Here is a 57,671-nt window from a genome sequence, read left to right as displayed (position 1 = left end):
ACGCGCCAAGGGTCAGAAATCACCGTTGGAAAACCTGACGGCGCTTGGTTGGTCGGTTGAGCCATTTGCCACCGCACAACCGAAAGAGCGCGCGCGCCATCTGGAGTTGCGCCAAAGCCCGGAAAGCCGCGCTTTGCGCTACGCGTTTTTTGCTGAACGTGCCGTGTCCAAACCTTCGTTGATCAAAGGCGTGGCCGCCCGTGACATAACACGGATCGCCGTTGTCGGAGGTGGGTTGATGGGGGCAGGGATCGCAACTGCGGCCCTGAGCGGCGGGCTGTCCGTGACGTTGATCGAGCGAGACGCTGACGCCGCGGCCGCAGCGCACAATCGGGTCGAGGGTCTGCTGCAAGGCGCGGTCAAGAGAGGCAAGATGTCCGAGGCGCAGCTTCGGGATCGCCTTGCTGCGTTTCGTGCGGTGAACAGTTATGCAGGCGCTGCGGATGCCGAACTGGCGATCGAGGCCGTCTTTGAAGACTTGCCCGTCAAGCAACAGGTATTTGACGAGCTGGCAAGGCATATGAGCAGCGATGCGATTTTGGCCACCAATACGTCCTATCTGGACCCGCGCGAAATTTTCGCGGACGTCGGCAATCAGGCCCGATGCATCGGGCTGCATTTCTTCAGCCCGGCCCATGTCATGAAACTGCTCGAGGTCGTAGTAGCTCCGCAAACCTCTGCTGAAGTGGTCGCAACCGCGGTCGCGCTTGGGAAGAAGCTTCGCAAGGTTTCGGTGCTGTCGGGTATCTGCGATGGGTTCATTGGCAACCGCATGTTGGCCGCCTATCGGCGCGCGGCCGATTATCTGCTGGCAGATGGGGCGCTTCCCTATCAGGTGGACCGTGCAATGCGGGCGTTCGGGATGCCCATGGGGCCTTACGAGCTTCAGGATCTGACCGGTCTTCAAATTGCCTGGGCGAACCGCAAACGCAATGCCGCCAACCGCGACCCGAACGAACGTTATGTCACCATCGCGGACCAGCTTTGTCAGCGTGAGCGTTTCGGCCAGCGTGTCGGCAAAGGGTGGTACCGCTACGAAGAGGGCAGTCGAGATCCGGTTCGTGATTCCGAAGTTGAGGCATTGATCGAAGCTTATTCCGACCAGCAGGGCATCACCCGCAGGGATTTTTCGGACGAGGAAATCTGTTCGCGGTTGCTGGCGGTCTTGGCCAACGAGGGCGCTTTGATCATTGAAGAGGGGATCGCGGAAAACGCCGAAGCTGTCGATATGGTTCAAATCCATGGATATGGCTTTCCCCGCTGGAGAGGAGGACCGATGAACTATTGCAACGAAATCGGCATCAGCCGGTGCGCCGCAAATATGCTAACCGTAGTGAAAGAAAGCCCAGGTTCGTGGCGCCTCGCGGGCCAATTGGAAAACAATTAACATGTTGATGGTTACAAAAGTGACCATTAACGCATTCTCGAGTCATGTTTCACAGGGAGGAGACAAAACCATGAAGTTCACCAAGTTGAGCACTCTTTTGGCCTCGGCCGCGCTGGCTGTTTCGGGCACAGTGGCGCTGGCGGCGGATTATACGCTGACGATTTCCAGCTGGGCACCGCCGACCCACGGCATCAACGCGAAGATGTGGCCGAAATTCGTGGAAATGGTCGAAGAAGCCACCGACGGCAAAGTCACTGCTGAACTGAAGCTGGGAATTGCCCCGCCGCCGGCGCAGATGGATCTGATCATGGATGGCGCGGCGGATGCGTCGATCATCTTCCATGGTTACCAGCCCGGTCGTTTCGTCACCACCAAGATGATTGAGCTGCCCGGATATGAGGGCTCGGCCGAAGCGGCCTCGGTCGCGTATTGGCGTACATACGACAAGTATCTCAAGGCAGCGGACGAACATCGCGGTGTGAAAGTGATCGCCCTGCACACACACGGCCCGGCACAGCTTCATTCCAGCAGCTCCGTGACCAACCTCGACGAGGTATCAGGCCTCAAGGTGCGTATCCCGGGTGGTGTGGGCGGAGATGTCGGCACGGCGCTGGGCGCAACCGGAATCCAGGTTCCCGCGCCGAAAGTATACGAGACACTCGCGTCGAAAGCTGCTGATGGTGTGGTTATGCCATTTGAATCCCGTAAGGGTTTCAAGCTGACTGAAGTGGCGCAGAACGTATATGAAGTTCCGGGTGGCCTGTATCGCGGTTCATTTGCGTTCATCATGAACGAAGACACTTTTGCGGATCTTCCCGCCGATGTGCAGGCCGCTTTGGAAGAAAAGGTCTTCGGCGAACCGCTGAGCCGCGAAATCGGTAAAATCTGGGATGAGATCGACGCGATCGGCCGTGAGGCGACCGAACAGACCGAGGGCAACGCGATCAATGCAGCCTCTGCTGAAGATCTGGAAAAGTTCAACGCGATCGCTGCCGATGTGCGCGCCAAGGTCATCGAAGAGGTCAATGGCACCGGTGTTGATGCGCAAGCCGCTTATGACATGATCGTTAACGAAATGGCTGCCCAGTAACACAGCCCGGCTGGCGGGGTTGACCCGCCAGCCATCTTCACCCGTTGGGGGCCAATCATGCAATCTATCGTGACCTTCGCGCGTCGCGTCAGTATCATTCCGACGGTGCTGGCCTGTGTGGCGCTGTTCATCCTGATGGTGATGACCTTTTTTGACGTCATCCTACGCTCAGTCTTCAATGCTCCGATCGAGGCGGCAACCGAACTGACACGGATTCTGATGGCGATCCTTGTGTTCTCGGTTCTGCCGATGATTTCGGCCGGGAAAGGGCAAATCGCCGTTGACCTGACCGATGGAATTTTTTCCCGCCTGCGGCTGAGCAGGGCACGCGATGCAATTGTCTATCTGGTGTCTGGCATCATGCTGATCTGGCCGATTCAGCGCGTTTGGGTTCTGGCTGAACGTGCACGGGATTACGGGGACGTCACCGAATACCTGTCGATCCCTGTCTTCTATGTCGGCTGGTTCATCGCCGCCTTCACTGCAATAACGGCCGTTGCGATGGTCATCACCGGTCTTTTGCACATTTTTGCCCCCCAAACCTTGTCGGAGCACGCCTGATGACTGCCGCACTGATCGGTTTCGCCCTTGTCCTGGTTCTTGTGTTGGTACGCTTGCCCATTGTGTTTGCGATGGGCCTCGTGGGGACGCTTGGGTTCGCATATGAACGCGGTGGCAGCATCCTGTCCGAGCGCGGGCTGAAGGCCGCCATGTCGATGGTGGGTCGCCAGATTACCGATACGGCACAGGACTATGGCCTTTCGGTCGTGCCACTGTTCATCCTCATGGGTCTGTTCGTGAACAAGGGCGGGCTCGCGCGCGAATTATACGCGGTTTCAAACGCCTTCCTGGGCCACTTCCGAGGTGGTATCGCCATGGCGACGGTTGCCGCGTGCGGCGGCTTTTCGGCCATTTGCGGTTCCTCGCTGGCAACGGCTGCGACCATGTCCAAAGTCGCGATGCCCGAGATGCGCCGGTACCGCTACGCGGATGAGTTGTCGACCGCGTCGATTGCAGCGGGGGGCACGCTGGGTATCCTGATCCCACCGTCGGTCATTTTGGTGATCTACGGCCTGTTGACCGAAACATCGATCGGCAAACTCTTCGTTGCGGGCATAATTCCCGGTGTACTTGGTATCCTCTTCTATCTGTTCGCCGTGCGCTGGACCGTTTGGCGCAGGCCCGAGGCCGGCCCCGCCGGTGAACGCCACGGCTGGGGCGAACGCCTGTCGGCCCTGCGCTCGGTCTGGGCGGTGTTGCTGTTGTTCTTCCTGGTGATCGGCGGCTTGTACGGAGTGTTCGATTTCCATCCTTTGAACCTGACCTTCAGCCCGACCGAAGCCGCTGGTATGGGCGCGATGGGGGCGTTCCTGATCGCATTGTCGCGCGGCGGGCTGACCCTTAGATCGACCTTTGAAGTGCTGAAGGAAACCAGCTTCACCGCCGCAGCGCTGTTCTCGGTTCTGATCGGCGCGCAGATCTTCTCGAATTTCATCAATCTGGCCGGTCTGCCCGAAGCGTTGATCGCCCTGGTCACCGCATATGAGGTGGAGCCCTTCGTCGTGATCCTGATGATCCTCGGGATCTACATCATTCTGGGATGCGTCTTTGAATCGCTGTCGATGCTGTTGCTGACGGTTCCGATCTTTTTCCCTCTGGTCACGTCACTGGGATACGATCCGATCTGGTTCGGCATCGTTGTCGTCGTCGTGACCGAGATCAGTTTGATCACGCCGCCCGTGGGTCTGAACGTGTTCATTCTGAAAGGCGTGGTCGGGGACGTATCGACCGGAACAATCTTCAAGGGGGTCACACCGTTCTGGGTGGCAGACATCTTCCGTCTGGCTCTGATCGTTCTGGTGCCTTGGCTGGTTCTGGTCCTTCCCGAACAAATGGGAGCGATGGGTCACTGATGTTCTCTCTGACTGCGCTTTCGGACGGGTTTCATGCGGATCCCTATCCAACCTACGCCGCGTTGCGCGAAGACACGCCCGTCTGCTGGCAGCCCGATGGTTCGGTGGTCCTGTCGCGGTATGACGATCTGGATCTGGTGTACCGGGATACCGAGCGTTTCATTTCGGATAAAAAGGCGGTTTTCGGCCCCAAATACGGTATCGATAGCCCGCTGTACGAACACCATACCACCAGCCTTGTGTTCAACGATCCGCCCCTGCATACCCGCGTCCGCAAGGTCATGGTCGGCGCTATGAACCCACGGGCGCTGGCGCAGATGGAACCGGGCCTGATTGAACTTGTGGATGGGCTGCTGGACGAGATGCAGGCCAAGGGCTCGGTAGAGTTGATCGAGGATTTCGCCGGTGCCATCCCGATCGAGATCATCGGCAACCTGCTTGGCATTCCCAGATCGGAACGTGGCCCTTTGCGGGATTGGTCTTTGGCTATTCTGGGCGCTTTGGAACCCCAATTGACGCCCGAGCAGGAAGAGTGGGGCAACCGGTCGGTATCTGATTTCAAGGACTATCTTCGGCATGTCATAGAAGATCGCCGGGCCAACCCCGGAGATCCTGCGACGGATGTCCTGACACGGTTGATGCAGGATGACACCGACGGTGGCTTGACCGAGGTCGAGCTGTACCAGAACTGCATCTTCATTCTGAATGCAGGGCACGAGACCACCACCAACCTGATCGGCAACGCATTGGAACTGTTGGAACGGCACCGCGACAAGCGGGCCGATCTTCTGGCCAATCCGGATCTGATCAACACGGCAGTGGACGAGTTTCTGCGGCTGGAAAGCCCAAATCAGTTTGGCAATCGTCTGACCACCGAAGATGTAACGTTCCACGGTCAGACCATTCCGGCAGGTACGGACATTCACCTGTGTATCGGCGCGGCCAATCGCGATCCGCGGCAGTTTGAACAACCTAATGAGGTTGTATTGGATCGGCGCCCCAACAAGCATCACGCGTTTGCCGGAGGTCCCCATACCTGCGTCGGCCTGACCCTGGCCCGTATGGAGGGGCGCGTGGCCGTCAGACGGTTTCTTGCGCGATTCCCGACCTATCGCATCACTGACGGCGCCGAACGGGGCGGGCGCATCCGGTTTCGGGGTTTCGCGCGACTGCCAGCGCAAGTCTGAGATGTGCGGTTTAAGTGACAATTCGCCAATTTATTGACCGACCGTACGGTTTATATTATGATTTCGTGAGACGGGCATATGGCCGCGCGAAGTTCACACAACAAATGAGGAGACGCTCATGACAATCCAACAGATTTCCAGCTTCGCGGCCGGTGAATGGGTTGCGCCCGGTGCGGGTGCCCGCAATATTACAAGCGCAGTCACCGGCGAGGTGATCGCCACGGCCGGCAATAGCGCGTTGGATGTGCAGGGGATGCTGGACTATGCGCGCAATGTCGGCGGGCCGGCGCTGCGGCAGATGACGTTCCACCAGCGGGCCAAGATGCTCAAGGCGTTGTCCGTTCATTTGGGTCAGCACAAACAGGAAATGTATGACCTGTCTTTCAGCACAGGTGCGACCCAGTCCGACCACTTGATCGACATAGACGGTGGTATCGGCACGATGTTCGTCTTCGCTTCGAAAGGTCGACGCGAGATGCCGGACGGATATGTCTATCTGGACGGTGAGGTCGAGCAGTTGTCGCGCAATGGCACTTTTCTGGGGCAGCACATCTGCACCCCGTTGCATGGGGTGGCGGTTCACATCAACGCGTTCAACTTTCCTGTGTGGGGGATGTTGGAAAAGCTGGCTCCAACGCTTCTGGCAGGCGTTCCGGCCATAGTAAAACCGGCGACGAACTCGTGCTACGTCACCGAACTATGCGTCCGGCTGATGCTGGACTCCGGCATTTTGCCTGCAGGCGCGTTGCAGCTGGTTTCGGGTGGTCTGGGCGATATGCTGGACCGTCTGACCATGCAGGACGTGGTCAGTTTCACCGGATCCGCGGAAACGGCGTCGAAACTGCGTTCCAACCCGGTCATCCTGGAGAATTCTGTTCGTTTCGTGGCCGAGCAGGACAGTCTGAACTGCTCGATCCTGGGCCCTGATGCCGAGCCCGGAACGCCGGAATTCGACCTTTTCGTCAAAGAAGTCCAGCGCGAGATGACCACGAAGGCCGGGCAGAAATGTACGGCGATCCGCCGGATCATTGCCCCAGAGCCTCAGGTGCAGGCGGTGATCGAAGCCCTGTCCGCGCGGTTGGCAAAAACGGTCATCGGCGACCCGCGGCTGGAAACCACACGCATGGGCGCGCTGGTCTCGAACGGTCAGAAACGCGATGTTCTGGAAAAGGCGGCAATCATCGGGCAGGAAGCCGAGCGCGTTTTCGGCAACCCTGACGATTTTCAGGTTGATGGGGCGGATGCCGAGAAAGGCGCGTTCCTGCCGCCGATGTTGTACCACTGTGCCAATCCGGATGCGGCCCGACGCGTCCATGACACCGAGGCTTTTGGCCCGGTCAGCACGGTGATGGGGTATCGCGATCTTGACCATGCGATCGATTTGGCGAACCGCGGGCAGGGGTCGCTGGTGGCATCGGTCATAACTCGTGACGCGGATGTGGCGCGGCAAGTTGCCCTTGGGGCCGGGGTCTATCACGGGCGGCTGTATTTCAACAATCGTGACTCGATGAAGGAATCCACCGGCCACGGCTCTCCTCTGCCGCATATGGTTCACGGCGGACCCGGACGCGCTGGTGGCGGCGAGGAGATGGGCGGTGTGCGTGGCGTGAAGCACTACATGCAGAGGACAGCCATTCAGGGGTCACCCGATTTGCTGACCGCGATCGGGAACAAATGGGTTCCCGGCGCGACCGAGGTCGCAGGGCCAGCCCATCCGTTCACGCGCCGGTTCCACGAGCTGGCGATTGGCGAGACCCTCCACACGGCGCCCCGTACAATCACGATGGAAGACATCGAACACTTTGCCAATTTCACCGGCGATACGTTCTACGCGCATATGGATCAGGCAGCGGCGGAACGGAACCCGTTCTTCCCGGGCCGTGTGGCCCATGGGTATCTGCTTCTGTCATTTGCAGCCGGATTGTTTGTTGAACCGAACGAAGGCCCGGTTCTGGCAAACACGGGTCTTGACGGGTTGCGATTCATGAAGCCCGTTCAGGCGGGTGATACCATCAAGGTGCGGTTGACGGTCAAGGCCAAGACCAAACGGAACGAAGAATACGGCGAAGTCCGCTGGCATGTCACCCTGACCCAACAGGATGATGAAATGGTTGCGGAATATGAGCTTTTGACGATGGTCGCCTACTAGGCCCGGAACCCATTGAATTCGGCAGGTCAGCGTGTTCACGGTTCGAAAAACGAGCGGTGAACATGTCTGATCTTCGGGATGCGTGCCAGAATCCGGGGGCGCAAACAGTGCGGGTTGCCTGCAAAGCACGCTAAGCGGCGCAATCGCGTCAAGATATTGTTCGACAGAATCAAGGGCTGGCGGCGCGCCACGACCCTTTGCGATCGAGGCTCAAAGGTCCTCTCGCCCACGCCGCCATGAGTTGGCTGTGAAACCTTATCCCGGCGCGCGTTAAACATGCACATCAACCTGAGTTCGCAGATTGGCCGGGCGCGTTCCATCAGGGTGGAAAAACGGCGGTCTTCTTTACCGTTCCATAAACAAAGCTGGTGTCGATCGAAGCAATCCCACCGATCGGGTGAATTCTGTTTCGTATGAATTCTTCATATGCCTCGAGATCCGATACCAACACCCGCAGCTGGTAGTCCATCGCCCCGGTCAGCACGTGGCATTCAAGAACTTCGTCGATCATCCGAACGCGTTTTTCGAAATTCTGTACGTCCGTTTCATTGTGTCGCTCCAACCGGACCCGCACAAAAACAGTAATGCCTATGCCGTATGCGGCGGCGTCCACATCTGCGCTGTAACCCTTTATGATCCCGCGCGCTTCGAGGTTCTTGACCCGGCGCAGACACGGCGACGGAGACAGGTTCACCTCGTCGGCAAGGTCCTGGTTCGTCATGCGCCCGTCCTTTTGCAGCGCCCGAATGATCTGTCTGTCTTTATCGTCCATTTCAACCTTAAAATTGGCAGAATCTGCCAATATAGATCGCTGTCTTGATACTATTTGCAAGCACAAGCCCAAAGTAAAGGTGCAAACTGGCGTCAGCTTGAAACAGGAGCTTGCAATGAGTCGTTCAACCGGATTTGCCACCCGCGCCATTCACCACGCTTACAACCCTCTGGAAAATGACGGCGCCCTTACCCCACCGCTGCATTTGACGTCCACGTTTACCTTTGAAACCGCAGAGGCTGGTGGAGAGATGTTCGCCGGTGAACGCGCAGGTCATATCTACAGCCGTATTTCGAACCCCACATGTGACCTTCTGGAACAACGCATTGCGGTGCTTGAAGGGGCCGAGGCCGGACTGGCCCTTTCCAGCGGCATGGGGGCGATCACGGCAGTGCTCTGGACCCTGCTGTCGCCGGGGGACGAAGTCATCGTGGACAAAACGCTCTATGGCTGCACCTTCGCCTTCATGCGCCACGGTCTGGCAAAATGGGGGGTCACGATCACCCATGTCGACATGACAGACCCAGAGAACCTGAAAGCTGCCGTTTCTGACAAAACCCGCGTTGTCTATTTCGAAACTCCGGCCAATCCGAACATGCGCTTGGTGGACATCGCCACCAGCGCCGAAATTGCGCATTCGGTCGGTGCAACGGTTGTCGTCGACAACACCTATGCCAGCCCCTATCTGACCCGCCCGATCGAGCACGGGGCGGATATCGTTCTGCATTCTGCCACCAAATATCTCGGTGGGCATGGCGACGTGGTCGCTGGTCTGGTTGTCGGCACCGCCGACCAGATCGCCGAAATCCGCCTGGTCGGAATGAAGGATATGACCGGTGCGGTCATGGCCCCTTTCAACGCGATGCTGATCCTGCGTGGTCTAAAAACACTGAACTTGCGTCTGGATCGTCATTGTGACTCTGCCAAAGTCGTCGCTGATTTCCTCGAGGCGCACCCCGCCGTCGGTGAGGTTTATTTTCCCGGGCTGAAAAGCTTTGCTCAGCATGATGTCGCGCAACGGCAAATGTCCCAACCCGGCGCCATGATCGCGTTCGAGATCAAGTCCGGCCTGTCCGGTGGGATCGAATTCATGAACCGCTTGAACATGATCCAGCGCGCGGTGTCCTTGGGCGATGCCGAAACGCTGATCCAGCACCCTGCATCCATGACGCATTCGACCTATACCCCGGAAGAACGGGCCGCGCATGGGATCAGCGATGGTTTGATCCGTTTGTCCGTCGGGCTTGAGGATGTCGAAGATATCCTCGCAGACCTGGAGCAAGCTTTGCCTTATCCTGCCCGCAGCGCCGCCTGAACCCGGAGACCGCCATGCACATTGATCCCACTCAGTTGAAGATCGTTGAACAACGTCTGCTATGGTTTTCGCATTGGATGATCCACAATGCCAACCAGATCCGGCCAAAGGTGGATGGGATCAAGGTTGGTGGCCATCAGGCGTCGTCTGCTTCGATGGTGTCGATCATGACCGCGCTCTATTTTTCGGCCCTGCGCGCTGAAGACCGGGTGGCGGTCAAACCCCATGCCTCGCCGGTTTTCCATGCGATGCAGTATCTCATGGGCAATCAAACGCGCGAGAAGATGGAAAACTTCCGTGGTTTTGGCGGTGTGCAAAGCTATCCCAGCCGGACCAAGGATATCGACGACGTCGATTTTTCTACCGGGTCTGTGGGTTTGGGTGTCGCGATCACCTCGTTTGCTTCGATCATTCAGGATTACATCAAGGCCAAGCGCTGGGGCTCGGATGCTCCGATGGGGCGGATGGTGGCCCTTGTAGGCGACGCAGAACTGGACGAAGGCAATGTGTACGAGGCTTTGCAGGAAGGCTGGAAGAATGACCTGCGCAATACGTGGTGGATCGTTGACTACAACCGGCAATCCCTGGATGGCATCGTCCGCGAAGGGCTGTTCGAACGGATTGAAAAGATCTTCGATGCGTTCGGTTGGGATGTCGTGCGCGTGAAATATGGGGTTCTGCAACGCGCGGCCTTTGAAGAACCGGGTGGCGATCGCCTGCGCGACTGGATCGATGCGTGCCCCAATCAGGAATATTCGGCTTTGACCTTCGTGGGTGGCGCAGTCTGGCGGCAGCGTCTCATGGACGATCTGGGGGATCAGGGGGATGTGACCGCCCTGATCGAACGGCGGACGGATGCAGAGCTGGCTGCCCTGATGGAAAATCTTGGCGGCAATTGCGTCGAGACCATGGCCCGGACATTTGCCGCCATCGATCATGATCGCCCGACCTGTTTCCTGGCCTACACCGTCAAAGGGTGGGGCACCCCCATCGCAGGTCACAAGGACAATCACGGCGGGCTGATGAACAACAGCCAGTTCGCCGCGTGGCAGTCGCATGTGGGCGTGCCGAAGGGCGAGGAATGGGAGCCGCTTGCGACAGTGCAGGACCCAGCCGCATTCAAGGATTTTCTGGCAAAGGCACCGTTCTTTGCCAAGGGTCCGCGCCGCTATTTCGATGACAAGCTGGACGTGCCACGGATCGAGGTCGACACCAGCCGTGAAATCTCGACCCAGATGGCGTTTGGCAAGATCCTTGACGATCTGTCAAAAGGTGATGGCCCGTTGACCGAACGCATCGTGACAACCTCTCCGGATGTCACCGGCACGACGAACCTGGGGCCTTGGGTTAACAGGCGCAAGCTGTTTGCCCGATCCATGCAAGCCGATGCCTTCATAGAACATCGGATCCCTTCGACGGCGAAATGGGAGTTCACTCCGGAAGGGCAGCATATCGAGCTTGGTATCGCCGAAATGAACCTGATGCTACTTCTGGGAGCGGCGGGTCTGTCGCATTCCCTGTTTGGCAAACGGTTGATCCCGATCGGCACCGTCTATGACCCCTTTGTCAGTCGCGGCCTCGATGCGCTAAACTATGCCTGTTATCAGGATGCACGCTTTATTCTCGTCGGTACGCCATCGGGCGTGACACTGGCACCTGAAGGCGGAGCGCATCAATCCGTTGGTACCCCCCTGATCGGCATGAGCCAGGACGGGCTGGCCGCATTCGAACCCGCCTTTGCTGATGAACTGGCGGTGATCATGGAATGGGCCTTCGACTATCTGCAACGCGACGGTGAAGTGCAACCGGACGAGCGCACATGGCTGCGCGATGAAACCGGCGGTTCCGTCTATCTGCGTCTGACGACCAACCCGATTGAACAGCCTGGAAAGCGTGTCGACGATGAGTTCCGCCAAGGTGCCATCGATGGGGCCTATTGGTTGCGAAAACCGGGGCCCAATTGCGAAGTTGTAATCGCCTATCAAGGTGCCGTCGCGCCCGAGGCAATCAGGGCCGCCGGTATCATCGGCGAGGGCCGTCGCGATATCGGCGTTTTGGCCGTGACGTCCGCGGATCGGCTGAATGCCGGTTGGACGGCTGCACAACGCGTGCGGTCGCGGGGCAACCCCGCCGCACTTTCCCACATCGAGGCCCTGATGTCTGGCCTGCCGGCGCATTGCAATCTGGTCACCGTGATTGATGGGCATCCTGCAACATTGTCGTGGCTGGGCGCTGTGCGCGGTCATCAGACCATTCCGATGGGGGTCGAACATTTTGGCCAGACAGGAACGATCGGTGATCTCTATCGCCACCACTGCATTGATGCCGATGCCATCATCGAAAAAGTGAATGGTTTGACCCGTGGCAGAGTACTTCATCGGGCAACAAGCGCTTGAGATCGGGCCAACAAGATCAGGAACGAACCCGCTCGGTCTCTTGTTTGACCTATGTCGCATCGACGACGGTCATGTCATCGAAATGATCGGCACGATTGTGTGTGTCCGGTGCGTTTCTCCGACGCCCAACGGCAGGCATCTGCCAGCAAGATGTCGAATTTTGTACCCGCGTTGACCCAGGCTTGACGCGGCCCGGCCCTGGCGGTTGCGTCAGGGTCTGACCTGTCAGGGTGTTCCCTTATTGGAAGCTTTTCGGCGAAAATGCCCGTTTTCCCGTCTATACAACCGGGATGGCAGCCGGTAAGGGGCTGTCTTTACCCTTGGATGATCCGCTGATCGCAATTCCGCACAGCGCCTATCACCTGGCCGATACAAAGAACCACCACCGTGAAACAAACCATTGCAGATGCGCTAGCGCGCAAGGGCTATGATACATTGACCCAAGTTCAGCGAGCCGTCACCCAGCCCGAACTGGAAGGGCGCGACATGTTGGTTTCGGCCCAGACCGGATCAGGGAAGACCATTGGGTTTGGTCTGGCGATAGCACACAGGGTGCTGGGCGATGAAGAAACGCTCGGCAAACCCGAAGCGCCGTTGGCGCTGGTTGTCGCACCGACCCGCGAGCTGGCACTTCAGGTGAAACGGGAACTTGGTTGGTTGTATTCCGGAGCGGGAGCGTTTCTGGCCTCGTGCGTTGGGGGCATGGACATTCGGGATGAACGTCGCGCGTTGGCCCGAGGCGCCCATATCGTTGTGGCCACTCCGGGACGACTTCGCGATCATATCAATCGAGGGTCAATCGATCTGACAGCTATCCGAGCGGTTGTTCTGGACGAAGCGGACGAAATGCTGGATCTGGGGTTCCGCGAGGATCTTGAGTTCATCCTTGATGAAACACCCGCAGATCGTCAGACCTTGTTGTTTTCTGCCACTGTGCCACGCGCAATTGCCAATCTGGCCAAGCGGTATCAGCGCGAGGCGGTACGTGTGAGCACGGTCGGCGAACAGACCCAGCACGCGGATATCGAGTATCGGGCCATGACGGTGGCGCCGCGTGATGGTGAAAACGCGATAATCAATGTGCTGCGATATTACGAGGCCCCCAATGCCATCGTTTTCTGCAACACCCGAGCAATGGTTTCGCGCCTGACCGCTCGCCTGTCGAACCGGGGGTTTTCTGTCGTGGCCCTGTCCGGTGAGCTGACCCAGAGCGAACGATCCAACGCGTTGCAGGCTATGCGTGATGGACGGGCCCGGGTCTGTGTCGCAACCGATGTTGCGGCCCGCGGCATCGATCTGCCCAACCTTGATCTGGTGGTCCATGCCGAACTGCCCAACAGCCATGAAACACTGCTGCACCGGTCTGGCCGCACAGGTCGCGCCGGGCGCAAGGGCGTCAGCGCCCTGATCGTCGCGCCATCATCGCGAAAAAAGGCAGAGCGCATTCTGAAATTTGCCAAGCTGACAGCAGAATGGGGATCGGCCCCGTCTGCCGACGACGTGAACGAGCGTGACCAGGTTCGGATGCTGGCATCAGAGGACTGGCAGGTAGAGATTACGGAAAGCGAACGGCCGTCTGTTGAAAAACTGATTGCTCGCTTCACGCCCGAACAAATCGCGGCCGCTTACCTCAGGCAATACAAACTGCGCCATTCCGCCCCGGAAGAGCTGTCGGCGGTCGATCAGACCACCCCAAGACCACGGGCATCCTTTGGGCCCGGCGTCTGGTTTTCATTGTCCGAAGGGCGCAATCAGAATGCGTCCCCCCGTCATATGCTGCCGATGATCTGCAAGGCGGGCGATCTGACAAAAGACGACATCGGTGCCATTCGGATTGCCGAGGACGTAACTTATTTCGAAATCAGTGAAGCCAGTGTCGACCGCTTTTTGACCGCCATTGGTCCAGAGATGAAAATCGAAGAAACCAAAGACCTTGTGCGGTTGGATAAAGCACCGGACCTGTCGTCAACCGGTCGGTCCGGTCTCAAAAGTAAGTTCAAAGGCAGACCTACAGGACACAAAAAGGAAAACTCTCCGGCTGAGCGGAAAGCCCACCGCCGCCAATCCAAGCCCGAGGCTCAGCCTGCCCAGACCGTGCCCGCGACCGAAACCCGCCGAGCGTCGGATGACGACGCAAAAAGCCAGTTCAGGGCTTCGGGCGCAAAACCTAAAAAGCGCAAGCCCGACAGCGTCGAGCAAAAGAGGGGTCGTTCCAAACAAGCCGGAGACGCGCCGAAAGGTCCGCCGCCGCCGAAGGGCAAGCCAAACAGCAAGAAGAATCGTGCACGCGCGGCGGCCGTCAAATCCGCCAAGGGTGGCAACGCAGTTCCAAAACGTCGCAAACCCGGACCCAAGGGCAGTTGATTTCCGCCACGGACAAGGTTTGTCCTCTGGCCATTGGCAAGTGACCAGGTGCTGTTGATTTCGGTCCCGGCATACACATGTGCTTAACAGTTGCGTGATTTTTAGGGGTTGGAGCAAACTAAGCTTTGCTCTTCTTGCCATCTCAACCGAATACTGTGGTACAGGACATTCTTTTCGGGGTTTTCATGCGGTTCAGTGTCGGCATTGCTGTATCTATGCTGGTCGCCGTATCCATCGGCGTGTCGACCTTTGTTGTTCATTCGCTGTGGTGGACGACCGCGCGTGACAACAGCCGCATGCTTGCCGCTGAGATCAACAGCCAGATTGCAAACGCGGTCCGTATCGAAGTCGGGGCAACCCTCAGATCCGCCGAAGCCGCATGGTCGGCGGTGCGCACGATTTTTGTACAGAATGTCATCGCAACACGGCAGGCCGATAAACGAGAGTTCGTGTTTCTGTCTCAGTTGCAGGCGCAGCCGAATATTTCCTGGATTTTCTTCGGTTGGCCGGACGGCAATTTTTTCGCGTCGCATCGGTTGGGCGACAGCGGGCTTGAGATGATCGAGATCGACAAGGCCATCCGCGACCGGAACCTGCGAACCGATCGATACATTTTTGTTCCCGGGGATATTCAGTTCGAAGAAAGGACCTTTGTTCCGACCTCTTATGATCCTCGCGATTATGCCTGGTTCAACAATTTCATGTCCCTGGACACGATGGGATGGATCGAAGCGCGCGATCTTCCGGGCAGTGACAAGACCGTATACGCATTTGCGGGGCCGATCGATGTCAACCGGGCACGGCAGGGTGTCCTTGCGGTCGCAATAGAAACCGACCGTTTGTCACGCTTTCTGGCGACGCTTGAGCCCGGCGAATTTGGAGCTGCCTTTATTCTGGATGCTGATGGCAAAGTAATTGCCGTTCCCGACGCAAAAGCGGACGAAGTTACACCGGCGCGCATGGGCGAGGGTGAACTGTACGAGGTTGCCAAGATCTCGGGGGAAAAACTGTTGGGCGACCCGGATGGCAAAACTTCTGGCAACTCGACGAAACGCGTGGTGATCGATGGCGTTCCTTATGCGGTGGCCCTGACGCCTTTAGGTTTTTACGGGTGGCGCGTCGCTACGGTCATTCCGGAATCGGCCTTCTTGTCGGGTATCAACGCAACCTTGATAGACCTGATCTATATCCTGATCGGGGTCGTGATCGTCTCGACCGCTCTGGCGATCTGGTTGATCCGTAGAATTGTGGCCAACCCATTGGCGCGCATCGCAGAAGACCTGAGCAAAATCGAACGCTTTGATGTCGAACACATTTCACGCAGGCCTTCCAACCTGTCCGAGCTGGCCAATCTGTCAGCAGCCACTGCCAGCATGGCCGCAGGGTTGTCCGCGTTCCGAAAATACGTGCCGACCGATCTTGTGAAGATGCTGGTCGCCGAGGGTATCAAGACACAGCCGGGCGGCGACATAAAACAGGTCTCCGTGTTGTTTTGCGATGTGACCGGATTCACCGGGTTGTCGGAAAAACTGGGCCCCAAGATCATCCAGTTGATGGAGCCTTTTTTCTCTGCGGCCGCAGCAGCCGTCGCGCGCCATGACGGGACGATCGACAAATTCATGGGTGATGCGGTCATGGCGATCTGGGGGGCACCGCGCAAGGATGCGCTCCATGCCGAGAATGCCTGCCGCGCGGCACTGGATCTTGTCGCGACCGTGGAAGATGCGGGCATCGAGGACGAGGCCGGAAATTCCCTGCGTGTCAGGATCGGGTTGAACAGTGGGGAAGCTCTGGTTGGCAACATTGGGTCAGAGCAGCGGTTGAACTATACGGCAATCGGCGACGTCGTGAATGTGGCCAGCCGATTGGAAGGGGCCAACAAGGAGTATGGCACGCGCATTCTGATCGGCCCCGAGACCCGGCGCGAAGCCGCCGACGCAATTGTCGTCCGAGAGCTGGACACGCTTGCGGTCTTTGGCCGGACCGAGGAACTGGTGGTCTATGAGCTGATTGCGATGGTCGGCAGTTTTGACGGATCATTTGATTGGATCGAGACATACGAACAAGGTCTTGCGCATTATCGTTCCGGCCGGTTCGAGCAGGCGATAGCTGCGTTTGAAGCCGCGGACAAAATGCGGGGCGGGGATCCTGTGTCCGTCGCCATGAAGTTGCGCGCAACGAAGCTTTTGACCAACCCTCCCGCACGGGATTGGCGTGCGGTTACGCATACGGACAAGACGTGAGGGTACAGGCCATGAGAGCATGCGATCCGCACCCATGAACAGAAAGGTCTGAGTGCGCGGCAGAGCGTTTCGGGGCGTCGTATCGTTTTCGCGGCGAAGATGAGAATGAGACCCTGAAATCAGGGTGCAAAGGCAGAAACGGTCTTCAGAGACATCCGCAGAAAGACACTGTTGACTTTAGATTTTGTATTTTGGATACATTGGGCAGAGGGATCGCGACGACCTGTGCTGTCACTGAATGCTCTGACGACAAAGAGCCATGCGATTGTCTTTCAAAGTCCTTTTCTGGGAGAAAATCATGAAACTCAAACTTCTGGCCGCAACCACTGCGATCGCCCTGACGGGTGCCGTGGCGCAGGCAAATACACTTGTATATTGTTCCGAAGGGTCGCCGGAAGGGTTCGATCCTGCGCTGTACACCGCGGGGACGACCTTTGATGCGTCTTCACATCCGATCTACAATCGGTTGCTTGAATTTGAAACGGGCACGACCAATGTGGTCCCCGGCCTGGCCGAAAGTGTCGAGGCCAGCGATGATGGTCTGGAATACACTTTCAAGCTGCGCCAGGGCGTCAAGTTCCACTCGAATGACGCGTTCACGCCGACCCGCGATTTCAACGCGGATGACGTGATTTTCTCCTTCATGCGTCAGAAAGACGAAAACCACCCTTATCATCAAGTGTCAGGAGGAACCTGGGAATATTTCCAGGGTATGGGGATGCCTGATCTGGTCGAGTCCATCGAAAAGATCGACGACTACACGGTGAAATTTACCCTGTCCAAGCCCGAAGCACCGTTTGTCGCCAATATGGCGATGGACTTTGCCTCAATCGTGTCGGCGGAATACGCTGCGGCAATGATGGAAGCCGGTACGCCGGAAAAACTGAATACGGCACCCATCGGCACCGGACCTTTCTCGTTCGTGGCATATCAAAAAGACGCGGTGATCCGTTACGCGGCCAATGATGCGTATTGGAACGACCCGGCGCAGGTCGAAAACCTGATCTTTGCCATCACGCCGGATGCGTCTGTGCGCTATCAAAAGCTGAAAGCAGGCGAATGTCATGTGATGCCCTATCCGAACCCTGCCGACATTCAGGCAATGAAGGATGATCCGGACATCAACATGCTGGAACAAGAGGGCCTGAACGTTGGTTATCTGGCCTACAACACCACCATGGCGCCATTCGACAATCCGAAGGTGCGCAAAGCGCTGAACATGGCGATCGACAAGCAGGCGATCATCGACGTGGTCTTCCAGGGCTCGGGCCAGGTGGCCAAGAACCCGATCCCGCCTACCATGTGGGGCTACAACGACGCCATCGTGGACGATCCTTATGATCCCGAAGCGGCCAAGGCGATGCTTGAGGCCGAAGGTGTTTCGGACCTGTCGATGAAAATCTGGGCCATGCCCGTCCAGCGCCCCTACAACCCCAATGCCCGTCGCATGGCCGAATTGATCCAGGCGGATTTCGCCAAGATCGGTGTGGGCGTCGAAATCGTCTCGTACGAATGGGGTGAATACCTGTCCCGCTCGAAAGAACTGAACCGGGACGGTGCCGTTCTGCTGGGCTGGACCGGGGACAATGGCGACCCGGATAACTTCCTGGCGGTTTTGCTGGGCTGTGACGGGGTCGAAGCATCCAACCGGGCGCAATGGTGCCATCAGCCATTCGAAGACCTGATCCTGAAGGCCAAGCAAAGCACGGATCAGGCCGAGCGGACCAAACTGTATGAAGAAGCGCAGGTTGTGTTCAAAGAGCAGGCTCCGTGGGCAACCATCGCGCATTCGGTCGTTTACATGCCCATGAGCAACAAGGTGCAAGGCTATAAGGTGCACCCTCTGGGCGGTCACATCTTCTATGGTGTGAGCGTCGAATAAACCACCACTCACAAACCGGAGCCACCTGATTGGTGGCTCCGGCTTTCTTATTGAGGAGGTCGGGCAGAATGCCGGATTTGTCCGAATACCGCCAATTGGCAATGGATATGTCAGTGGACGCAGTGGCCCTGGTGCCGGGTCCAAATTTCACCCGCGCATTGGGCAAATCCTTCATGAGCCACGAGCGCCCTTTTGTCGTGGTGATTCCGGCCATGGGTGATCCGGCGGCGATCGTGCCCAATCTGGAACTCGCCTCATGGGATCTGGTTGGATTTGAGGGTGCCGTATTCGACTGGCGCGATCAGACCGGCTATGACCGCGCATTTTCCGCGCTGGCAGCGCATAGTCCTATCAGATCGTTGGCCGTCGAAGGTCAGGTGATGCGGTTTTTCGTGTCAGACGCGTTTACCCGCGCAATTCCGGATCTGCGGATTGTGGACGGCGAGCGCGAAATCTCAGGCCTTCGCATCATCAAAACCGAAGAAGATATCGCCGCGCTGCAAGCGGCCATCGATATTTCGGAACGCGCGTTGGAGCGTGTGATTGCAGGTGTTCGTGCAGGTCAGACCGAAAAACAGATCGAGCAGGCGCTGATACAGGCGCTTTTTGCGGAAGGCGCCGAGTCGTTGGCCTTTTCCCCCATCGTGGCTGCGGGGGACAACTCGGCACGACCGCACGGAAAGGCGCGCGCCGACTACCGGATCAAAGCAGGCGATGCCTTGCTGTTCGACTTTGGCGCTCGAAAACATGGTTTTGCGGCCGACATCACGCGAACTTTTTTCGTTCAGGACGTCCCGGACGAAGGCCGGGATGTCTACGACACGGTTTTGCGCGCCAACAAAGCCGGGTTCGAAGCCTGCCGCCCCGGCGTGACAGCGCATGACATCGACGACGCCGTCACAGGCGTGCTTGAGGCCTCGCCCTTTGCCGATCGTATCCGGACCAAGACAGGTCACGGTCTGGGCCGGGATGTGCATGAGGCGCCGTATATCATGCGCGGCAACAGCCAGAAAATCCTGGCGGGCATGGTCTGGACCAACGAACCCGGTCTGTATGCATTGGACAAGTTCGGCGTTCGCATAGAAGATGACGTTCTCGTCACCGGGGATGGCTGTCGGTCACTGACCCGCTTTCCCAAAGAACTTACAATCATAGGTCGCTGATGCTTGGCTATTTCCTTACCCGTCTTGGCCTGTTTGTTCCGACATTTCTGGGCGTGACGTTGATTTCGTTCATGTTCATCCGGGTGCTGCCCGGCGATCCGATCATCGTGATGGCCGGGGAACGCGGCATGACGGAAGAACGTTATCAGGAAATGGTCGAAAAGCTGGGTTTCGACAAGCCGGTGTTGCAGCAGTATTGGGATTACCTCACCGGAGTGCTTCAGGGTGATCTGGGCGAAAGCTTTGTCACAAGGAAACCCGTATGGGATGAGTTCTTTTCGCTGTTCCCCGCAACGCTGGAGTTGTCCCTGTGCGCCATGACCTTTGCCGTTGCGCTGGGTCTGCCCGCAGGTGTGATCGCGGCGGTGAACCGAGGGAAGTTCTTTGACCGGGCGCTGATGTCCTCGGCGCTGGTCGGGTACTCGATGCCCATCTTCTGGTGGGCGCTGCTGTTGATCATCATATTCTCGGGCAATCTGGGCTGGACGCCGGTCTCGGGCCGCATCGACCTGTTGTATTATTTTCCCAGCGTCACGGGCTTTATGCTGATCGACAGCCTGTTGTCGGGTCAGGAAGGAGCATTCGGATCAGCCGTGCGCCATCTGATCCTGCCGACGATTGTGCTGGGAACGATTCCGCTGGCGGTTATCGCACGCCAGACCCGGTCGGCGATGCTGGAAGTTCTGGGCGAAGATTACATCCGCACCGCGCGCGCCAAGGGTTTGTCACCTTCGCGGATCAATGGATTGCACGCGCTGCGAAACGCTTTGATTCCGGTTGTTACGGTGATCGGCCTGTCGGTGGGCACGTTGCTGGCGGGGGCCATCCTGACCGAAACCATCTTCAGTTGGCCGGGCATAGGAAAGTGGATGGTCGACAGCATCTTTCGCCGTGACTACCCGGTTGTTCAGGGCGGATTGCTGATGATCGCGGTGATCGTGATGCTGGTGAACCTGCTGGTCGATGTCCTTTATGGCATCATCAACCCCAAAATTCGGAGGCGGTGATGGCCGAACTATCTTCAACCCCGCCCAGAACGGAAGACCGCCCCAGCGCCCTGCGAGAGTTCTGGTACTACTTCAGCGAAAACCGCGGCGCTGTCATCGGGCTTTGGGTTTTTGCAGCCTTTGTGTTTTGTGCAGCTTTTGCGCCCCTTCTGGCCCCCTATGACCCAACCGAACAGTTCCGCGATCATATCCTGCAACCGCCTGCTTGGCAGGAGGGCGGAAGCTGGGCTTTCCCGTTGGGTACCGATCCGCTGGGTCGGGACATGCTGTCGCGCCTGATCATGGGCTCGCGCTATTCCTTCTTTGTTGGAATCGTCGTCGTCTGTGTGGCGGTGTCGGGCGGCGTGATGATTGGCCTGCTGTCGGGCTTTGCCCCCAAATGGGTCGATACGCTGATCATGCGGGTGATGGATATCGTTCTGGCCTTTCCGTCGCTGCTGTTGGCACTGGTGCTGGTGGCCATCCTTGGCCCGTCGCTGACCAACGCGATGATTGCCATCGCCATTGTTTTCCAACCCCACTATGTGCGCCTGACCCGCGCGTCGGTTCTGGCGGAACGTCAGAAGGATTATGTCACGTCGGCGCGCGTGGCAGGCGCTGGCAGGTCACGGTTGATGTTCATCACCGTGCTGCCCAATTGTCTGGCTCCGATCATCGTCCAGGCGGCGTTGTCCTTTTCGACAGCAATTCTGGATGCAGCTGCATTGGGCTTTCTGGGCATGGGCGCGCAGCCGCCCACCCCGGAATGGGGCACCATGCTGGCCGAAGCGCGCGAATTCATACTGCGCGCCTGGTGGGTGGTTACTTTCCCCGGTCTGGCGATTCTTGTCACCGTTCTTGCCATCAACCTGATGGGTGATGGCCTGCGTGATGCGCTTGACCCGAAACTGAAACGGAGCTGATCGCATGAGCCTTTTGCAGATCCGCAACCTGACTGTTGAATTCGCCACGGCCTCGGGCAAGTTCCGTGCGGTGGACGGTGTCGATCTGTCGGTCGACAGGGGCGAGCTGATGGCCATCGTCGGCGAAAGCGGCTCGGGCAAGTCGGTGTCGATGCTGGCGCTGATGGGGTTGTTGCCCTGGACCGCGACGATCACCGCTGACGAGATGCGTTTTGAGGGGCTGGATCTGGCCGGTCTTTCGGCCCGCGATCGACGCAAGATCATCGGCAAGGACATGGCGATGATCTTTCAGGAGCCGATGTCGTCGCTGAACCCCTGTTTCACGGTGGGATTTCAGATCAAAGAGGCTCTGCGCATCCATCTAGGTTTGAACCGCAAGGACCGCCACCAGCGCGCGATTGAGCTGTTCGACCAGGTCGGCATCCCGGCCCCGGAAAGCCGTCTGACCACCTTTCCACATCAGATGTCAGGGGGCATGAACCAGCGCGTCATGATCGCGATGGCCATCGCCTGCAAGCCCAAGCTGCTGATTGCGGACGAACCGACCACTGCGCTGGATGTCACCATTCAGGCACAGATACTCGACCTGCTGGTTCGGTTGCGGGACGAGCACGATATGGGCCTTGTGCTGATCACTCATGACATGGGGGTGGTGGCCGAAACCGCCGAACGGGTTCAGGTGCAATATGCCGGACAAAAAGTCGAAGAGCAGCCCGTGCGTGATTTGTTCCGCACGCCGCGTCATCCCTATACATCGGCCCTGCTGAGCGCCTTGCCCGAGCGCGCGACCTCCAAGATCCTCCCGACGATTCCCGGCGTTGTGCCGGGTCAATTCGATCGCCCCGCAGGGTGCTTGTTCAGCCCACGATGCCGGTTTGCTGATGCAACTTGCGCTGAAATACCGCCGACCCCCCATGCCGACGCCTTCGGCAAGGCACGTTGTCACCACGTAGAAAAAATTGCGGCCGGAGAATTGGCATGACCGACCCCATCGTTCAGGCGAAAGATCTGACCCGGTTTTACACGGTGAAGGGCGGGTTGCTGTCCAAGTCAGCGACGGTAAAGGCCCTTTCTGGGGTGGATTTCGAACTGAAACCGGGAAAGACTCTGGCCATCGTCGGAGAGTCCGGCTGTGGCAAGTCAACATTGGCGCGATTGGTCACGATGATTGAAGAGCCGACGTCGGGCAGGCTGACGATTGATGGTGTCGACATTACCCCGTCGCGGTGGAGCAAGATGCGGGAAACGGTGCAAATCGTGTTCCAGGATCCGTATGGATCGCTGAATCCACGTCAACGCATCGGCCAGATCTTGCAGGAACCGCTGATCATCAATCGTCCGGACATGTCCGCCGCAGACCGCGAGACACAAGCGCGCGACATGATCGAGATGGTGGGATTACGCCCCGAGCATTATGATCGCTATCCACATATGTTCTCTGGCGGGCAGCGTCAGCGTATCGCCATTGCACGCGCGCTCATGTTGAACCCCAGGGTCCTGGTTCTGGATGAGCCGGTTTCGGCACTCGACGTCTCGATCCAGTCGCAGATCCTGAACCTGCTTGTGGATTTGCAGGAACGGCTTGACCTCGCCTATCTGTTTATTTCGCACGATCTTTCCGTGGTTCGACATTTTGCAGACGACGTGATCGTGATGTATCTGGGGCGCGCTGTTGAAAAGGCGCCCAAAGAACAGCTGTTCGCCGCGCCGCGCCACCCCTATTCCAAGGCGTTGCTGTCCACGACGCCCCGAGCAGACCCTATGGCCCGAAAAGAACGGATCAAGCTTGAGGGCGAACTGCCGTCGCCAATGAATATTCCAAAAGGTTGCGCCTTTGCGCAAAGATGTTGGCTGGCAACCGATCAGTGCAGGGCAACATTGCCTGAACTGGCCGGAGAAACGCATCAGGTCGCGTGTCTGTACCCCTTGTAATGCAAGTAGGTTTTTGCGTTGGTGTGAGACGGTGGCAAACAGGGCGGCCTCAAGAAAAGCGACGTTGACTTCTTGTCGGAGAACCTCCGTGCCCAGGCGCTGGCAGGAACGGCGCGCCGGCGTGGGCGACCATGCCACATGTTTGTGTCGCTATCGTCGAGACCGCCATCTTCGAACCCGTACGTAAGACAGGACCGTCTATTTCCCCAAGTGCGGCCCGAGCGGCCATATCCCTTGGGCGGCTTGGGCCTGATGACTTCGATGCACGGACGCGCGTGACAAGAATACTCCGCCCCTCTTCCGGACGGGTCTTGCCCGGAGAAGCGAGGCATGTGCCAGACCGAATGCAGGGGCTACTCTGCCACTTCCGCCGAGGGTTCGTGTTTTTTGAATTGCTGATCGAACAGGTTGCGGAAGGCTCCGTTCTTTTTCATCAACTCGTCCAGATTGCCCTGTTCCACGATCGAGCCATCCTGAACCACGATAATCTTATCCGCTTCCAGAACAGTCGAAAGTCGGTGCGCAATGACGACGACGGTCACATCCTTTGTCAGGGTGTCCAGAGCCTTTTTGACAAGCGATTCCGATTCAGCGTCCAGCGCGCTTGTGGCCTCGTCCAAAAGCAGGATCTCGGAATTTCTCAGTATTGCGCGTGCAATCGCAATTCGCTGTTTCTGACCACCTGACAGGAAGGTTCCGTTTTCGCCGACTTGCGTTTCGTACCCTTCCGGCAGGTCCATGATGAACTCGTGCGCATGTGCGGCTTTGGCCGCGGCAATGACCTCTTCCTCGGTTGCGTCAGGGGCCGAGCAGCGCAGATTGTCCATGATCGACGTCGAAAACAGAAACGTATCCTGACCGACATAAGAGATTTTTTTTCGCAGGGACGCAAAGCTGACCTCGCGCAGATCTTGGCCATCAATCTCGACGCTGCCCTCATCGGGATCGTAGAACCGCATGATCAGCCCGAATATCGTAGATTTGCCACCGCCGGACTGACCGACGAGCGCGGTGGTCTTGCCGGCCTCGAACGTGACGTTCATGTCTTCGATCACAGGTACGGCACCTTGATAGCCGAAAGTCACATCGCGCAACGTTATCTGGCCGGGGCCTTCGATCAGGTCATGGGCTTCGGGGCTTTCCACCATCGTGTCGTCCTGATCCAGCAGGCCGAACAACATGCTGATACCAACCATGCAGGTTTCGATCTGAACGCGCATTTTCGACAGCCGCTTGGCAGGTTCATAGGCCATCAGCAACGCCGTGATAAAGGACATCAACTGGCCAGCGCTGGGTTGTTCCGTACCTGCGATTCCCATCGTGCTGACCACTAGTACACCCGCCACGGCGAGGCCGGCCAGAAACTCCATAAGAGGGCTGGCAATGGACTGCAACTTGGCGATATCGTTCGACCGCTGTTCAACTTTCCGGATGGCGGTGTCCATGCGGTTGATCATCCGGTCTTCGAGCGAGAAGACCTTGATGACCTTGATCCCTGCCGAGGTCTCTTGCAGCACCCGAATGATTTCCGCCAGTGACTTGAATTCGGCCTGCATGATCGTTCGTACGCTCTTCAGCAGATAGCGAACACCCAACAGGGCAATCGGACCCACGACAAAGAACAAGACGGACAGAACGGGCTGCTGATACACCATCACAGCAACCAGCCCGACCAGAGTCAGAGCGTCGCGGACGAACCCGGTGACCAGCACATCGATCAGGTTTCTGGCTGCCTGCGCGCCATGGGTGGTGCGCATCAGAAGGTCCGACGATTCATTGGTCGAAAAGAACGCGACCCCATGTTTGAGCAGTTTGCGGTAAACCTTGTCCTGCTGTTCCGCCACGATCCGATTGCCTGCGCGGGCAAGGTAAATAGCCTGAATATAGGATGCGACCGCTTTGACCAGAAACAGGAGGACAACCCCCAACGCAATTACATGTGCCCAACCCTGCAAGTCGGGGCTGGTCATGGCATCGACAATGTATTCCATCATATATGCGGAGCCGGCCGTGGTGACCGCCACGGCAATCATTGCCAGAACCGCAATACCATACAGCTTGCCTTGCGCGTAAAAGCTTTCACCTACAAGGCGGCCCATATAGCCTGATCGCCACTTGTTCCAGGCGCGCTTTATCATTGCGTTCTCCAAATCGTGAAACTGTGCGCACGCTCAGTTAACCTATATTTTGTCGGGCCTAAAGGACAGATGCCAAGCTGCGGCAGAGCGGCCCATCCCGACTGTCTGAGCTGTACGCCCGCTAAATAATGGCTGGTTGACGATCGGACAAGAGTTGGAAAGCGCAAGGACAACCGGGATTTGCCTCTTTGTACGGGCGCAGGCAGGGTTGGTGGCGTGACAGGATTCGCAAAAAACGCCGTAAAACACGGGCTTTTTGCCACAAACGAGTCGTATGTCCGGCATGAACCCGCTAACAAAGGGCTGTATTTCCTGACATTGAACACGTGTTGATCCGAAAACCAGACAGGGAAGGGGCACAAGTATCGTATCCGATCCTGTCTGGGGCCGGTTGTTGGAAATCGAAATTCAGCGCTGCGGCCAGGTCTCTCGGGCGTTGCCTTCACCCCTCTTCTTGCAAATATGCAAGAAGGTTAACAATATCTTCGTTCTTTTTCAGGCCGCGAAACTGCATTCGATTGCCCTGAAGATACCGTTTGGGATCCGTCAGGAACGCGCTCAGGGTCTCATGCGTCCAAACGATGTCGGAACTTTCCAGCGCTGTCGAATACTTGTATCCCTCTGCCTGTCCGGCCTTTGTGCCGATAATACCGTGCAGGGACGGGCCAACACCATGGCTGCCTTCTTTCAATTTGTGGCAGGCACTGCATTTGCGAAACACCTTTTTGCCCGCCGTCGCGTCCCCCTGAACATCTGCGGCAGCAACATCCTCTGTGGCTTCCGATGCCGTCGAGGCCTGCTCTTCATCCGTGTTAAAGATCAGCCGGGCCGTAATAGGTACCGTTCGGGTGATGCCGGGCAGGCTTGCCAATTCCATAAGCTTGTCCACGCCGGCGTTCACACCGGCGTCTTCCGTGCTGAGAAACACCATGTCGTTTGTCGAAACAAGCACTGACGTCTCGGACAAGCGTGCGACGAACATTTCCGCGTCAAATTCAACTTCCGTGCCGGCCAGCGAAAGCACGGAAGCAGCTTCCAGAGTGGTGGTTTCACCCACGGCCAGCCCTGAAACCTTCGCCATGTCGAATTCGGCCGTCAGGCGCGCAGTGGGTGCTTGGCGGAATACAAATTCGATCATTCGTTCATTGCGAATATCTATGTTGGTCTCGACCGAGGACAGGTCGATTTCGATTTCGGCTATGCCCTCCTGTGTCACGTGTCCGCTCAGGCCGGTGAAACTGTTGACCTCGCCCACCGCGTTTTTCTTGATCGTTCCATAGGCCAGATGCGAGTGGTCGGACTCCAGTGTCCAATCTGCTGCCCAAATGGGTGTTGCAACAATTGCCGACGCAAACGTGACTGCCTTCAACAGAAGTTTCATTTCTTTCCTCCGCGGTTTATGTCAGTTTTGGCCCTGCGGGCCGGGTCCGTTTCTGACAAACACACACAGGTCGCGTTTTATTCGATGAGTGCCGAGATGACTTCCGAACAGGCCGTTCGTGACGCCGTACAGATGCACTCAAGACGCGTCTGGCGGTTTGCTCTGGCGTTGTCGGGGGCATCAGATGTGGCGGACGATCTGGTGCAGGCCACATGCCTGCGTGCGCTTGAGCGGCATCATCAGGTAACATCGCATGATCGTCTGGACAGTTGGCTGATGACGATCTGCCGGTCAATCTGGTTGAACGAAGTGCGGTCTCGTTCCGTCCGGCGGGCACAGGCGCTGTCCGTGATCCCGGAAGCGGAACTGGTCGCAACTTTGCCGGATTCAGAAACGAATATTTTTGCGGCTGAAGTGTTTACTCAAGTGATGCAGCTGCCAGAACCGCAGCGGGAAACGGTCATGCTTGTGTTCGTCGAAGGGTACAGCTATCGCGAAACCGCTGCATTGCTGGACGTTCCCATCGGCACAATCATGAGCCGGCTATCGAATGCCCGGCGGAAACTGAAAACCGTGATGCAGTTTGAGGCGGCAGACACCGCGCGACGGAGTGGCAAATGACGTTTTCCGACGAGACGCTGTTGGCGTATCTGGAAGGCACGCTGGATGAGGCTCAGAGCCGCGCCATCGAGGCCGCGGTTGAGGATGATGTCGAGCTTGAACGCCGCTTGATGGCGCTGGATCCGTTTGCGCCTGTCGTTGGGCAGGTCTTTGAGAAACTGCCCACCGCGGCGCCGAAGGTCGATTTGCCGGAACCCGTGGCGCAAAACACCAATGCTGGGTTTCTGCGCCTTCTGGTCGTGGCCGCGGGCGTCGGGGTTGCAGCCGTCGCCCTGACATTCTGGGCGACGCGTCCGGCGGAACCGGGCTGGGCGCAGCAAGCGGCGATCTATCAGTCGCTTTATGTGCCCGAGACGATTGTCTCGCTGGACAGTTCCGAGGCATCGCTGGACAAGCAGTTCGCGATGGCCGAGGCAGCACTTGGCAGGTCTCTGAACCGTGAAGCGCTGGACTCCATGCCTGGGCTGGAGTTGAAGCGAGCACAGGTTCTTTCGTTCAAGGGAAAGCCCTTGGTTCAGGTCGTTTTCGCTGATGAGCAGGGTCAACCTTTTGCCTTCTGTGTTATCCGTCAGGGGCCGAACGCCCCGAAGGCAGAGGTCAAACAGGCCATTCTGAGCGGTTTGGCAACAGCGACCTGGGCGCAGGATGGCTATGGTTACATGCTGCTGGGCAGCTCTCCGCAGACCGATTTGAGCAGCGAACTGGATGTTCTGACCCGAACCTTTGCGGGCTGACGGAATACCCCTTGTGAACCAACGGGAATGCCCGAAGAATGCGGGGTATGACGTCGAAGAAACCCTTGCCCCTTCCAGAAGACGAGGCCGAAGATCTTGGCCCCGCCAGCATCTATGACGGCGATCCGTCCGAAGAGGACGACCTGTGGTTCTTGCCGCCGGATGAAGTCGAGGAAGACGAGGGATTCTTTTTGCCCGGGCCGCGACGCGAACAGCGCCTGCTGTTCGATCCGCGTGATTGGCGGGCAGCGCAGTCCGACCTTTCTGCGGAACTTGCAGATCTGGCCCTGACTTTTGGAGCGCTGGATGAACGGTTGCGAGCGGGCCCCGAAGGCTGGACGCATCGCTTGGCATTGATGGAGACGTCCGATCTGGGGTGGTGGACCGGAGACCGGATCAGCGTGGATCGATTGGCCTTGTGGACCGGTTTGCGGATCGGCGCGACTCATGATGACGTGCAGGCCCTGTTCCGGGCCGGATGGGCTGTACGACGCCTGAGTTCGGGCGCGCCGCCTGCTGCCGGCGGTTGGGAACGGGGGCTGACCGCGTTTCTTGACCGACTGGCACAGGGGGCCGACGCGACCCCGGAATCCATCATTGATCTGGCCGAGGTCATGCAAAACGCCGAAGGGCTGCATCCTGTGACGCAGTCGGCAATTGCGTTTCACGCGTGGCGGGCGGTGTCACAAGGCATCGGACAAGACACGGAAGCAGCCGTCATAGCCGCGCGGCATGCGGCCTCCATGGGGCGTGGCGGTGCGCAGTTTATGCCCTTGGCCTTGTCCGGGCCGAGCGCGCTGCGCGGCTCGGGGGATCCGGCGGAAAAACTGAGCGCATGGATCGGCGGCGCAGGTCAGGCTGCCCTTGCAGCGTTATTGCACCTGGACCGGATCAGCGCGTGGGAGGCGAAAGCCAAAGAGGTCACGCAGGATCTGAGCGGCCGCACCCCACCGCGCCTGATCACTGCATTGACGGCCTGGCCCATGGTATCCGCGCCTTTGGCAGAAGACCTGACCAAGGCTTCCCGCGCGGCGGTGCAGCGCAATTTCGACCTGTTCGCGCAGCGGGGTCTGGTTCGCGAGGTCACCGGGCAGGGGCGTTACCGCGTCTGGACGGCGGCGCTGTAATCCATCAGCCAATCGCGAAACGTACGCGCTGCCGGGCGCAGCGCCGTGCGGGAGGGATAGACCAGATGATAAGCTTCCTGCCCCGGGCAGGAGATGTCCGGCAGACAAGGGACCAAGCCCGACAGTTTCATAATGCGATCTGACGCGGGCGCGCGTGCCAAGGCAATGCCGCATCCGCTGGCGCAGAGCTCGGCCGCCATCACCGAATTGTCGGCAAAAAAATACTGTGCCTGGCCTGCTGGCAGCCGCTGGTGTTCGAACCAATGCGGCCAGCTTGCCCGATGGGTCGAAACTTCGATCAAGGTGAAGTCGAACAAGTCCTTTGCCGTCTCGATCCGGGCAGCAATCTCGGGCGGGGCGATGGGATACAGATGTTCGCGCATCAACTCGTCACTTTCCGAGCCGAACAGCGCGGGGTTTCCGAACACGATCTGAAGGTCAGTGAACCGATTGGCAAAATCCGACATGACATTGCCGGTCGAAAGCGAAAGGTTGATCTGAGGATGCGCCGCCTGAAAATCGGGAACACCCCCGGCCAGAATGCCATGTGCAAACAGCAGCACCGACTGCACGTAAAGCCTTTGCTCGCGGGTTTCACCGAACAGACCGGCGGTTGCCGTTTCCAACATGAGCAAGGATTGCTGTACCGACGGCAGATAGGCGCGCCCGGTCTCGGTCAAAGTGACCGCATGCGCGTGACGGTGAAACAAGGGTGTGCCCAGTCTTGTCTCCAGCGCCTTGACCTGCTGGCTGACGGCGGCAGGCGTCATGTTCAACTGGGTCGCGGCGCGGGCAAAGCTTTCGGTTCGGGCCGCAGCCTCGAATACGCGCAGCCAGTTGAGGGAAGGGACGCGGGCGTTCATTCCGACAGGCTAAGCAGAACTTAGCCTCACCGGCAAGACAATTAGGTCTGAGCTTTTGATCCCCCGCCTTAGGCTTGTAATCAGTGAACAGATGAAATGAGCCTTCTATGTCAGACCCCGCCCTGCTGCCACGAGCCAAGCGCAAGATCTGGAATTACACGCCACAGCTGCCGATTCAGACCGCGCCCTATTGGGATTGGCCGACGAAACCTCTGGCCGCGTTGAAATACCTGCTGCAAAGCTGGAACCCGCTTGCATTGCGGGCGCTGCTGCTGGTCTTTGCGGTCATCACCTGGACCTATCTGACGCCTTCACTGACCAGGATCGAAACCTTCGGCTGGGATTGGGTTGCGGAAATCTGGTTCCGCAATTTCTGTATCCTGATGGTGGTCGCAGGCGGCTTGCACCTGGCCCTTTGGAAGTTCTGCACGCAGCAGGACGAATACCGCTATGACATGCGCCCGATGATGAAGGGCGCCAAGGTGTTCACATTCAAAAATCAGGTCTGGGACAACATGTTCTGGACCTTGGGCCCGGCATTGACGTTCTGGACGTTCTGGGAATGTCTGATCCTGTATTCCTATGCCAATGGCTGGATCACGATGATCACGTTAGACGGCAACCCGATCTGGTTCATCGCCATGACCGTCTTCGTGCCGATCTGGGCCGGGTTCCATTTCTACTGGCTGCACAGGCTGCTGCATGTGGGTGAGCTTTATACAAAAGTCCACGCTTGGCATCACCGCAACATCAATACCGGCCCTTGGTCGGGGCTTTCGATGCATCCGGTCGAAAGTTTCTTTCTGATGTTCGATACGATGATCTTCTTCCTGCTGCCGTCTCATCCGATCCACGCCATTTTCCTGCTGTTCCATCACGGCATCGGCGCTCCGACCTCTCATGCCGGGTTCGAGCACGTGAAGTTCGGCAACAAGGCCAAGTTTCAGGTCGGGGATTTCTTTCACCAGCTGCATCATCGGTTTTTTGACTGCAACTACGGCACTTGGGAAACCCCTTGGGATGAATGGTTCAACACGTTCCACGACGGCACCGATGAAGGCAATGACATGGTCAAGGAACGCCGCCGCAAGATCTGGGCCACCGAATAGCCCGTGAAGGCAGATCCCTGCCGGACCCAAGCGGGTCCGGTGGGCGCGTTTGATCCAACAGGCGGTGTGCGTTCAGCGTCCAACGCCGACATAGGTTTCAAAGCCGGATTTCAGCGCCTGTGACTTTGAATAGATATTGCGCAGATCCACCATTCGGGCAGAGTTCATGGAACCGGCCAGCTGGGTCAGGTTCAACGCGCGGAACTCGTTCCACTCTGTCAGCAACACCACAACGTCAGCCCCTTGAACCGCTGCATAGGGATCGTCGCACCATTCGACTCCGGGCAATAATGCATCGCCTTCCGCTTTGCCCTGCGGATCGACGACGCGCACTTTGGCTCCTCCGCCGATCAAAGCGGGAATAATGGACAGTGATGGCGCGTCGCGCATGTCGTCCGTGTTGGGTTTGAAAGTGACACCCAGAACCGCCACCGTCTTGCCGTTAAGGCGGTCGTCGCAGGCGTCGCGGATTTTTTCGATCATCCGCTTTTTGACCTCGTCATTCACCCGAATGACGGTTTCCGTGATCTGCATCGGATATGCATGATCCTGCCCGATCCGCGCCAGCGCGGCGGTATCCTTCGGAAAACAAGACCCACCATAGCCCGGCCCCGCGTGCAGGAATTTGTTGCCAATTCGTCCGTCCAGACCGATGCCGCGGGAAACTTCCTTGACATCCGCACCGACCTTTTCACACAGGCCCGCGATTTCATTAATGAAAGTGATCTTGGTCGCCAGAAACGCGTTGGCGGCGTATTTGATCATCTCGGCGCTTTCCAGATCGGTGGTCAGGATCGGGAAGTCACGCAGATAAAGCGGTCGGTAAATCTCGGCCATCACTTCGGCGGCGCGATCGTTTTCCACACCCACCACGACGCGATCGGGGCGCATGAAGTCATCGATTGCAGCGCCTTCGCGCAGAAACTCAGGGTTCGAGGCCACGTCGAATTCGGCTGCGGGGTTGGCGGCCGCAACGACCTCCTGAACTTTTCTGTTTGTTCCCACCGGCACGGTCGATTTGGTGACAATGACCGTGTAACCGGTAACCGCTTGGGCGATCTCTTCCGCCGCCGCCATCACATAGGTCAAATCCGCGTGGCCGTCCCCTCGTCGGGTCGGAGTTCCGACCGCGATGAAAACCGCATCGGCGCCATCAACTGCTGTTTTCAGATCGGTTGAAAAACTCAGGCGACCGGCAGCAACGTTTTTTGCCATCAGCACATCCAGGCCCGGTTCATAGATCGGCACTTCTCCGGCCTTGAGCATGTCGATCTTTTGCTCAGCCTTGTCGACGCAAATCACGTCATGACCAAAGTCCGAAAAGCATACACCGGACACTAAGCCAACATAACCGGTGCCGATCATTGCAATACGCATCCAAAAATCCTTCTTACCAATTACCACGGACGGCGTGGGCACAATCAAAGAAACTGACGCCGGTTTCAATGGCCGTCAGCAGTTGCGTGGTGCATCCCATAGATTCTTGCGGATATTGAGGCAATAAGAACGCAGACGGTGCAAAGCCCTTCGAAACCGCGACCATGTCCGTTTTGTTCAGCGGAGCCGGGGATCAGGAAGACCGGTTGGTGTTGAAATTCGGTTGAACAGAGGGTGTTGTTGATGGCTGGAATAGCTCCTGCCTTAAGTATTGATGAGGCGCGGGGGTGATCGCGCGTTCTCGCCACCAACAAGACGGCGTAAGGGATAAAAGGGGCCGCGTGACATGGCCCGGCAAATGACAGGTCGATCAGCTGTCCATTTCAGCGGCGGCTTGCAACAGCCAATTCTGAAACAGCCGGACCGGTGGCGAAACGGGTTTTTCCTTGAGACGCATGAAATAGGTCCAGGGGCTGTTCAGATCAAACCGGAAAGGCTCGATCAGCAGCCCCCGCTCGACATAGGACCGGGCCAGCGACCGGGGCAGGGCGACGCATCCCAGTGACTTGGCGGCCATTTCCATCGCCAGATTCGAGACATTTGTCCGCAACCCGCCCTTCTGGCTCAGATCGGACAATCCGAACTGCCGCGCCGCGTGCTCCCAATAGGAGGGGCGGCCCAGGATATGGATCAGCGGTGCATTCTGCAATTGCTTGGGGTCGGTCAGCGGCTCGCCATCGACCAGAAAGTCGGGCGCACAGACCAAGGCCAGTTTTTCGACCCACAAACGATGGGCGTCGGGCAACACATCGTCGACATGATTGATCGTCAGCGAGATGTCCGAAACATTTGGTTCGACATCAGCCCAGACAGTGCCGTGAACCGTCAGATCAATATCGGGATGCACCGCGTTGAAACCACGGATCACATCCGGCAACCAGTTCTCGGCCAGACTGACCGGGCAAGATACCACCACTTTGCGGGTATGCGACCGCACGATGACCGATTGCGTGGCAGCGTTGATTTCCTGGAGGGCATGGCGCACTGACGGCAGATAGGCCTCACCCACATCCGTCAGCGACAGCGACCGGGGATGGCGCACGAATAGGGGGCGCTGCAAAAACTCTTCCAACGAGCGGACATGATTGCTGACGGCAGATTGGGTGCAGTTCAACTCTTCGGCTGCAGCGGTAAAGCTCAGGTGCCGTGCCGCCGCTTCGAACGAACGCAGAAAGGTCAGGTGTGGAAGATTCATCATGACGGATGTTTCTCAGGCAAGGCACGTTGCAAAGAACTAATAAGCCCAGGGCTTGCTGTCTTGCCCATGAGCGACTCACACGTATGGTTCTGCCTCGAAACGCGATCTGGTCCTAGTCACAAATAATCCGGGGCCATTGCCCCATGATTGTTTTCGTGCCGCTATGCGCAAATTCACATAGGCTTTTTCTTGTATCCGGAACCCGAAAGAAAAACCTCGACTGGACACCGTGACAGATACCTTTCAGACCGTTGCAGATTTTGCGCTGAATCGTGCCGCGCAGGATTTTCCCGACACCGCGCGCAAGGCAGCGGCGTTGATGCTGCTGGATACGCTGGGGATCACCATAGGATCGGGGCCGATGCAGGCCGGACAGATTGCGCGCGAGAGTGCGGTAGCGCTGTTTGGCGCGGGCGATCCGGGGCTGAGCGCGCGCATGCTTTTCGACGGTCGTCGCGTCAGCGTCGCGGGTGCGGCCTATGCAGCGGCCACACAGACCGACAATTTGGACGGACATGATGGATACAATCCGACCAAAGGCCACATCGGGGTTGTCGTCGTTCCCGCACTGGCGGCACTGGCTGAAACCGTTCAAGATTTTTCAGGCCTCGAAGCGCTGGCGGCGGTGATTGTTGGATACGAGGTCGCGGGACGCGCGGGCATTTCTTTGCATGACACCGTCAGCGATTATCACACATCCGGAGCTTGGAACGCGATTGGCGTGGTGGCCGTGGCGGCGCGTTTGCGCGGTTTGAAGGCCGAACAGATGCGGCAGGCCATGGGGATCGCCGAATACCATGGCCCGCGCAGCCAGATGATGCGCGAGATCGCCAATCCCACCATGCTGCATGACGGTTCGGGCTGGGGCGCTTTGGTTGGCATTTCTTCAGCGGTATTGGCCGAGAAAGGCTTTACCGGGGCACCGGCCATCACCATCGAAGCGGCAGACGTTGCCCCCCATTGGCAAGATCTGGGCGATTTCTGGCAAATGGAGCATCAATATGTCAAACCCTACCCGATCTGCCGTTGGGCCCACGCCGCAATTGATGCCACCCGTGCACTCATGCGTGAAAACGGCCTGACTCACCGGGATGTTGCCGCGATTCATGTAAACACGTTTCGGGAAAGCGCCTGCCTTTTCAGGGGCATGCCGGATGATACGTCCAAGGCGCAGTATTCGCTGCCATTTGCCGTCGCGACAATGGTTGCGCATGGCCGGATCGGGGTCGAGAACATCACCGGCGCGGGCCTGGCCGACCCGCTGGTCGCCTCGATCGTCGAGCGTATCTCGGTTGCAGAGGCCGCACGCCATTCTGACCGTTTCCCCGAAAGCCGGTTCGCCGATGTCAGCATCACCCTGACCGACGGGCGGATACTCGAGTCGGGCGACGTACATGCACGCGGCGGACCCGAGGCACCAATGGATGAGACAGAAGTGATCGACAAATTCATGGAATTTGCGACACCATCACTGGGTGCATCCCGTGCTGCCGCAATTCGTGACGCGGTTCTGGGGCTGGGCGCGCCAGGTTCGAAATTCTCAGACCTTGGCGCGTTGATCTACGCCCCCGCCGACCAGACGTAAAATCTGCCGAAGCTGCCGTATATACGCATTCCGACCGGCACATCCGCACCCTTGATCCTGATGACGGCGCGGCAACGGTCTTGCCGCCTGCTGCACAGGTTGAATTGGAGCTGGGAACAAGTCTGGGTGATCCAAGACCGGTTCGAGGTGAGTTTGATCCGTTAAACTATCGCCTTGCGCCCTGATCCGGTCAGAGCAGGTCGAACAATCGCCCCGGCAGCGCGTCGTGACGCGGTAGGTTCAGAGCCCGCATAAGGCAGAACATCATCGCCTGATTCGAGGTGATGACCGGCTTGCCCAGCGTTGCTTCAATCCGGTCGATCGCCTCGACCGAACGCATGTCGGTGCAGCTGAGAATTATGGCCTGTGCCTGCGGGTGATCGGCCTGACAGGCCAGTTCATAGACGTCGTCCGGGGTCAGCTCTCCCTGACCGTAATTGCCCAGCTTTCGGCCGACATCGGTGCATCGAACGGTCTCGATTCCGTTCTGGGCCATGAAATCCATCGCCTGAACGTTTATTTCGCCCAGATAGGGCGAGGAAAAGCCGACCTTTGTGGCCCCCAGTGCCTTGATTGCGGCGATTAATGATCCGGCCGCGGTCAGCGACAGCGCACCGGATTCCGATTTTATCTGTTGCGCCAGCTCAGCGTCGAAAGACGGCCCATGGGTCAGGGTGGCCGAGGTGCAGCCGTACAGCACCACATCGGGCCGCACCCCCGAGATCATCCGCAGATCGTGGCTGATATCCGAAGCACCCAAACCTGCCATTTGATCCGAGCCGGGAATTTCATCCACGTCATAGCCGCCCATGCGCTGGAAATGGATGGTGGTGTTTGGCGGTCGCAGCATCTCCATATCCGGTTCCAGATTGGTGTTGGTGAAGGGCACCAGAACACCGATCTTGGCGGCTGTGCGGGTCTCGGTCATGTCAGCGCTCCTTTCAAGATGTCGCGGGCCTTGTCCATCACCTGGGGCGCACAGATCGTGGCGCGCAAACAGTCCGACAAACCATAGCCGCCCATGCCGCGCATCATCAGGCCCTCCGCCCGCAGGGCCGTGTCAGCGCGCTGCGCCTGCGCGGTCGAGGCAAAGCGGATCAGCACGAAATTGGTGTGGCTTTCCGGTACGCTCAGGCCCAGTTCGCGGCATTCCTGCGCAAACCGGTCCCGAATCTCGGCTGTCCGTGCGACCACGTTGCGCATATGGGCCTGATCGCGCATCGCCGCCGCGGCTGCTGCCTGCGAGGCAATCGAGATATTGTTGGGATTCAAAAGCTTGCGGACCTCGCCCGAGATTTCGCTTGGGAAATAGCCCCAGCCGGCTCGCGCCCCCGCCAGCCCGTAGGCCTTGGAACATGTACGCGTGATCACGGTCTCGCCCCGATCCACCAGCGCAAGAATCTGCGCAGGATCGTTCGTGGCATCGGCAAATTCCGCATAGGCTTGATCCACCACCAGCAGTGTATCGCCAGGCAGATCCGATCGCAGACGGACAATTTCGTCATTCGGGATCAGCGTGCCGGTGGGGTTGCCCGGATTGCAGACGAACACGATGCGGGTGGCAGGTGTGACAGCGGCCAGAAGCGCGTCCACCGATACGGTCAAATCGACCTCGGGCGCTGCCACATATTCGGCCTGTGCCTGAGCTGTCGCCGAGGCGACAAAGGCATAGCCATATTGTGTGCCCAGCACCTGATCGCCCGGCCCGGCAAAGGCGCGGATCAGACAGCCAATCAGTTCCATCGAGCCCGCCCCACATAAAATGCGCGCGGGGACGAGCCCGTGCACCTCGGCAATGGCCGAGCGCATTTCGGCCCATTCCGGATCGGGATAAAGGGCCAGATTCGCCAGCGCTGCCTGCCCGGCCGCAACGGCGGCGGGGCTTGCGGGAAAGGCGCTTTCGTTCTGCGCCAGTGAAACCGTGTCTGCGCCGTTCGGATCAGCCAGCGCATAAGCGGCCATGGCGCCAATGTAAGGAACCGGTCGGATCATGCGTCACCCGCGTAAATCCTGGCGCCTTGCGCAGTTACCAACCCGCGTTTGATGTCCAGCGCCAGCGCATCCGGGTCGCGTTCGGCAGGGTCGCCAAATCCACCGCCGCCCGGTGTATCGAAGATCAGATAATCACCGTGTTCCACCCGCAACTCTCCTTTGCCCGGAATATCGTTTGCGCCGTCCCTGAAACGGATGCGACCGGGCGCGCCGGGTCTGCCGCCCATACGGCCAAGCGCCGGGTATTTCAGCCGTTCGACCGAAAGGAAAACGATAAAGGGAGCACCGTTGGACGAGGTCATCTCGATCCGCTGCCCCAGCCCGCCGCGATACTTGCCCGCGCCGCCGGAATCTGGGCGCAGTTCGCGCCGCCAGATCGTCACGGGTGCGACGCTTTCGGTGATCTCGACCTGACTGCCGAACACCCCGGACGGATAGGCCGTGGCCGACAGTCCATCGGCATGAGGTCGCGCGCCGGTTCCGCCATTGTGTACGGGTTCCACCGCGAATTCGCGACCGCCATCACGAGCCACTTCGGGCGCGTGACGCATGGGCAGGTCGAACATGCAACTTGCACCTTCGGCCGGGACCGCATCGGGCAGGGCCTGATGCAGGCAGCCCAGAACCAGATCGGGCGTGACCTGACCCAAGGTATGCCGCATCGCAACCGGCACCGGGCGCTGCGCGTTCAGGATGCAGCCCTTTGGCCCGTCAATGGTAAACGGCTCCAGCGATCCCGCATTGTTGGGAATGTCCGCGCCGACAATGCAGCGCAAGGCAAACACCGTATAGGCGGTGGCATAGTTCAGCGGCACGTTGATGCCCTTGCGCGAACAGCCCGAAGTGCCCGAGAAATCCACATGCATGCCGTCCTTCCTTACGGTCAGGGTGGCGTGCAGTTCCAGCTCATTCTCATAGCCGTCCATCTTCAGAACATTCTTGTAGACACCTTCGGGCACGTCGGCGATGGCCTCCAGCGTGCCGCGGCGCGACGTGTCGATGATGTACGAGCCGAGCGTCCCTAGATCGTCGAGACCAAATTCCTCCATCATCGACAGAAGCCTTGCAACCCCGGCTTCGCAGCAGGCGATCAGTGCATAGATGTCGCCATCGTTGGCGACGGGTTCGCGGCTGTTGGCGCGGATGATGTCCAGCAGCAAATCGTTGGGGGTGCCCTGCTCAACCAGCTTGCAGGGCGGGATCAGCAGGCCCTCGTCATAGATGTCGGAACCTTCGGGGCCCATGCCTAACCCACCCAGATCAACGAGATGCGACGTGCAGGAGGTAAAGCCCACCACCTTGCCATCCTTGAATGCGGGCATCATCAGCAGAAAATCGTTCAGGTGCCCCGAGGCAAGCCATGGGTCGTTCGTCATGTAGATGTCGCCCGGCTTCATGGACTGAACCGGGAAAGCCCGGCGCAGGTGCTGCACCGCCTCGGCCATGGTGTTGATGTGCCCCGGCGTGCCGGTCACGGCTTGCGCCAGCATCCGGCCATCGGCGTCAAATATCCCGGCAGAGATGTCGCCGCATTCGCGTACGATCGGGCTGAAGGCGGCGCGGATCAGGGTTTGACCCTGTTCTTCGACCACGGCCAGCAGACGATTCCACATCACCTGCAATCGGGCGGGCGAAAGATCGTGTGAAAGATCGGACGACATCATGCGCCTCCTTTCTGGTCCCGAACGAGGACGAGGTTTCCAATGGCATCCACATGGGCCGAGAAGTCGGCGGACACGAGCGTGGTTGTCTGCGGCTCGGTGATCAATGCGGGGCCGTGAAGGTGGTCGCCGGGCTTCAGATCCGCTCGGGCTACGAAGGCCGCTGGTTTCGACACTCCGTCCACGTCACAGGTGATCGGACAGGTTTCCGGCGCCGAGATTGTCTTCAACCGGGGCGTTTCAGGAACCGCCGGCACGACACTGTCACAGGTCGCGACACGTACCGCCCAATTGAGAATCTCGATCTGCATCCCCGGCACCGGGCGCGAGAATTGCTTGCGGTATTCCTGTTCGAATGCAGAGGTCAGCGTCACGATATCTTCGGCGGTCAGGGGGCGGTCGGGAAGGGTGATCTCGATCTCGTGCCCTTGTCCGTTGTAGCGCATAAAGGCAGTGCGCAGCGTCTGGGTCGGGACATCGCCGGCCCCTTGGAAGACGACCTCTCTAGCCTCGGAAATCATGGCTTCGAACAGCGTGTTGATCCCGTTCAGGTCCATGCTGCCCAGCAACGAATAGCGCGAGCGGACGATCTCGAAAGACACCGGAGCGAACAGGAAGCCGACGGCCGATCCGACACCGGGATCGGGCGGGATCACGATGCGGCAGACCCCGGCGGATCGCGCGACCCGGCTGGCGTGCAATGGCCCGTTGCCCCCAAACGCTATCATTGTTCGTGGGCCAAGGTCCTTGCCGGATTCCACCGCATGCATCCGACCCGCGCTGGCCATGCTTTCGTCGACGATACGGCTGACGCCATCGGCGGCGCCTACGGCATCCAGATCCAGTTTTGACCCGATCACCCGGCTCAGCGCCCGTTTCGAAGCTTCGGGATCAAGCTGAATATGCCCCTCGGCAAACGTGTCGGGTACGATATATCCCAGTGCAATATCACTGTCAGTCACCGTGGGTTCGGTTCCGCCGCGCATGAAGGCGACGGGGCCGGGCTCGGATCCGGCTGATTTTGGCCCTACGGTCAACCGTCCTAGCCGGTCAACCCCGGCAATCGAACCGCCTCCGGCGCCGATCTCGATCATTTCGATGACCGGTATTCGTACCGGCATTCCGGACCCTTTGATAAACCGAGCGGCGCGGGCAATTTCGAACTGGCGCGAGGTCTGGGGACGGGCGTTGTCGATCAGGCATAGTTTGGCGGTGGTACCGCCGACGTCAAAGGACAGAACCTGATCCAGACCGGCGTGGGCGGCGACGCGGGCAGCCAGAATGGCACCACCGGCAGGGCCGGATTCCACCAGCCGGATTGGAAACCGCGCGGCGGTTCGCATGGTGCACATTCCACCACCCGCTGTCATCATCAGGATCGGACAGGTGACGCCCTGGGCCTCGAATTGTCGGACAAACCGGGCCAGATACGTTGCCATCAGAGGCTGGATATAGGCGTTGGCGACTGTCGTGCACAGCCGGTCGAATTCGCGCGCTTCGGGGCTGACGTCCGACGAAATCGAGACGGTCAGATCGGGTCGCCTGTCCGCCAGCGTATCGCGCAGCCTGCGCTCGTGCTCGGGGTTTGCATATGCGTGCATCAGGCAGATGGCGATGGCTTCTGCTCCGCTGGCGTCGATGTCCTTCAACAACGCGTCGACGGCTGTGTCTTCCAGCGAAATCAACACCTTGCCTTCCGCGGAAACGCGCTCGCGGACCGTCAGCGCGCGCTCACGCGGCACCAGCAGATCAGGTTTTTCCAGATTGATGTCGTATTGCGAATAGCGCCGCTCGTAGGCGATTTCCAGAATGTCCCTGAACCCTTCGGTGGTCACGGTTGCCACGACCGCGCCGCGTTTTTCGATCAGCGCGTTGGTGGCCAGCGTGGTGCCGTGAATGAAACCGGTGACTTCGCTCAGACGGTGCCCTGTCTGTTGCATCACGCGCGTCGCGCCTTGCATGGCTCCGTCGGCGGGGTTGTGATGCGTGGTCAGGGTTTTGGTCGAGGCAAGTATCGTCTCTTCGCCAGAGACAAGAACCGTATCCGTGAACGTGCCGCCAATATCGATGGCCAGGCGCAGCGCTTGAGTTGTCATGAGGTTATCCGAAAAATCCGTAATCACAGCGTGATGCATATGGGCCAGACGCCCTGAGATCAGGCTGGGATCACAAGGTCACAGCCGGTGGCACGGCGGTCCATGGGATTTGGAAAACAACTCTTCATACGTAGGTATTCTTGTTCACACCAGCATAGCGCAACAAGCCGGAAAGCGACAAAAATGCCTGCAAACGACAAAATTCGTCACGCCTGGCCGATTGCGGGGCTTGCAGTTGAGGGTCTTGACCGCTCGCACATCACCTGTGGTCGTCTATTTTGTGTGACCCAGCCGATGCAGATGTGTGGTTCGCAAGGGTGATCCTCTGCAAGACCCATTCGAACCACATGCCGTCACTCTGAGATAGGCGGGAGAAAGATCTGCAAGCAACCGCAGGGCAAACTCTGCCTCTTGAACGGCCACGATTGAACGGGAAGGGATGGTTTCTGGGGCAGCCATTCGACTGCCCCGTTGCCGATCAGGCCTGCTGAGCGGGTGAATCGTCATCGATGAGGTCGGGCTCGTCCGGCACGATGATGCGATGCTCAAGATCCTCTTTGGGGGCGAACACCGGGTAGACGTACAGAAACGCACCGATGATCAGATAGCCGATGGTTATCCCGTCGAACTGAGGCATCTGTAGCGTGTAGGAATGGATGATGCCGATCGAAGACATCAGCCCACCTGCGACAGCAAACGCGCCGGCCATCCGGAAGCGCCCGTCAATCACATCGGCCACGATGGCACCCCAGACCAGACCGGTGATGATCGCCCCCTGGCTCAGGGCAAGGTGCCCCTCGTAATGAGCCCCTTCCATCAGAAGGGCCGAGGTCAGATCAGGATCTCCCAAGGATGGCAGCCCTTCGACACCGCTGCTGCGCAGCGCGTTCATCAACGATCCCCATTTGACCATCAGGAAGGCCGAGATATGGGGCAGGATCGCGAAGGATACCGCAGCCATGTGCATCGGTTTCACAGCCCAGGCCGTGTTGGTGATCAGGCTGACTGATACAAAGACCAGTACCGGTGCGGCTGCGGCGATCGGGATCAGCCCCGCGAGGAAGGACAGGAACCCCAGAAAGGCGGCGGCGGCAATTACAACGGCCACACCGACAATATACCCCGCATGGGCATCCAGCCGTTTATAGGCCGGATGGCCGATGTAGACGGTTGTCGGGAATGGCGAACCAAACAGAGCACCCAGCATCGTGCCTGCGCCGTCCGTCACCTGGCAGAGCCCGACAGGGTAATGGTCGCCTGCCGCTTCGGCGGATTCCACGTTGTTCATCGTTTCGATGAAATTGTAGATCTGCACGGGGATCAGCACCAGGAACAGCTCAGGGTTGGCGAACAGGTATTGCACACCGGCGATCAGGTCACCGAAATACGGGATCGGCGGGTAGAACCCGATGCCGCTGACATCAATTTTGGACTCGCCAAGCAGAAGGGCGATCACGGTACCGGCAGCAATCGCGACAAGGCCGGCCGGAACATTGGCCGGCAGGCGGAAACGGCCGATCAAACCCCAGAGGATGAACAGCAGCGACGTAAAGCCGATGATGGGGTTCTCGAACACTTCGGCCAGCGGCACAGAGCCGATGAAGACCAGGGCAATGCCGCACAGCGTCCCCAGCATCCCCGCACGTGGCGTGATCCGCTTGAGATACGGTCCAACCACGGCGCCCAGAGCCGCGACGATGCCGCCCATGAACCCGGCGCCGATGCCTACTTGCCAGGCTAGCATTGGATCATTTGTCGCCCAATAGATGGGTCCGATCACCCCGAACAGGTAGACGAACATAACCGGCGTCGAGATGCCGTAGGGCAACGCGGTTACGTCTTTGCCCTGCGCGTTTGCCGCCCATTTGGCGAGGTAAGTGTAGACAGCGACACCGGCCAAAATCGCGATGGCAGCGCCGGGAACGATGCGGCCAAAGACAATGTCCGCAGGCATTTGAAACACGAATTGGCAGACCCCGGACAGGATCAGCAGGTTGACAAGGTTGTCGGTAAACAGCGCCCAGAAAGCGCTGAAATCGCTGCGGGTAAACAGCTTGTATTCATAGGTCCTCCCGTCCATGACGGTCTCCTCCTCTGATGTGACCGGTTTGGCCCGACAGGTGTCAGGCCGATCTCCCTTTCCGGTCGTGATGGTGGCCCCGAAGGGGTGCCTGGTTTGCCCCGGTCAGGGCGGTCGCGGCAGTTTCAGAGGTCAATTCAGCCATCACCTCGGCCGCCACGAAGGCGGCGATGACGCTGGGCCGCTTGTCGCGGCTACCGCGAGCCCCGATGGGGCATTTCAAATGTTCGATGGACTGTCCGTCACAGTGTTTCTGCGCCCAGTTCCTGAGCTTTATCCGCTTTGTGGCGGACCCGATCATCCCTACATAAGCGGCATCCTTTCGTTCCAGCGCGGCGGTCGTCAGCAGGAAATCCAGCCCGTGATCATGGGTCAGAACGACAAAGGCGCTGCCTGCGGGCGCGCGCCAGATTTCGGCTTCGGGAATCGCGCTGACCCGGGTTTCGACATTGGCTGTGCAAAGCTCGACCTCTTCGGGTCGGGTGTCGACGAGGATGCAGCGCACCGGCAGATGCTGAAACTGATTGGCCAAAGCGCGTCCCACGTGGCCCGCGCCCATGACATAGACGTGTGGCAAAGCCTCGTCGCGCTGGGTCGCGCGCTCTGTGGCGGCCCATTTGTCGGACGCACGCATGCGGGTCAGTTTCATCTCGACCCGCCCACCGCAGCACTGGCCGATTTCGGGGCCAAGCGGCACATCCAGATCCTGATGCAACACCCCGTCGCGCAGCATGTCGCGGGCGGCGTTGATGGCCATGAACTCCAATTGGCCACCACCGATGGTTCCCCACAGTGCCCTGGGTGCCACGAACATCTCGGTCCCTTCGTTGCGCGGCGACGACCCGCGCACGCGTGTCAGCGCAATGCAGATCACACTGTGCTGCGTGGACAGGAATTCGCTAAGGGAACCGGGGGCAGTCATGGCTCAGGGCCCCGCTTGCAGCCGCGCAACTGCCATTAGCACACGTTCGGGGGTGGCTGGCGCGTCAAGGCGCGGACATTCGCGGTAGTCAGCTACAGAGGCTACGGCCATCGACAAGGCCTCAAACACCGAAATGCCCAGCATGAACGGCGGCTCGCCAACGGCCTTGGACCGTTTGATGGTCAACTCGCGATTTTCCGACCAATCGGCAAGTTTCACATTGAAGATACGCGGGCGGTCTGACGCGAGCGGAATCTTGTATGTCGACGGAGCATGGGTACGCAGACGGCCGGCATCATCCCACCAAAGCTCTTCGGTGGTTAGCCATCCCATGCCCTGAATAAACGCGCCTTCGATCTGCCCCTTGTCGAGCACAGGGTTCAGCGAGCGTCCGACGTCGTGCAACAAATCTGTTCGGTCCACGCGGTATTCGCCTGTAAGGGTATCAATCGTCACTTCTGAACACGACGCGCCGTAGGAGTAGTAGTAGAACGGACGGCCTTGTCCCTTGGCCCGATCCCAGTGGATTTTCGGTGTTTTGTAGAACCCGGCCGCCGAGAGCTGCACGCGCGCCAGATAGGCCTGTTTGATGAACACATCGAAGGGCAGAACCTCGTCGCCGATATGCACCTGATTGGCGTGGAAGGCCACTTCTTCGGGGGCGACATTCCAGGTTTCGGCGGCGAATTTCACCAGACGTGCTTTGATCTGCTCGACCGCGTTCAACGCTGCCATGCCATTCAGGTCGGTCCCGCTGGACGCCGCAGTGGCCGAGGTGTTGGGAACTTTTTCAGTTGTCGTCTTGGTGATCTTGATCCGGTTGAAATCGACTTGGAAGGCCTCGGCCACGACCTGAGCAACCTTGGTGTTCAGACCCTGGCCCATTTCGGTGCCACCGTGGTTCAGGTGGATCGACCCGTCGTTATAGACATGCACCAGCGCACCGGCCTGATTGTACCAGGTCGCGGTAAAGGAAATGCCGAACTTGACCGGTGTCAGCGCGATGCCTTTTTTCAGAACCGGCGATGTCCTGTTGAACGCGATGATGTCCTGACGGCGCTGGCGGTATTCCGAGGTCTCTTCCAACTCTCCGACCAGCCGGTCGAGAATGCAGTCTTCGACTTCTTGGTGATACGGAGTCACGTTGCGGTCCGTGGTGCCATAGAAATTGGCCTTGCGCACATCCAACGGATCCTGCCTCTTGGCATAGGCGATTTCTTCGATCATCCGTTCCGCCGCGATCACACCCTGCGGGCCGCCAAATCCTCGAAACGCGGTATTCGACACCGTGTTGGTTTTCATTGGATGACTGTTCAGACGGACGTTCGGATAGAAATAGGCGTTGTCCGCGTGAAACAGCGCCCGGTCGGTGACAGGTCCCGACAGGTCTGCCGAGAATCCGCAACGCGCGGCAAAGCTGCCTTCGACTGCTTGAATGCGGCCATCATCGTCAAAGGCGACGTCGTAATCGATCACAAAATCATGGCGCTTACCGGTTGCCGTCATGTCCTGATCCCGGTCAGGGCGGATTTTCACGGCGCGGTTCCACTTTTTGGCGGCCATGGCGGCAACCGCGCAGAACAGGTTCATCTGGCTTTCCTTGCCGCCAAATCCGCCGCCCATGCGGCGAACGTTAACCACAACGGCGTTGGACCGTACCCCAAGGACATGCGCCACCATATGCTGCGCTTCGGACGGGTGCTGGGTGGAGCAATGTACGACCACATCATCGTCTTCACCCGGAATGGCAAAGGCGATGTGACCTTCGAGGTACATGTGGTCCTGACCGCCAACATTCATGCGGCCTTTGATCCGGTTTGGTGCCGCAGTCTGCGCCGGGGCGACGTCGCCGCGTTCCAGCTTGAGGGGGGCTGTGACATGCGGATATCCGGCTTCCTGCGCGGCAATCGGGTCCAGCGCGTGAGGCAGGGTTTCGTAGTTGATCTTTGCCAGTTCTGCGGCCCGGCGCGCGATTTCGCGGGTTTCGGCAACAACGGCAAACAAAGGCTGCCCATGAAACTGAATGGCATCGGTCGGGAAAACCGGTTCATCGTTCAGATGTGTCGGGCTGATATCATTGGCCCCCGGCACATCGTCTGCGGTCAGCACACCGACAACGCCGGGCGTGGCCAGAACGTCGGTGAAATCGATGTCCAAAAGCTTGGCATGCGCGACGTCAGAGACCCCGAGATACGCGTGCAGCGTGCCTTCGGGCTGAGCAATATCGTCGGTGTAGTCGGCCCGCCCGGTGACATGCTTGATAGCACTGTCATGTTTGACGTTGGTGTGGGCTGATCCGATGATGGAAACGTTATCTTTCATTTTCTCGTCTCCTGATTAGGCGCAAGCCAGTTGAACGGGGGTGTCGGTTTTGGCGTCATTTTCGAGGAAGAACCGACGCAGCAAGTTTTGGCTGGTCAGCATCCGGTAGTCAGACGATGCACGCCAATCGGTCAGAGGTGAGAAATCCTGTGCCAGCGCCTCGGCGGCGGCTTCAAAGCTGTCGCGCGCCCAGGGTTGACCGTTCAGCGCCGCCTCGGCCGCAGCCGCACGCTTGGGCGTGGCGGCCATGCCGCCGAATGCAATGCGCGCATTGCTGATGGTGCCGTCTGTGATCGTCATGTGGATACCCGCAGCGACGGAAGAGATGTCCTCGTCACGCCGCTTGGAAATCTTGTATGCAGCGTCCAGATCATTGGGTCGGGGCAGGGGCACGCGGATGCTTGCGACAAATTCATCGGGTTGGCGGTCTTGCTTGCCGTAGTCGATGAAGAAGTCAGCCAGAGGCAGGGTTCGGCGTTCGGAACCGCGCCGCAGAGTGATTTCCGCGCCGAGCGCGATGAGAACCGGCGGCGTGTCCCCGATGGGTGAGCCGTTGGCGATATTCCCACCTACGGTTCCCATATTCCGCACCTGCCACCCTGCGATGCGATCCCAGTAGGAGGACAGGTGTGGCAGGTGTTCAGACAGAAGGTCCTGGCAATCGGTGTAGCTGGCGCCGGCACCGATCAGGAGGAGAGACCCCTGTCTTTCGACTGTTTTCAGGTCTTCGAGATGACCGGTGAAGATGGCGGGGCCAATGTCGCGCAGGAACTTGGTCACCCACAGGCCCACATCGGTGGCTCCGGCCACGATCGTGGCGTTTGGATAAGCTTGCAGGCATTCGGCAAGATCATCGACGCTGGATGGCAGAATGCTCAGGTTGTTTTCGGGTCCGGAGACCACGCGCCGCCCGTCCTTCAGGGCCGCCAGACGCGCGGTCATGGTTTCGCGTTCGGTGTTCAGATGATCAGATGTCGGGGTGCCGTAGCGGCTGACGGCAATGGCCGCTCGGATGATCGGCTCATACCCGGTGCAGCGGCACAGGTTGCCCTGCAATGCGGTTTCAACCTGTACTTCGGTCGGTTCCGGAGTTTGCATCCAAAGCGCATAAAGGGCCATGACGAAGCCCGGTGTGCAGAACCCGCACTGGCTGCCATGGTGATCGACCATGGCTTGTTGAACCGGGTGCAGCCGGCCTTGAGGCCCGGACAGATGTTCAACCGTCACGACATGACAGCCGTCGACAGAGGCAAGAAACCGGATACAGGCATTGACCGGAGCATAGCGCAGGCCCGAGCGCCCAAGCCGTCCGACAAGCACGGTGCACGCGCCGCAGTCGCCTTCGGCGCAGCCTTCCTTCGTTCCTGTCAGTCGGCGTTCCAGGCGCAGGAAATCAAGAAGTGTCTGGCCTGCCGACACGTCTGGGACGGAGACATCCTTGCCATTGAGGACAAATTGGATGTGGGTGCGATGCGTCATGGAATTCTCCCTCTGCCCCTGCCTTCCGGAGGGTGGTCAGTGGAACCATAGGAGCAAAGATTGAGATGGAAAATCGCTGCAAATGGCAAATACTTTCAACAGATCGTTGAAAAAGATGGGGCTATACCGCATTCTTTCGCTGCTGGGAGGATCCAATGTCTTACATCGAAAGTCTGCGTGTTTTTGTCCGCGTGATGGAGCTGGGCAGCATCACCTCTGGCGGGCGAGATCTTCGGTTGACCCCGGCGGTGGCCAGCAAACGGTTGAAAGAGCTTGAAAACCATCTGGGTGTGCGGCTGTTCAACCGAACCACCCGATCGATGACACCAACCGAAGTGGGGACGGTTTTCTACGATGAAGCCAAGGCGGTCCTGCTGGCGCTTGATCACGCCGAAGCGCGTGTCGCCAGCTTTTCCGACGCGCCGCGGGGGGCGATCCGCATCACCGCGCCTTTGGGTGTCGGGCGCAGAATCGTTGCGCCTCTGGTGCCGGAATTCTCGGATCGTTACCCGGAAACAGAGATTCGCATGCGCCTGTCCGATCGCAAGGTGGACATTCTGGCTGACGGTCTGGACATCGCCTTTTTCATTGGAGAGCCTGGCGATTCAACCATGAAACTGCGGAAGTTCGCGGATTGTGATCGTGTTCTGTGCGCCTCGCCCGATTACCTGTCGCAGTTTGGGACGCCCAAAACACCGGATGATTTGTTGCACATGCCCCATAACTGCCTGTTGCTGCGTTATCCTAGGTCTCCGGAATACTATTGGACTCTTCGCACTGACATGGGGCCGCGAAAGCTTGAAGTTGGCGGCAAATACGACGCAGACGATGGTGATGTTCTGACCGACTGGGCCTTGTCCGGTCGTGGGATCGTCAACAAGCCGCGCTTTGACGTGCGGGAGTTTCTCGAGGATGGACGGCTGGTCGAGGTCCTGCCCGAGACGCCCCCCTTGCCAACGATTTTCGGGTGTCTTTATCCGCACAAAAAGCTGCAAGATCCCAAGGTGCGCCTGTTCGTCGAACATATCGCACAGCACAGCAAACGCTTTTTCGCATAAAGAAAAACCGGGCATCACGGCCCGGTTCGCTGTCATGGTTTCGCGCGCACGCGCCTATTGGTTTCTGACTTCACGCACCCATGCGATGATGGTTTGGCGTGCCTCTTCATCCATTTGCACTGCCGATGGTGGCGGCATTGCGTGGCTGATCCCGGCTTGCAGATAGATCTGGTCAGCATGTCGGGCCACATCTCCGGGTGTCTCAAGGTAAACTTTCTTCGGGGCCCATTTCATGGTGCCGTACACCGGCTCGCGGGCGTGGCACATCGAGCAATTGCCCAAGACCGTGTCATAGGCATCTTCGAAGCCCGCGGCGGACGCATATTTCTGCTCGTATAGTGTCAGCTCGCGCGCTTCGGCGTCTTCCCATGTCTCGGTGTTTCTCACCGAAGACAGCCAAGCGATCACGACCATTAGCAGAACCGTCACGCCCCAGGTCCAGTGCGGGCCTTTCCCAGTTGCGTGCATCGTGTTGAAATAGTGACGGATGGTGACGCCCGTCAGAAAGATCAGGCTGGCGATGATCCAGGAATACTCGGTGCCGAAAGCAAGTGGATAGTGGTTCGACAACATCAGGAACACGACGGGCAAAGTCAGATAGTTGTTGTGCGTGGATCGTACCTTGGCGATCTTGCCGTATTTGGCATCAGGTGTCCGACCGGCCTTGAGGTCTTCGACCACGATCCGTTGGTTCGGCATGATCTGAAAGAACACGTTGGCCGTCATGATCGTTGCAGTGAAGGCGCCAAGATGCAAAAGCGCGGCACGACCGGTGAAGATCTGGTTGTAACCCCAGGACATGATCACCAGGATCACGAACAACAGCAGCATCAGAACGGTGGGGTGATCGCTCAGCTTGGATTTGCACATCTGATCGTAGAGAAGCCAACCAATGGTCAGCGATCCGCCGGAAATCAGAATCCCCTGCCACAGCGCAAGGTCCACTTTGGTCGGATCAAGCAGGAACAACTCGCCCCCGACCCAGTATATGATCATGAGCAACGCCGCACCAGACAGCCAGGTCGTGTAACTCTGCCATTTGTGCCAGGTCAGGTGCTCGGGCATGCGGGAGGGCGCAACCAGGTATTTGACAGTGTGGTAGAAGCCGCCGCCATGTACTTCCCATTCTTCGCCGTAGGCCCCGTCCGGAAGGGCAGGGTTCGGCTTTAGCATGAGGTCCAGCGCGATAAAGTAGAATGACGCCCCAATCCACGCCATCGCGGTGATCACATGCAGCCAGCGGACGGAAAAGGCGATCCACTCCCACATTACGGCCAAGTCATACATGGCTTTGCTCCTAAGATTCTTTGCTTCCGGTTACTCTATGCGAGTGTGTTTTGTTCTGGTATTGCTGGTAAAGACCAAGCAGTATCAAAAAATGCAAAAAAATGTCCTACCTTGATAACATCAGAACCTTTGTCCGGGTCTATGAATTGGGCAGCATGTCCGCCGCGGGCCGTGATCTGAGGGTTTCGCCAGCCGTCACGTCGGCGCGTATATCGCAACTGGAAGAGCATCTTGGCGTGCGTTTGTTCCAACGCACGACACGCAGCCTAACGCCCACCGAGCAGGGAAAAACTTTCTATCGCGGCGCGGCAGAGATCCTTGAAGCGGTCGAAAGTGCCGAAGCCCAGATCGTCAATCTGACCGAAAACCTGAAAGGGTCACTCTATGTCGCGGCGCCGTTGGGAGTCGGGCGTCGGTTGATTGCGCCGCAGGTCCCGAAGTTTCTTGCAGAGTACCCCGAGGTGAACGTCCGGTTAAGGCTGACCGACCGAAAGGTTGATCTGACAACCGAAGGTCTGGACCTGGCATTTTTTCTTGGTCAGCCAGAGGACAGCAACCTGCGTATTCGCAAGATCGCGGATGTCGAAAGAGTGCTTTGTGCATCCCCGAAATACATCAAAAGGCGCGGGATGCCCGAAAGCGGGGACGCGTTGATCGCTGATGAGCACGAATGTCTCAATTTGCGGTTCCCGGGCGCGACCGAGTTTCAATGGCTTTTGAGGACCGATACGGGGCCAAAACGGTTCCGGGTTTCCGGGCGCTACGAGTCAGACGATGGCGACGTGCTGACAGGCTGGGCCCTTGGCGGACATGGTATCGCGTTGAAGCCGATTTTTGAGATCGCTCAACATCTCAAGGCCGGGACATTGGTTCCGGTGGCGGAAAAGACGCCGCCAGAACCGATTCAGATGGCATGTCTGTTTACGCACCGCCGTATGCAGGACCCCAAAACGCGGCTTTTCATGGAATTCATAATCGAACGCATCGGGTCGTCGATTGCGGCGGCAAATACGGCCCGGTAGGTCGCTCAGCTGCCGCGATAGGTCGAGTACCCGAAGGGCGAAAGCAGCAGAGGCACGTGGTAATGCGAATGTTCGGACATTCCAAACCGGATCGGGATGACGTTCAGAAAGCGCGGGTTTTCAGGTGGTGTGCCGCAGGCATCAAGGTAATCCCCGGCATGGAAGACAAGTTCGTAGTCACCTGTTGAAAACTCTGCTTCGGGTAGAATTTGTTCGTTGGTCCTGCCGTCGTCATTGGTGAACAGAGTTTTCAGCAACTGGCGGTCTGCACCTTCAATGCGGAACAGTTCGATTTTCAATCCTTCGGCGGGGCACCCCCGGGCCGTATCCAGAACATGTGTTGTAAGGTAACCGGTCATTTGCGCTACTCCTCAAGTTATACAGTTACTAGTCTGTTTTCGCATCCAGGAGCAAAGGCAGTCTGTGGGAAGCTGCTTTCTGCATTTTTTGAAAAACATCTTTGATTATCTGGGGTATTGATCAATTCAAGAAGAAGGAAACCGATGTGAAGCCTTATCCACGAGACATGACCGGTTACGGTGGGCAAGTTCCCAAAGCAAACTGGCCGAACGACGCCAAAATCGCCATTCAGATCGTGCTGAATTACGAAGAGGGCGGTGAAAACAACGTTCTGCACGGCGATGCCGCATCCGAAGCGTTTCTGTCCGAGATCACCGGCGCCGCCCCTTGGCCGGGGCAACGGCATTGGAACATGGAATCGATCTATGAATACGGCAGCCGCGCGGGGTTCTGGCGCGTGCATCGCCTTTTGCAGGATCTGCCTGTCACCGTCTACGGTGTTGCAACCGCTTTGGCACGTGCACCTGCACAGGTTGCGGCGATGAAGCATGCCGGGTGGGAGATCGCCAGCCACGGTTTGAAGTGGATTGAACACAAGAACATGGGCGCAGAAGAAGAACGTTCCCAGATCCGCGAAGCAATCCGCCTGCACACAGAGGTTACAGGTCAGCCGCCCCGTGGTTGGTATACGGGCCGCTGTTCGATGAATACGGTCGAATTGGCCGCTCAGGAAGGCGACTTTGCCTATATCGCCGACAGCTACGCCGACGATCTGCCATACTGGATCAAGGCAGGGGGCAAGGATCAACTGATCATGCCCTATACACTGGATTGCAACGATATGCGCTTTGCAATTCAGGCGGGGTTCACCAATGGGGAACAGTTCGAAAGCTATCTGAAAGACAGCTTTGACATGCTCTATTCCGAGGGTGAGGCGGGCGCGGCCAAGATGCTCTCGATTGGGTTGCACTGCCGTCTGATCGGTCGCCCCGGTCGCGCCATGGCGCTAAAACGCGCACTTGATTATTTCAGGAAACACGAAGGTGTCTGGTTCGCAACGCGCGAGCAGATTGCCGAACACTGGGCCATTGAACACCCGCCGGTGCAATGTCTGACCCCGTCCAAAATGGATCGACCAACCTTTGTGTCGGAATTCGGCGGCGTGTTCGAGCACAGCCCGTGGATTGCCGAAGGTGCGTACGAACTGGAAATGGGCCCGACGCATGACAATGCCGCTGGTGTCCACAACGCGCTGGCGCGTGTGTTCCGTTCCGCCTCGCCCGAGCAGCGCCTTGGCGTTCTGACAGCCCACCCGGACCTGGCTGGCAAGCTGGCCGCCGCCGGCCGCCTGACCAAGGAAAGCACCGCGGAACAGGCCGGTGCGGGTCTGGACATGCTGACCGATGAAGAACGCGCAACGTTCACGGCGTTGAACGAAGCCTACACGACCAAGTTCGGCTTTCCTTTCATCATTGCCGTCAAAGACAACACCAAGGCCAGCATTCTGGAAGCCTTTCGCCGTCGCATCGACAATGACCGCGACAGCGAATTTGCCGAAGCCTGCCGTCAGGTCGAGCGCATTGCCGAATTGCGTCTGATCGAGAAGTTCGCGCAATGACGGCTGGCTTGAAACTCCGTCCCTTGACGTCAGAGGCATTTGCACCATTTGGCGATGTCATCGAGGCGGCTGGCCGGGTGGACAAGCTTATAAATCAGGGCAGATGCGCCCGCTATCACGACCGGGCCGTGTTGGATTTCCACGATGGGCGCGCGGGTATCAGCGTGTTTCAGTCCGAAGCCTTCAGCCTGCCGATCAAGTTGGAAATGGTTGAACGCCATCCGGATGGCAGCCAAGCCTTTTTGCCTTTGTCGGAGAAACCATTTGTCGTGGTTGTGGCCCCGGATGAAAACGGAAAACCCGGTCGGCCCATCGCCTTCAAAACAGCGCCCGGACAGGGAGTGAATTATCATCGCAACACTTGGCATGGCGTTCTGACCCCGCTTCATGCGCCCGGACTTTTTGCGGTGGTCGACCGAATTGGAGCCGGGCCCAACCTCGAAGAGCATTGGTTCGAGGAGGCGTTTGAAATCACAGAATGAGGCGCGTTGCCGGAAGAGGAGCCGGCTGCGAACCTCAAGGGAGGAAAGACCAAATGTCAGATGCATCCATCGGATCGCCGGAACAACTCCGCGATCCGAATTATACTCCGCCGCTGCTTAAGGCGGTGCCGCTTGGAATTCAGCATGTGCTGGCGATGTTCGTGTCCAACGTCACGCCAGCCATTATCGTTTGTGGCGCGGCCGGTTTCGGCTTTGGCTCGAACAGCCCCGATTTCCCGCAGATGATCTACATGATCCAGATGTCGATGTTCTTCGCGGGCGTCGCCACGTTGTTTCAATCTGTTGGCATAGGCCCTGTCGGTGCCCGGCTGCCGATCGTACAGGGAACATCGTTTGCCTTTATCCCGATCATGATTCCACTGGTGGTTGGCAAGGGCGTTGACGCAATTGCCGTCCTGATGGGCGGGGTTGTTGTCGGTGGCTTGTTCCACGCATTCCTCGGGTTGTTCATAGGGCGCATTCGCTTTGCTCTTCCGCCGCTGGTTACGGGCCTTGTGGTAACCATGATCGGCCTGGCCCTTGTCAAAGTCGGCATTCAATATGCCGCCGGCGGTGTACCCGCCATAGGCACCGAGGAATATGGCTCGGGTCTGAACTGGTTCATGGCCGGAACCGTAATCGTGGTCACGCTTGGCCTGAAATTCTTTGCCCGGGGCATGTTGTCGGTGTCGGCGGTTCTCATCGGACTGCTGGTCGGATACGCCGTGGCCTTCCTGCTTGGCCAGGTGAATCTGGGCAACGTCGGCAACGCGGCATCCTTTGCACTGCCGAACCCCTTGCATTTTGGCCTTGAATTTTCGGTCGCGGCCATCATCGGTTTCTGTGCAATGTCCTTTGTTTCCGCCGTTGAAACCGTTGGGGACGTATCCGGTATCACCAAGGGGGGCGCTGGCCGAGAAGCTACCGACAAGGAAATACAGGGCGCGACCTATGCTGATGGTCTTGGTACTGCGATCTCTGGTCTGTTTGGGGCGCTGCCGAACACGTCGTTCAGCCAGAATGTCGGGTTGATTGCCATGACCGGAGTCATGAGCCGCATGGTCGTGACCATCGGCGCGGTTTTCCTGATCATTTGCGGGCTTATTCCAAAGATCGGGGCGATAATCTCGTCCATTCCGATCGAGGTTCTTGGCGGCGGCGTGATCGTGATGTTCGGCATGGTTGTTGCCGCAGGGGTTTCGATGCTGTCGGACGTGAACTGGAACCGGCGCAACATGGTGATTTTTGCAATCGCCCTAAGCCTTGGACTGGGTTTGCAGCTGGAACCCAACGCGTTGCAATACTTGCCCGGCACATTGAAGGTTCTGGCGACATCAGGAATCCTGCCCGCCGCCGTCATCGCCATTGTATTGAATCTGGTGCTTCCCGAAGAACTTTCCGACGAAGCGACGGAAGAGGTCTCGGGCGGTATGGCCGGACATGGTCTTGGGTCCATCGAGCAAGACGACCACGTCTGATGCGTTCGGCGTGATACACTGATCGTTCTGGAAAAAACATGAAGCGGCGCGCCTAGGCGCGCCGCGTTTCATTGTTTGGTCACCATTGAATGGAGATCTGCTGTCAAAAGCTCTTCGCCCAAAAGGACCGCCGAGACAATGCCCAAGAAGGTGGCGCCGTCTGGCTTCAGAAATCGACCTCGATCGCGACCCCTTTCCGAACGGCGAGGTCAACCACGGACGCGGCGACCGCAAGATCTTGAAGGCCCACACCCGTGCCATCGAACAGCGTGATCTGATTGTCCGATATCCGGCCCGGATCGGTGCCGTTGATGACCGCGCCAAGCTGCGCCACGTCGCTTTCCTGGATCAGGCCTTCGGCCACCGCGTGCTGCGCTTCGCCGATGCTGACGGATTGCGCGACTTCGTCCGTGAACACGCTGGCCCTGGCCAGAAGGGCGGCTTCGACTTCCTGTTTTCCTTTGGTGTCCGTGCCCATGCAGGCGATATGAGTTCCGGGGCTTACATGGTTCGCCATCAGCGAGGGCGCAAAGGCCGAAGTGATCGAAATGATCACATCCGCTTCAGTCATTTCGTCAAGTTCGACCGCCTGGAACGGAACGCCGGCTTCATTGGCGACCTTTTCGATATTCGGCAGCATTTCGGGGTGGTAGTTCCAGCCAATGATCTTTTCAAAGGCGCGCTGCTCCAAAGCCGCGCGAAGCTGAAAGGCTGCCTGGTGGCCAGCGCCCATCATGCCTATGACCTTGGCGTCCCTGCGTGCGAGATGCTTGATCGATACCGATGATGCTGCCGCCGTTCGAAGGGCCGTCAGAATGTTCCCACCGACCATCGCAGATGGCTTGCCGGTGTCGGGGTCGAAAAGAAAAACGGTGGACTGGTGGTTGATCAGCCCGCGTTTTTCCAGATTGTTCGGCCAATAGCCGCCCGCCTTCAGTCCCAGCGTCAGGCCGGCGCGGTCAAACCCCCCTTTGAAGCCGTACAGTGCATCTTCGTGCCCGATGGCTTCACGCACGACAGCGAAGTTGTAGGCGTCGCCGGACGCCATTGCGGCAAAGACCTGTTCGACCGCGTCAAAAGCCGCTTGTCGGGTCATAAGGTCAGCGATCTCACGCTCGGGTACGATCAGCATTTCATTCTCCAATCAAATATTCGTGCGCCCGCGTGCCACCGCCGGAAGGAGAGCATACACGCGGGCGGCTGTCTGGCTGCTTCCGAGCCAGCCCTCCCAAACACGGCAAGTTCGGATCAATAAGCGCGTCCGCGGGCGGATACGGGCCAGACGGTCTCGACCTTGCCGTTGCGAACGCCGACATACCAATCATGTACATTTGCGGTTGGGTCGCAGTGCCCCGGAACCAGCCTGAGCTTGTCGTTGACCTTCAGCACACCGTTCGGGTCCATGACGACGCCGTGTTCGTCCGAACATTTGATGTACTCGACATCATCTCGGCCGAAGATAACGGGCAGACCGCTGTCCACCGATTGCGCCTTGAGGCCCGCATCGACGATCGCCTTGTCCGCCTTGGCGTGGCTCATGACGCTGGTCAGGATGAAGAAGGCGTTTTCCCACTCGCCCTGATCGATCCGGTTGCCGTCCTTGTCCAGGATACGGCCGTAATCGGCATCCATGAAGGCGTAGGACCCGCATTGCAGTTCGTTGTACACGCCCGAGTTGGACTCGAAGTAGTATGAACCGGTGCCACCGCCCGAGACCAATTCGCACTCGATGCCTTCGGCTTTGAGGCCTTCAACCGCGTCCCTTACCATCGCAATTGCGGTGTCGAGCTTTTCCTCGCGCGCTTCGTAGCTGTCGAGGTGCTGCATGGCCCCCTGATAGGCCTGTATGCCGGTGAATTTCAGGTTCTCGGCTGCTTCGACCGCTTTGGCGATTTCGATCACGTCGGATGTTGTCGTCACACCGCACCGGCCAGCGCCGCAGTCGATTTCGACGAAGACCTCCAACTGTGTTCCGTGAT

General features: G+C 58.5%; 44 protein-coding genes (2 of these 44 running past the window's edge). 26 read left to right on the top strand and 18 right to left on the bottom strand.

What is annotated here, in order from left to right:
- The 6 genes from GS611_RS13680 to paaZ form a co-directional block, all read left to right on the top strand.
- Positions 1 to 1,387, top strand: the 3' portion of a protein-coding gene (locus tag GS611_RS13680) for an FAD-dependent oxidoreductase (RefSeq protein ID WP_171636508.1). It extends 647 nt beyond the left edge of the window; only the last 1,387 of its 2,034 coding nucleotides appear in the window; the start codon falls outside the window, past its left edge; the stop codon is at positions 1,385 to 1,387.
- A 70-nt stretch (positions 1,388 to 1,457) separates the two neighbouring features.
- A complete protein-coding gene (locus GS611_RS13675; RefSeq protein WP_171636506.1) occupies positions 1,458 to 2,477 on the top strand; it encodes a TRAP transporter substrate-binding protein in 1,020 nt (339 codons plus the stop codon).
- A gap of 57 nt (positions 2,478 to 2,534) precedes the next feature.
- Positions 2,535 to 3,038 (top strand): TRAP transporter small permease, encoded by a 504-nt coding sequence (locus GS611_RS13670; protein WP_152460571.1) that lies wholly within the window; start codon positions 2,535 to 2,537, stop codon positions 3,036 to 3,038.
- On the top strand, positions 3,038 to 4,390 hold the full coding sequence (locus tag GS611_RS13665) for a TRAP transporter large permease (protein ID WP_171636504.1): 1,353 nt from the start codon (positions 3,038 to 3,040) through the stop codon (positions 4,388 to 4,390). The genes GS611_RS13670 and GS611_RS13665 overlap by 1 nt, the downstream gene beginning before the upstream one ends.
- On the top strand, positions 4,390 to 5,577 hold the full coding sequence (locus GS611_RS13660) for a cytochrome P450 (protein ID WP_171636502.1): 1,188 nt from the start codon (positions 4,390 to 4,392) through the stop codon (positions 5,575 to 5,577). Before GS611_RS13665 ends, GS611_RS13660 begins: the two co-directional genes overlap by 1 nt.
- A 118-nt stretch (positions 5,578 to 5,695) precedes the next feature.
- Positions 5,696 to 7,726, top strand: a complete 2,031-nt coding sequence (gene paaZ / locus GS611_RS13655; RefSeq protein WP_171636500.1) for a phenylacetic acid degradation bifunctional protein PaaZ — start codon at positions 5,696 to 5,698, stop codon at positions 7,724 to 7,726.
- Positions 7,727 to 8,045: 319 nt separating this feature from the next.
- Here paaZ and GS611_RS13650 read toward each other — a convergent pair whose 3' ends face one another.
- Positions 8,046 to 8,498: an Lrp/AsnC family transcriptional regulator gene (locus GS611_RS13650; protein ID WP_171636498.1), complete on the bottom strand. Its 453-nt coding sequence runs from the start codon at positions 8,496 to 8,498 to the stop codon at positions 8,046 to 8,048.
- Positions 8,499 to 8,613: 115 nt separating this feature from the next.
- Between GS611_RS13650 and GS611_RS13645 the strand changes: the two genes are divergently transcribed.
- The 10 genes from GS611_RS13645 to GS611_RS13600 all read left to right on the top strand — a co-directional run bounded on the left by GS611_RS13645 (position 8,614) and on the right by GS611_RS13600 (position 23,702).
- Positions 8,614 to 9,813 (top strand): methionine gamma-lyase, encoded by a 1,200-nt coding sequence (locus GS611_RS13645; RefSeq protein ID WP_171636496.1) that lies wholly within the window; start codon positions 8,614 to 8,616, stop codon positions 9,811 to 9,813.
- A 14-nt stretch (positions 9,814 to 9,827) separates the two neighbouring features.
- Entirely contained in the window at positions 9,828 to 12,209 is a 2,382-nt protein-coding gene (locus GS611_RS13640; protein WP_171636494.1) for a 1-deoxy-D-xylulose-5-phosphate synthase N-terminal domain-containing protein, read from the top strand.
- 387 nt (positions 12,210 to 12,596) lie between these two features.
- The gene (locus GS611_RS13635; RefSeq protein WP_171636492.1) at positions 12,597 to 14,573 is read left to right on the top strand and encodes a DEAD/DEAH box helicase; all 1,977 of its coding nucleotides are present in this window, start codon (positions 12,597 to 12,599) and stop codon (positions 14,571 to 14,573) included.
- A gap of 185 nt (positions 14,574 to 14,758) precedes the next feature.
- Positions 14,759 to 16,816 carry an adenylate/guanylate cyclase domain-containing protein gene (locus tag GS611_RS13630; protein ID WP_253285049.1) on the top strand — a complete coding sequence of 686 codons (2,058 nt, stop codon included), beginning with the start codon at positions 14,759 to 14,761 and terminating at the stop codon, positions 16,814 to 16,816.
- 298 nt (positions 16,817 to 17,114) lie between these two features.
- Entirely contained in the window at positions 17,115 to 18,698 is a 1,584-nt protein-coding gene (locus GS611_RS13625) for an ABC transporter substrate-binding protein (protein ID WP_305848771.1), read from the top strand.
- A 68-nt stretch (positions 18,699 to 18,766) separates the two neighbouring features.
- Entirely contained in the window at positions 18,767 to 19,861 is a 1,095-nt protein-coding gene (locus GS611_RS13620) for a Xaa-Pro peptidase family protein (protein ID WP_171636488.1), read from the top strand.
- Positions 19,861 to 20,868, top strand: a complete 1,008-nt coding sequence (locus GS611_RS13615; protein ID WP_171636486.1) for an ABC transporter permease subunit — start codon at positions 19,861 to 19,863, stop codon at positions 20,866 to 20,868. Before GS611_RS13620 ends, GS611_RS13615 begins: the two co-directional genes overlap by 1 nt.
- Positions 20,868 to 21,770 (top strand): ABC transporter permease subunit, encoded by a 903-nt coding sequence (locus GS611_RS13610; RefSeq protein ID WP_152460560.1) that lies wholly within the window; start codon positions 20,868 to 20,870, stop codon positions 21,768 to 21,770. Before GS611_RS13615 ends, GS611_RS13610 begins: the two co-directional genes overlap by 1 nt.
- 4 nt (positions 21,771 to 21,774) lie before the next feature.
- Positions 21,775 to 22,752 (top strand): ABC transporter ATP-binding protein, encoded by a 978-nt coding sequence (locus GS611_RS13605; protein WP_171636484.1) that lies wholly within the window; start codon positions 21,775 to 21,777, stop codon positions 22,750 to 22,752.
- Positions 22,749 to 23,702: an ABC transporter ATP-binding protein gene (locus tag GS611_RS13600; protein WP_171636482.1), complete on the top strand. Its 954-nt coding sequence runs from the start codon at positions 22,749 to 22,751 to the stop codon at positions 23,700 to 23,702. The genes GS611_RS13605 and GS611_RS13600 overlap by 4 nt, the downstream gene beginning before the upstream one ends.
- Before the next feature lie 353 nt (positions 23,703 to 24,055).
- Here GS611_RS13600 and GS611_RS13595 read toward each other — a convergent pair whose 3' ends face one another.
- Both GS611_RS13595 and GS611_RS13590 read right to left on the bottom strand, forming a co-directional pair.
- Complete coding sequence (locus tag GS611_RS13595) at positions 24,056 to 25,840, bottom strand: ABC transporter ATP-binding protein (protein ID WP_171636480.1); 1,785 nt, start codon at positions 25,838 to 25,840, stop codon at positions 24,056 to 24,058.
- 442 nt (positions 25,841 to 26,282) lie between these two features.
- Positions 26,283 to 27,221 (bottom strand): cytochrome c family protein, encoded by a 939-nt coding sequence (locus GS611_RS13590; protein ID WP_171636478.1) that lies wholly within the window; start codon positions 27,219 to 27,221, stop codon positions 26,283 to 26,285.
- A 96-nt stretch (positions 27,222 to 27,317) separates the two neighbouring features.
- Here GS611_RS13590 and GS611_RS13585 point away from each other — a divergent pair, with 96 nt between their 5' ends.
- Genes GS611_RS13585 through GS611_RS13575 form a run of 3 tightly spaced genes read left to right on the top strand, consistent with a single transcriptional unit; the run spans position 27,318 to position 29,703 of the window.
- Positions 27,318 to 27,842: an RNA polymerase sigma factor gene (locus GS611_RS13585; protein WP_171636476.1), complete on the top strand. Its 525-nt coding sequence runs from the start codon at positions 27,318 to 27,320 to the stop codon at positions 27,840 to 27,842.
- Positions 27,839 to 28,576 (top strand): hypothetical protein, encoded by a 738-nt coding sequence (locus GS611_RS13580; RefSeq protein WP_171636474.1) that lies wholly within the window; start codon positions 27,839 to 27,841, stop codon positions 28,574 to 28,576. The genes GS611_RS13585 and GS611_RS13580 overlap by 4 nt, the downstream gene beginning before the upstream one ends.
- Before the next feature lie 38 nt (positions 28,577 to 28,614).
- Positions 28,615 to 29,703 carry a helix-turn-helix domain-containing protein gene (locus GS611_RS13575; RefSeq protein WP_371732267.1) on the top strand — a complete coding sequence of 363 codons (1,089 nt, stop codon included), beginning with the start codon at positions 28,615 to 28,617 and terminating at the stop codon, positions 29,701 to 29,703.
- Here GS611_RS13575 and GS611_RS13570 read toward each other — a convergent pair.
- Positions 29,676 to 30,566 carry a LysR substrate-binding domain-containing protein gene (locus tag GS611_RS13570; RefSeq protein WP_171636470.1) on the bottom strand — a complete coding sequence of 297 codons (891 nt, stop codon included), beginning with the start codon at positions 30,564 to 30,566 and terminating at the stop codon, positions 29,676 to 29,678. The two genes, GS611_RS13575 and GS611_RS13570, sit on opposite strands and share 28 nt — an antisense overlap.
- A 107-nt stretch (positions 30,567 to 30,673) precedes the next feature.
- Here GS611_RS13570 and GS611_RS13565 point away from each other — a divergent pair, with 107 nt between their 5' ends.
- Entirely contained in the window at positions 30,674 to 31,675 is a 1,002-nt protein-coding gene (locus tag GS611_RS13565; protein ID WP_171636468.1) for a sterol desaturase family protein, read from the top strand.
- A gap of 72 nt (positions 31,676 to 31,747) precedes the next feature.
- Here GS611_RS13565 and GS611_RS13560 read toward each other — a convergent pair whose 3' ends face one another.
- A complete protein-coding gene (locus GS611_RS13560) occupies positions 31,748 to 33,052 on the bottom strand; it encodes a UDP-glucose/GDP-mannose dehydrogenase family protein (protein ID WP_171636466.1) in 1,305 nt (434 codons plus the stop codon).
- 370 nt (positions 33,053 to 33,422) lie between these two features.
- On the bottom strand, positions 33,423 to 34,310 hold the full coding sequence (locus GS611_RS13555) for a LysR substrate-binding domain-containing protein (RefSeq protein WP_171636465.1): 888 nt from the start codon (positions 34,308 to 34,310) through the stop codon (positions 33,423 to 33,425).
- A gap of 229 nt (positions 34,311 to 34,539) precedes the next feature.
- Here GS611_RS13555 and GS611_RS13550 point away from each other — a divergent pair, with 229 nt between their 5' ends.
- Positions 34,540 to 35,895 (top strand): MmgE/PrpD family protein, encoded by a 1,356-nt coding sequence (locus GS611_RS13550; protein ID WP_171636463.1) that lies wholly within the window; start codon positions 34,540 to 34,542, stop codon positions 35,893 to 35,895.
- A gap of 190 nt (positions 35,896 to 36,085) precedes the next feature.
- On the opposite strand, the gene GS611_RS13545 is transcribed toward GS611_RS13550, so the two are convergent.
- The 8 genes from GS611_RS13545 to xdhA form a co-directional block, all read right to left on the bottom strand.
- Complete coding sequence (locus tag GS611_RS13545; RefSeq protein ID WP_171636461.1) at positions 36,086 to 36,823, bottom strand: Asp/Glu racemase; 738 nt, start codon at positions 36,821 to 36,823, stop codon at positions 36,086 to 36,088.
- Entirely contained in the window at positions 36,820 to 37,887 is a 1,068-nt protein-coding gene (locus GS611_RS13540) for a histidinol-phosphate transaminase (protein ID WP_171636459.1), read from the bottom strand. Before GS611_RS13540 ends, GS611_RS13545 begins: the two co-directional genes overlap by 4 nt.
- Entirely contained in the window at positions 37,884 to 39,548 is a 1,665-nt protein-coding gene (locus GS611_RS13535) for a hydantoinase B/oxoprolinase family protein (RefSeq protein ID WP_171636457.1), read from the bottom strand. Before GS611_RS13535 ends, GS611_RS13540 begins: the two co-directional genes overlap by 4 nt.
- Complete coding sequence (locus GS611_RS13530) at positions 39,548 to 41,644, bottom strand: hydantoinase/oxoprolinase family protein (protein ID WP_171636456.1); 2,097 nt, start codon at positions 41,642 to 41,644, stop codon at positions 39,548 to 39,550. The genes GS611_RS13535 and GS611_RS13530 overlap by 1 nt, the downstream gene beginning before the upstream one ends.
- A 478-nt stretch (positions 41,645 to 42,122) precedes the next feature.
- Positions 42,123 to 43,724, bottom strand: coding sequence for a xanthine/uracil/vitamin C permease (locus GS611_RS13525; RefSeq protein ID WP_171636454.1), 1,602 nt, complete (start codon positions 43,722 to 43,724; stop codon positions 42,123 to 42,125).
- A 43-nt stretch (positions 43,725 to 43,767) separates the two neighbouring features.
- The gene (gene xdhC / locus GS611_RS13520; RefSeq protein WP_171636452.1) at positions 43,768 to 44,646 is read right to left on the bottom strand and encodes a xanthine dehydrogenase accessory protein XdhC; all 879 of its coding nucleotides are present in this window, start codon (positions 44,644 to 44,646) and stop codon (positions 43,768 to 43,770) included.
- Between the two features lie 3 nt (positions 44,647 to 44,649).
- Positions 44,650 to 46,968, bottom strand: a complete 2,319-nt coding sequence (gene xdhB / locus GS611_RS13515) for a xanthine dehydrogenase molybdopterin binding subunit (RefSeq protein WP_171636450.1) — start codon at positions 46,966 to 46,968, stop codon at positions 44,650 to 44,652.
- Between the two features lie 15 nt (positions 46,969 to 46,983).
- Positions 46,984 to 48,447 (bottom strand): xanthine dehydrogenase small subunit, encoded by a 1,464-nt coding sequence (xdhA, locus tag GS611_RS13510; protein WP_171636448.1) that lies wholly within the window; start codon positions 48,445 to 48,447, stop codon positions 46,984 to 46,986.
- A gap of 155 nt (positions 48,448 to 48,602) precedes the next feature.
- Here xdhA and GS611_RS13505 point away from each other — a divergent pair, with 155 nt between their 5' ends.
- Positions 48,603 to 49,505, top strand: a complete 903-nt coding sequence (locus GS611_RS13505) for a LysR family transcriptional regulator (protein WP_171636446.1) — start codon at positions 48,603 to 48,605, stop codon at positions 49,503 to 49,505.
- A gap of 54 nt (positions 49,506 to 49,559) precedes the next feature.
- Here GS611_RS13505 and GS611_RS13500 read toward each other — a convergent pair whose 3' ends face one another.
- Complete coding sequence (locus GS611_RS13500) at positions 49,560 to 50,792, bottom strand: urate hydroxylase PuuD (protein WP_171636444.1); 1,233 nt, start codon at positions 50,790 to 50,792, stop codon at positions 49,560 to 49,562.
- Between the two features lie 101 nt (positions 50,793 to 50,893).
- On the opposite strand from GS611_RS13500, the gene GS611_RS13495 reads away from it, so the two are divergent.
- On the top strand, positions 50,894 to 51,814 hold the full coding sequence (locus tag GS611_RS13495) for a LysR family transcriptional regulator (RefSeq protein ID WP_171636442.1): 921 nt from the start codon (positions 50,894 to 50,896) through the stop codon (positions 51,812 to 51,814).
- Between the two features lie 5 nt (positions 51,815 to 51,819).
- On the opposite strand, the gene uraH is transcribed toward GS611_RS13495, so the two are convergent.
- Positions 51,820 to 52,173, bottom strand: a complete 354-nt coding sequence (gene uraH / locus GS611_RS13490; RefSeq protein ID WP_171636440.1) for a hydroxyisourate hydrolase — start codon at positions 52,171 to 52,173, stop codon at positions 51,820 to 51,822.
- 146 nt (positions 52,174 to 52,319) lie between these two features.
- Here uraH and puuE point away from each other — a divergent pair, with 146 nt between their 5' ends.
- The 3 genes from puuE to GS611_RS13475 are packed head-to-tail and all read left to right on the top strand — an operon-like array spanning position 52,320 to position 55,692.
- Positions 52,320 to 53,732, top strand: coding sequence for an allantoinase PuuE (gene puuE / locus GS611_RS13485; RefSeq protein ID WP_371732265.1), 1,413 nt, complete (start codon positions 52,320 to 52,322; stop codon positions 53,730 to 53,732).
- Positions 53,729 to 54,214 (top strand): ureidoglycolate lyase, encoded by a 486-nt coding sequence (locus GS611_RS13480; protein ID WP_171636438.1) that lies wholly within the window; start codon positions 53,729 to 53,731, stop codon positions 54,212 to 54,214. Before puuE ends, GS611_RS13480 begins: the two co-directional genes overlap by 4 nt.
- 53 nt (positions 54,215 to 54,267) lie before the next feature.
- Entirely contained in the window at positions 54,268 to 55,692 is a 1,425-nt protein-coding gene (locus tag GS611_RS13475; RefSeq protein WP_171636436.1) for a uracil-xanthine permease family protein, read from the top strand.
- A 166-nt stretch (positions 55,693 to 55,858) separates the two neighbouring features.
- Here GS611_RS13475 and bhcD read toward each other — a convergent pair whose 3' ends face one another.
- Both bhcD and bhcC read right to left on the bottom strand, forming a co-directional pair.
- Entirely contained in the window at positions 55,859 to 56,824 is a 966-nt protein-coding gene (gene bhcD, locus GS611_RS13470; protein WP_171636434.1) for an iminosuccinate reductase BhcD, read from the bottom strand.
- A gap of 116 nt (positions 56,825 to 56,940) precedes the next feature.
- On the bottom strand, positions 56,941 to 57,671 hold the 3' portion of the coding sequence (gene bhcC / locus GS611_RS13465; protein ID WP_171636432.1) for a 3-hydroxy-D-aspartate aldolase BhcC. 433 nt of this gene lie beyond the right edge of the window; the window shows 731 of its 1,164 coding nt (coding positions 434–1,164); its start codon lies beyond the right edge, outside the window; the stop codon is at positions 56,941 to 56,943.

The sequence above is a fragment of the Ruegeria sp. HKCCD6119 genome (assembly GCF_013110585.1).
In the GTDB taxonomy this organism is placed as follows: Bacteria; Pseudomonadota; Alphaproteobacteria; order Rhodobacterales; family Rhodobacteraceae; genus Ruegeria.
Note: the sequence above shows the minus strand (reverse complement) of the source record. Positions and strands in the feature narration are given on the sequence as shown.

Coding starts and splice junctions, on each gene's coding strand:
- GS611_RS13570 (WP_171636470.1), bottom strand. CDS start 30,566: ATGAACGCCCGCGTCCCTTCCCTCAACTGGCTGCGCGTATTCGAGGCT.
- GS611_RS13505 (WP_171636446.1), top strand. CDS start 48,603: ATGTCTTACATCGAAAGTCTGCGTGTTTTTGTCCGCGTGATGGAGCTG.
- GS611_RS13665 (WP_171636504.1), top strand. CDS start 3,038: ATGACTGCCGCACTGATCGGTTTCGCCCTTGTCCTGGTTCTTGTGTTG.
- GS611_RS13625 (WP_305848771.1), top strand. CDS start 17,115: ATGAAACTCAAACTTCTGGCCGCAACCACTGCGATCGCCCTGACGGGT.
- GS611_RS13670 (WP_152460571.1), top strand. CDS start 2,535: ATGCAATCTATCGTGACCTTCGCGCGTCGCGTCAGTATCATTCCGACG.
- GS611_RS13590 (WP_171636478.1), bottom strand. CDS start 27,221: ATGAAACTTCTGTTGAAGGCAGTCACGTTTGCGTCGGCAATTGTTGCA.
- GS611_RS13540 (WP_171636459.1), bottom strand. CDS start 37,887: ATGATCCGACCGGTTCCTTACATTGGCGCCATGGCCGCTTATGCGCTG.
- GS611_RS13565 (WP_171636468.1), top strand. CDS start 30,674: ATGTCAGACCCCGCCCTGCTGCCACGAGCCAAGCGCAAGATCTGGAAT.
- GS611_RS13645 (WP_171636496.1), top strand. CDS start 8,614: ATGAGTCGTTCAACCGGATTTGCCACCCGCGCCATTCACCACGCTTAC.
- GS611_RS13650 (WP_171636498.1), bottom strand. CDS start 8,498: ATGGACGATAAAGACAGACAGATCATTCGGGCGCTGCAAAAGGACGGG.
- GS611_RS13660 (WP_171636502.1), top strand. CDS start 4,390: ATGTTCTCTCTGACTGCGCTTTCGGACGGGTTTCATGCGGATCCCTAT.
- xdhC (WP_171636452.1), bottom strand. CDS start 44,646: ATGACTGCCCCCGGTTCCCTTAGCGAATTCCTGTCCACGCAGCACAGT.
- GS611_RS13675 (WP_171636506.1), top strand. CDS start 1,458: ATGAAGTTCACCAAGTTGAGCACTCTTTTGGCCTCGGCCGCGCTGGCT.
- GS611_RS13535 (WP_171636457.1), bottom strand. CDS start 39,548: ATGTCGTCCGATCTTTCACACGATCTTTCGCCCGCCCGATTGCAGGTG.
- GS611_RS13580 (WP_171636474.1), top strand. CDS start 27,839: ATGACGTTTTCCGACGAGACGCTGTTGGCGTATCTGGAAGGCACGCTG.
- xdhA (WP_171636448.1), bottom strand. CDS start 48,447: ATGACGCATCGCACCCACATCCAATTTGTCCTCAATGGCAAGGATGTC.
- GS611_RS13595 (WP_171636480.1), bottom strand. CDS start 25,840: ATGATAAAGCGCGCCTGGAACAAGTGGCGATCAGGCTATATGGGCCGC.
- GS611_RS13610 (WP_152460560.1), top strand. CDS start 20,868: ATGGCCGAACTATCTTCAACCCCGCCCAGAACGGAAGACCGCCCCAGC.
- GS611_RS13495 (WP_171636442.1), top strand. CDS start 50,894: ATGTCCTACCTTGATAACATCAGAACCTTTGTCCGGGTCTATGAATTG.
- GS611_RS13615 (WP_171636486.1), top strand. CDS start 19,861: ATGCTTGGCTATTTCCTTACCCGTCTTGGCCTGTTTGTTCCGACATTT.
- GS611_RS13605 (WP_171636484.1), top strand. CDS start 21,775: ATGAGCCTTTTGCAGATCCGCAACCTGACTGTTGAATTCGCCACGGCC.
- GS611_RS13500 (WP_171636444.1), bottom strand. CDS start 50,792: ATGTATGACTTGGCCGTAATGTGGGAGTGGATCGCCTTTTCCGTCCGC.
- GS611_RS13555 (WP_171636465.1), bottom strand. CDS start 34,310: ATGATGAATCTTCCACACCTGACCTTTCTGCGTTCGTTCGAAGCGGCG.
- GS611_RS13630 (WP_253285049.1), top strand. CDS start 14,759: ATGCGGTTCAGTGTCGGCATTGCTGTATCTATGCTGGTCGCCGTATCC.
- GS611_RS13640 (WP_171636494.1), top strand. CDS start 9,828: ATGCACATTGATCCCACTCAGTTGAAGATCGTTGAACAACGTCTGCTA.
- GS611_RS13525 (WP_171636454.1), bottom strand. CDS start 43,724: ATGGACGGGAGGACCTATGAATACAAGCTGTTTACCCGCAGCGATTTC.
- GS611_RS13560 (WP_171636466.1), bottom strand. CDS start 33,052: ATGCGTATTGCAATGATCGGCACCGGTTATGTTGGCTTAGTGTCCGGT.
- xdhB (WP_171636450.1), bottom strand. CDS start 46,968: ATGAAAGATAACGTTTCCATCATCGGATCAGCCCACACCAACGTCAAA.
- GS611_RS13545 (WP_171636461.1), bottom strand. CDS start 36,823: ATGACCGAGACCCGCACAGCCGCCAAGATCGGTGTTCTGGTGCCCTTC.
- uraH (WP_171636440.1), bottom strand. CDS start 52,173: ATGACCGGTTACCTTACAACACATGTTCTGGATACGGCCCGGGGGTGC.
- GS611_RS13575 (WP_371732267.1), top strand. CDS start 28,615: ATGCGGGGTATGACGTCGAAGAAACCCTTGCCCCTTCCAGAAGACGAG.
- GS611_RS13620 (WP_171636488.1), top strand. CDS start 18,767: ATGCCGGATTTGTCCGAATACCGCCAATTGGCAATGGATATGTCAGTG.
- bhcD (WP_171636434.1), bottom strand. CDS start 56,824: ATGCTGATCGTACCCGAGCGTGAGATCGCTGACCTTATGACCCGACAA.
- paaZ (WP_171636500.1), top strand. CDS start 5,696: ATGACAATCCAACAGATTTCCAGCTTCGCGGCCGGTGAATGGGTTGCG.
- GS611_RS13475 (WP_171636436.1), top strand. CDS start 54,268: ATGTCAGATGCATCCATCGGATCGCCGGAACAACTCCGCGATCCGAAT.
- GS611_RS13585 (WP_171636476.1), top strand. CDS start 27,318: ATGACTTCCGAACAGGCCGTTCGTGACGCCGTACAGATGCACTCAAGA.
- GS611_RS13480 (WP_171636438.1), top strand. CDS start 53,729: ATGACGGCTGGCTTGAAACTCCGTCCCTTGACGTCAGAGGCATTTGCA.
- GS611_RS13530 (WP_171636456.1), bottom strand. CDS start 41,644: ATGACAACTCAAGCGCTGCGCCTGGCCATCGATATTGGCGGCACGTTC.
- GS611_RS13600 (WP_171636482.1), top strand. CDS start 22,749: ATGACCGACCCCATCGTTCAGGCGAAAGATCTGACCCGGTTTTACACG.